This is a genomic window from Bradyrhizobium sp. MI1.7 (assembly GCF_055811795.1).
The window spans coordinates 1-53,242 of the sequence record NZ_JBVVPO010000058.1 but is presented as its reverse complement, the minus strand read 5'-3'; the positions used below and the strand labels follow the sequence as shown (position 1 = coordinate 53,242).

Here is a 53,242-nt window from a genome sequence, read left to right as displayed (position 1 = left end):
CCCCCCCCCCCCCCCCCCCCCCCCCCCCCCCCCCCCCCCCCCCCCCCCCCCCCCCCCCCCCCCCCCCCCCCCCCGGGCGCCCCCCCCCCCCCCCCCCCCCCCCCCCCCCCCCCCCCCCCCGGACTGGGTCTCGTTCAATCCGGCCGCGCCCCCGTGACGCGGCGGATTGAACATCGGCCGTAAAGGTCAGAGCCCGATCGGCTCAGGCCTCGTTCGCTGCGATCGATTCCATCAGCGAGACGAGCTGACGCTGCACCGTCTGGTCCTTGATCTTGCTGTAGGCGCGCAGCAGGCGGAGGCTGAAGGCGGAATCGAGGAACAGCAGGCTCTCGACTTCGCGCGCCTTGTTGTCGCCGTCATAGAAGAAGGTCACGGGCACATCGAGGGCGGTGGCGATCTGCTGAAGCCGAGCCGCGCCGACGCGATTGACGCCCTTCTCGTATTTCTGGACCTGCTGGAAGCTCACGCCGAGCTTCTCGCCGAGCTCGGCCTGCGAGATCTTCATCTCGACGCGCCGCAGACGGATCCGCTTGCCAAGCTCAATGTCCGGCTTGCCGGCGCTGCGCTGCTTCATTCTTTTCGCCGCTGCTTTCATACTCTCACCTTTGTTCTTCGGTTGAAAATCCCCCGAAGAGCTGGGTCAGGGGTTCGCCCATATACTCGTCCTTGAATTCATGCGGATGCACGAACTCTTCCTTAAACCACGGGAATCGCGCCGGATTGAAAGCTTCGATCAGCCAGTCAATCATGTGCCGCACGCGTGGAATCCGGCCGCTACCAGGGTGGTAGGACAACCAGATATCCAGCGGCCTGTTCAGCTCGACCTCCAGTGGAATCAACTTCCCGCCAAGCGCAATGGCGTAGCTCGGGAATACGCCGATGCCGGCGCCATTCGCGACCGCCCAATAATTGGCGCTTGAGACGTTGGTCTTCATGACCAGCAGGTCACGTTCCGGAACGCCTGGGAAGAAGCTCTCGAAGGTTTCCTTGGCGGCAAGCTGGTCGGCGAATTGCAGCACCAGGCGGTGCTTGATCAATTCGAGCGCCGAGCGCGGCGTGCCGTGTTTTTCAAGGTATTTTTCCGAAGCCCAGAACATCAGGTGCATGCGGCCGAGCCGCACCAGCTTGACGTCGAGCGCGGAGGGACGCGACAGATGGATGGCGACGTCGGCCTCGTGACGAGAGACATCGGCCGAGCGCATCGCGCAATGCAAGTCGACCAGGATCTTGGGATAGGCCTGCTGGAATTCGACCAGCCGCGGGGCGAGCCAGAACGTCCCGAGACCCTCGGTGACGGCCACGCGAACTTCGCCGGACAGGGCGTTGGCCGTCGAATCGCTGGTGCGCAGCACGTCGAAGGCGGCCGCCTCCATGCGCTCGACTGCGGAGACCACCAGTGCACCTTCATCGGTCAGATGCGTGCCGTGGACGTCGCGGGTGAACAGGGTGGTGCCGGTCTGGCGCTCGAAATCATCAATCCGGCGGCGGACGGCGTTGATCGACAGCGACAGGCGTTCAGACGCCGAGCGAAAACTGCCGCATCGAACGACTTCCAGGAATATGCGGGCCGCATCCCAATCGGAGAGGCCGCTGATGTTGATCTTTGGGCGTTCCTCCTGTGGAACGCCCCTTTCCGCCAAGGAGTGCATACAAGTCCCTTCGGGTTGCTAAACTGGCAGAATTGGGCGCAAACCACAACCACTGCGGGTTGGGGAACGGCGACTTTTGAACGCCATCGTTACTGCCTCGTGGGCGGTATCCGAGTGTTACTAAGGCTGAGAATCGAATCGGCCGACCAACGTTGGAATGAGGGGTGTGGCGTGAGTTCCGTTGCGAGCCCTGAAATGGCTGCAGGATTGTCGGCGTTTTCCGTCACGGAAGTCCTTGCGCGCGAGCTGTCGCCGCGCGGAATGGGTCGATCATCCAGTGCCGCGCGTTCGAGTCCCGGCCACGACGATAATGGCGTCCCGCGCAGCGGGTCGATGTTCGCGGGAGCCACGGTTTCCCGGCAAAATCATACTGAAATCATGTTCGGAGGCGTCGGCGCCTCGTGTTATTCTCGGTATCCCATGGGGGCCGAGGGGATTTCCACAAACACGTCTCGCAGGCCGAACTAACGGAAAGAACGCCGGTGTCGCATTCAGACGAACAGTTGCAGTCGGTGCTGGAAACGCTTGAGGAGTGCCGCAAGGTTCTCAACGAGAGCAATAACCGCGAGTCGGCCGAGCTGCTGTCTATCGTCATCCTCGACGTGCGGATGAAGCTCAAAGGAATTGACAGTGCCGATCTCAAGGCGCTGTGCGACGAAATGTTGCGGAGCGCTGGAAGCGAACCGCAGCCCCCCTCCAAGCAGACGCAGGACCAGCCCCGGCGTCCGCTGCTCCGCGTGGTGAAGTAGCCGCGCCGCCGAGTCTCGCTTTTTGGCGAGGTTTGTGCGCGTCCCGATGCCGCATCTGTGATCGCAGACGGCATCGGGAGGAGCCTGGTTTCGTGCGCCTCTGTTGTGCGCATTCCCCGGCATCGGCTACACCAGAGCCGGTTCGGCTCCCGCCCGCGCGCATTCCCGGTGCGCGGCCAAAGAGCCTGAGATGGCTCCGACTGCATCATGCAAAATGTCTCGATCCCGGCGGCCCTGATTGCCGGCCTCGTTAGCTTCCTCTCTCCTTGCGTTCTGCCCCTGGTTCCGCCCTATCTGATCTATCTCACGGGCGCCACGATCGAGCATGTCGAGAACAAGGAGCCGGCCTCGGCGTCCAAGCGCGCCATCATGATGTCGGCGCTCCTGTTCGTGCTCGGCTTCTCCACGGTGTTCGTGGCGCTCGGCGCCAGCGCTTCGCTGATCGGCGGGCTGATTCGTGCCTGGTCGGCCGAGCTGTCGATCCTCGCCGGCATCGTCATCATCATCATGGGCCTGCACTTCCTGGGACTGACGCGGATCGGCCTTTTGATGCGCGAGGGGCGCCTGACCGCGCCCAAGCCTGTCGGCCTGTGGGGCGCCTATGTGATGGGCCTCGCCTTCGCCTTCGGCTGGACGCCCTGCATCGGCCCGATCCTCGCCGCGATCCTCTCGATCGCCGCGGCGGAGGCGACAGTGACGAAGGGGGCGGGCCTGCTCGCAGTCTATTCGGCCGGCCTCGGCATTCCCTTCCTGATCGCCGCCCTGATGATCGAGCAGTTCTCGAAGCTGTTCGCGCGCATGAAGGGCCAGCTCGTCAATGTCGAGCGCGCCATGGGCGTCCTGATGGTGATCACTGGCATCGGCTTCCTCACCGGCACGGTCTCGAATGTCAGCATCTGGCTGCTCGAGACGTTTCCGGCGCTGCAGACGATCGGTTAGCTCACGCTGTTGGTACGGCAGTCAGGTCAAACCGGACATGCGCGACGATGCCGGTCGCGCCGCTCCGGTTCTGATGCATCAGCCTGAAGCCGTGCCGGTCGGCGGTGGATTTGGCGATCGCAAGACCAAGCCCGGTCCCCTCGACGCCTTGGGGCGCAGCCCTGAAGAAGCGGTCGTAGATGAACGGCATTGCATCCTCGGGAATGCCTGGGCCGTCATCGACGATCTCCAGCGCGCAAATCTTGCCGTCATTGACGACCCTGAGTTCCACGGAGCCGCCTGAGCCTGAATAGCGAATGGCGTTGTCCAGCAGGATGGCGATGAGCTTGCCGATCGCGTCGCGATCGCCGAGGAACCTGCACGGTGTCTCCGCCGTCATCGCGAGCTGGACGTTGCGCGCCTCAGCCAGCGGATAGAAGTCCGCCAGCAACGAGGTCGCGAGCGCGGCAAGATCGACGTCGTCGCGCTTCCGGATCGAGGCGCCTTCCGTTCTGGCCATTTCGAGCAACTGGCTCGCCAGATGCGATGCGCGCCGCACGCCGTCCCGAAGTTCGTCGGCAAGCTCGCGAGTCTGTCCGGACAGATCCGCGGCGATCAGGTTTTCCGCTTGAATCTGGAGCGCGGCCAGAGGTGTCCTCAGTTCGTGCGCCGCGTCCGCCACGAAGCGGCGCTGCGCTTCGAGTGCCGACCGGTGACGATCGACGAGCTTGTCGATGGCAACGATCAGGGGAGCCACTTCCGCCGGTACGCCCACCGGACGCAGGGGCTCCTGCGCATCGACGCTGCGCTGGCCGATTTCGGCCGACAGCCGTTGCAGACCGCTCATCGTGCGGCTGATCGACCAACCCAGAACGGCCCAGACCAGCGGGATGGCGAGCAGCAGCGGAAGCGCGGCGCCTGTCGCCGCGTGCAGCGCGATCTCGTGCCTGGCGCTCCACGCCTGCGCGATCTGGATATCGTGCTGCGCGTGGCTCCAGCGATAGACGCGCCAATCCTGCCCGTCGGCGATCTCGTCGGACAATCCCGGCACTGATTGCCACGGAATGTCGATCGGAGGACCCGCCCGATGCAGCAGCGCGCCGGAGCGATCCCAGATGCGGACGACCAACTGATCCTCGTCTTCGCCTTCGAGCAGCGGACCCGCACCGTTGCGGTCGCCTGGACCGACATTGACGGCGATCTCCTGCAACTGCGCGTCGAGGAACTTGTTCATCTCATAGGCGACCAGGCCGAACGATGTTGCCGTCGCCAGGAGGCCGATGGCGGCCAGCAACAGCGTCGCACGCGTGATGATCGTCTTGCGAAGAGAGCTCATGATCCGGACTTTGTGACCATCCACCCGGCACCGCGGATGTTCCGGATGACGTCCTTGCCATACCGCTTGCGCAGGCCGTGGATGACGACGTCAACGGCGTTGCTCTGCACCTCGTCACTCCAGCCGTAGATCCGGCTCTCGATCTGGCCTCGCGACAGAATGGTTCCGGGACGCTCCATCAGGGCGTACATCACCGAGAATTCCCGCGCCGAAAGCGTCGACTGGATGCCGCGGAAGGTCGCCACATGGGTCGATGGATCGAGCGTGATCTCCTTGCTGCTCATCAGCGAATTGGAGCGGTCGTTGACCCTGCGCATGACCGCGCGAATGCGCGCGAGCAGGGCGCGCAACTCGAACGGCTTGACGATGAAGTCGTCGGCGCCGAGATCGAGTCCCGCGACCATGTCCTCGACCCGGTCGCGGGCCGTGATCACCAGGATGGGCGAAGCCTTCCTGCTGCGCGCGGCCTTGAGAATCTCGAAGCCGGTCATGCCGGGCAGTCCGATATCGAGCAGCGTGATCGCGTGCTCGGCGCGTTGTAGCGCGGCGTAGCCGTCCTGTCCGTCGCGGGTCCAGTCCACGGTCATTCCGTTTCGCTTCAATCCGCGGACGAGCGCCTTGCCGAACATCGGATCGTCTTCGATCAGCAGGAGGCGCATTGATTCAGGGAAAATCGCTGTGTTGGAGTGGTGGCGCGTCGCAGCACCAAGCGCCACATTCGACACCGCGGCCAAATGGTCAACCGCCTGCGCCTCAATTTAGAACTCTTACAAATTTGGGCGTGAGCGTAGAGAGGCTCGACCTATTCTAAATCCGATCTAATCCTCATCTAATTCTTCGCATTGCAGATGCGCCCCAGTTTGGGACCGCGAAGCCGTCTTTCAGAGCGGCACGCGAAGTTTTGGGGCGTTGCAGATGGAATTGGGTTGTTGGGCTGGCCGTAAGGCGTTGCGTGGTTTTCTGCTGTCGACGACGGCAGCGCTGTCATTCATTGGCGGGCTGACGATGCAGGCCGGCCCGGCCTCTGCGCAGCAGGGGCAGGCGGCGGGAGCCTTGCCGTCAGTCGTCGTTTTCGCTCCGCAGCAGCGCGCCCGCCGGGCGCAGACCGCGACGGCCTCGCGCGCAGCGCGATCGAATCGCCGGACGACCACCGTCGCACCGGTCGAGAAGAAGCCGCCGAGCGTCAACAATCAGGACGCGCGTACCGGCCAGAAGGGCTATGTCACGCGGAGCGTGACCAGCGCGACGAAGACCAATACGGCTCTCCTCAACGTGCCGCAGTCGGTGACGGTGCTGACGAAGGATTTCATCAGGGACCAGGCCTTCACCTCGATCGGCGAGGCGACCCGCTATGTGCCCGGCGTGATCTATCACCAGGGCGAATCGCATCGTGACGACCTCGTCATCCGCGGCCAGCGCAGCAACGCCGACTTCTACACAAACGGCATCCGCGACGACGTCCAGTATTTTCGCGACTTCTACAACATTCAGCGGCTCGAGGTCCTGAAGGGGCCGAACGCGATGATCTTCGGCCGCGGCGGTGGCGGTGGCGTCGTCAACCGCGTACTCAAGGAGGCCGACGGTACGACCATTCGCGAGGTGACGGTCGGCGGCAATTCCTATCCCGGCGCCCGCGTGACCACCGACGTCGGCCAGGCGATCAACGAGAACTGGGCCTTCCGCCTCAACGCGATGTACGAAAACACGCAGAGCTATCGCGATTTCGTCAACCTCGAACGCTGGGCGATCAATCCTACCGCGACCTTTGCGCCGAACGACACCACGACGGTCAAGCTGAGCTACGAGCATCTGCACGACCGGCGTACCGTCGATCGCGGCATCCCTTCGCAGATCCGCCCCGGAAACGCCTTCCCGCGCTATCCCTACGATACGTCGCCGTCTGCGTTCTTCGGCAACCCCAACCTCAACTATGCGCTCGCCGATGTGGATATCGGAACCGCTGTCGTCGAGCACGATTTCGAGAACGGGTGGACGATCAAGAATTCGTCGCAGATCGCCAACTACGACAAGTTCTACCAGAACATCTATCCGGGCGGAGGAGCCAATTCCGGTGCCGTCAATGCCGCCGGAACCTCGAGCAATCTGCAAGCATACAATAACGAGACCGACCGGACGAACTACTTCAACCAGACCGATCTCAACTACAAGTTCGGGACGGGCCCAATTCGTCACACCGTCGTCTTCGGCGCCGAGGTGGGCCGTCAGAACGGCCTGAACTACCGGCAGAGCGGGCTCTTCAATGGCGTATCGTCGACCATCACGATCGATCCGAGGAATCCGACATCGTACGTTCCGGTCACTTTCGCCAATAACGGGGGCACCGACGCCAACAACACCTACAAGCTCAATCTCGGCGCCGTCTACGTCCAGGACCAGGTCGAGATCACGCGCTATCTGGAACTGATTGGCGGCGTGCGGTTCGATCACTTCGACCTAACGTCGCGAGACCGCCGCACATTCGTCGAGCTCAACCGAGTCGATGATCTGGTGTCGCCACGCGCCGGTGTCCTGTTCAAGCCGCTCGAAAACCTGTCGATCTACGGCAGCTACAGCATCTCGTATCTGCCGAGCGCCGGCGACCAGTTCAGCGCTCTGACACCGGGCCTGGCCATCGCAGCGCCCGAGAAGTTCGTGAACAAGGAAGTCGGGCTCAAATACGACATCTTCCCGAGCCTGCAGTTCGCTACGGCGATCTACGAACTGGACCGGACCAATCAGCGCTTTGCCGATCCCAACAATGCGGGATTCTTCATTCTGAGCGGAGCAACCAAGACCCGCGGCTTCGAAGCGTCTCTGACCGGCTACGTGACGGACGCCTGGCAAATCACGGGCGGCTACGCTTACACGGATGCGCGGATCACCAGCAACAACTCCGCGACCATTGTCGCCGGCAACCGCGTGGGACTTGTGCCGTACATTACCTTTTCCCTCTGGAACAAGTATCAGTTCACGGAGCAGTGGGCCGCGGGCCTCGGTGTGATCCACTACTCGAACTTCTTCGCATCGTCCGACGACACCGTCCTGATTCCGGAGTTCACGCGAGTGGACGCCGCTGTGTTCCTCAGGCTCAACGAGACCTGGCGGGCTCAGCTCAACATCGAAAATCTCCTCGACCGGAAGTACTATTCGACCGCGGACGGGAATAACAACATCACGCCGGGGTCTCCACGTGTGTTCAGATTGTCAGCCACGGCGAACTTCTGATGGTGTTGAGATGACACGCGCGAGTGGCCGAGCTGAAGACAGGTCGACGGCACGCAAGAGCAATCGCGCCGCACAGGCGGCGCGACAGCGCTGCTTCGTGCTGGAGATCAACCAGAGACCGGTTCTTGCATTCTCGGCCAGCTCACTGCGATCCGCCAAGGCGCGCGTGCAGGAAGCCTGGTTCGTCGAGGAACTGGAGAGCATGCGTTCAGGTGGGCGTCCTCTCCTGTGCCCGGATCATGTCCGACAGGTCAGGCTCGCGCTTCCCGCCGAGATTGCCGCGGTGGAACTTGGACGCGGCATCGATGAGGCGCGCGGCGAGGACGCCAAATATGGCTTCGCGTTTCTCGTTCCGATCGACGTGCCGCCGAATTAACGGTGTCGACCGTTTTTTCTATTGAACCGCGAAGCGCGCGAGCGCCTCGCGGTCGATCTCGATACCTAGCCCCGGTCTGTCAGGCACCCGCACGAAACCCTTCTCGTGCTCGATCGGCTCCTTCAAAATCGCCTGCCGGATCGGATGCTCGGTGCGGTCGAACTCGAGCATCGGTTCGATCGGCGCAAGCGAGATCGGCGTGTGTGACGGCAGCACGGCGAGGAGCTGGAGCGAGGCCGCGATCGCGATCCCGGTGCCCCAGACATGCGGATTGTAGCGGATGCCGAACGCCTCGCTCATGTCGGCGATCTTCTTGCATTCGGAGAGGCCACCCGCGGCGCAGGTGTCGGGCTGGGCGATGTCCAGCGCATGCGATGCGAACAGGTCGCGAAAACCGAAACGGGTGAATTCGCATTCGCCGCCGGCGATGGGAATCGTCAGCGCGGATCGCACCGCGCGATATCCCGCGACATCCTCCGGCGGCACCGGCTCCTCGAACCAGCCGATGTCGTAGCGCTCGATCATGCGGCCGAGCCGGATCGCCGCCACTGCGTCATAGGCGTGGTTCGCATCGACCATCAGCGCGACATCCGGGCCGATCGCCTCGCGCACCGCGCGGGTGACCGCGGCATCCTCGGCGATGCCGAAGCCGACCTTCAGCTTCACGGCGCGGAAACCTTCCGCGGCGTAGCCGGCCGCTTCCTCCGGCAGGTATTTGAGCGGATCGCCTGATTTGCGCCGGTAGAGCCCGGTCGCATAGGCCGCTATCTCCTTGCGCGCGGCGCCGCCGAGAAGCTGATGCGCTGGCACGCCGAAATGCTTGCCCTTGATGTCCCACAACGCGATGTCGATGCCGCTCAGGCCCTGGATCACGACGCCCTTCTGGCCGTGATCGCGCAAGCGTGCGTAGACCATCTGCCACAGCACGTCGGTGCGCAGCGGATCCTCGCCGATCAGCCAGGGCGCGATGCTCTGCACCACCGCCGCCGTCATCCGCGCCGGCCCGTAGCATTCGCCCCAGCCGGTCAGGCCGTCATCCGTCTCGATCTCGACCAGCATCGCGGTGCGCGTGTCGTACCAGGCGCGCGAATAGGCGAAGGGCTGCGAGAGCTTTGCTTCGAGGATGTGCGTGCGCACCTTGGTGATCTTCATCGCCGATGTTCCTTCAATCCGTTCACCGCGCCTCGTCCAGCACGCACGTCACCGTGCAGACGACGCCGCGCGGCAGGAAGTCGACGGTCGCCTCGCCGCCGAGCTGGTCGCGCGCGCTGCGCTCGATCAGGCGCGAGCCGAAACCGCGCTGCACCGGCTCCGTCACCGGCGGTCCGCCGATCTCACTCCAGATCAGCCGCAGCCGGGGCTTCGGCGTGTCGGCGATGACCTCCCAGTCCAGCGTAACCCGGCCGGTCTCGTTCGACAGCGCGCCGTATTTCGCGGCGTTGGTGGCGATCTCGTGCACGATCATCGACAGCACCACGGCGAGCCGCGGCGACAGCGGCACGGCGGGGCCGGCCATGCGGATGCGACCGGGATTGCTCAGCAGGAACGGCTGGAGCACGCGCGCGATCACATCCCTCAGCTCCGATCCCGCCCATTTCTCCTGGCTCAGGAGATTGTGCGCCTCGGCGAGCGCACCGAGTCGTCCCTCGAACTTCGTCCGCTCGTCCCGGCTTGAACTTCGGAAGGTCTGCACTGCGATCGCCTGCATCAAGGCCAGCGTGTTCTTGACGCGATGGTTGAGCTCCTCGATCAGCAGATTGTGCAGCATCTCGCCGCGCGCGATCGTGGTCGCCATCCGTACCGCGAAGGTCAGGCCGGTCAGCAGCAGGATGCCGCCGATCAGGCTGGTGATCGCGATGTCGCGCCAGAGCGGGGCGATCAGCGATCTCTCGGCGACACCGGCCACGACCGTCCAGCCGGTCAGCCGCGATCTCGTATAGGCGGAGGACAGCGCGACGCCGTCGAGCGAAACGGTGGAGAGGGTCGCCTCCGGGGTCCGGGCCATCGCATCGTTCAGTGCGCCGGAGGCCTGCTTGCCGAACGTCTCGGCCGGATTGGGCGCGCGCGCGAACACCCGACCCTTGGTGTCCAGCAGCGACACCGTCCACTGATCGTTCGGCCGCTGCTGCTCGACCAGTTTCTGGAATGTCGCGATCGGCGGGCTGAAGGAGAGCGCGTAGACGACCTCATCGTTGCGCAGCACGGGAACCTCGACGGTCACGATCGGTCGGTTCTTGGTCGAGCCGGTGAACAGGTCGGAATATTGCGGTGACTTGCTCGCAAATACCCGCTCGACGATCTCGCGATTATTGCGGGGTGGCAGGTTTGTCGTTTCACTCGTGACGGTCGAGAACAGCTGGTGCCCGCTCCCGTCCGCCACCAGCAGGACGCTGTCCTCGCCATATTGGCTGATGAACCCGGTTGCCAGCCGGCGGAAGTCGTCGAAGTCGCCGCTTTGCAGGGCGTTGCTGAGCGCCAGCACCTGCAAGCCGCCGGTCATCCGCTGCACTTCGGAATCGAGCACGAGGCGCATGCTTCGCACCGTCTCCAGCACGCGTCGTGTCGCGTCGCTGCGGTCCTGGCGGTAGTTGGAATAGGCAATACCCACCGCAAAGACGATCAGCGGCAACATCGTTCCCGTGACCAGAAGAGCGAGCCGGACCGGCAGAGTGAGCTTTGACAAACGCGGGCGTCCCGGTTCCAGCGCAGCGGCGCCGGATTATGATTTTGGGGAGACCATACGGGTGAGACTTGCACCGCGCCACGATTTTCGCGTCCGGCGAGCGCGTCAGAGCGGGATTTTGCAGCGCGGTCGTGGGCGTCAAGTCGCGCACCGAGGCTGAAAGCGGCATGAAGACCGTCAAGGTCTGCACGTCCAACTGAGGAGCATGACGCAGTTCTGATTTTGTGGGCCGTGCCCGCCGTTCTGGTGCTCGGCGGCGGAATTTATCTGATCGGCCATATGCACTAGGCAACGACGGGCCCTCGCGATCTATCGCGAGGGCCCGTTCTTGTTGAGACGCAGCTCAGAGATTGCTCTCGGTGATCGCGGCATAGACCATGCTGCGCAGTTCGCGCCGGAGCGGATAGGCGCTCGACGGCAGCACCTGCGTCATGAAGATGGTGATCAGCTCTTCGGCCGGGTCGATCCAGAACGAGGTCGTGGCCGCGCCGCCCCAATTATATTCGCCCGGGCTGCCGGCGATCAGCGTCTCCGCCGGCCGCATGGTCACGGCGAAGCCGAGACCGAAGCCGATGCCGTTATAGGTGGCTTCGGAGAACAGCGAACGCGATACCTCCGGCAGCGCGCGGCCGCCCGGAATGTGGTTGCTCGTCATCAGCGCGAGCGTCTTCGGCCCGAGCAGGCGGACGCCGCCCAGCTCGCCGCCATTGAGCAGCGCGCGGCAGAAAGTGAGATAGTCGGCGACCGTCGAGCATAGTCCGCCGCCGCCCGAGATGAACGAGGGCGGAGACAGGAACGAGCTCTTGGTCGGGTCGTCCTGGAGCGTCAGGCCCTCGCGGCGCTGGCCGGCATGGAAGGTCATGCCGCCACCCGGATCGGCGGAGTAGCAGGCGGCGAAGCGATGCGCCTTGGCGGCCGGCACGTGAAAATCAGTGTCGGTCATGCCGAGCGGATCGAGGATGCGCGTTTTAAGGAACTGCTCGAAGGGAATCCCGGAGATTTTGCCGACGAGATAGCCAAGCACGTCGGTCGCCACCGAGTAGTTCCAGGATTCGCCCGGCGAGAACTCCAGCGGAATCTTTGCCAGCGCCTCGATCATGCTCTGCAGCGTGCCGGCTTTCTCGACTTCGCCGATCTTTTCGGTGCGATAGGCGGCATCGACGTTGGAGCGCTGCTGGAAGCCGTAGGTGAGACCGGCGGTGTGCCGCAGCAGGTCGACGATCAGCATCGGCCGGGACGGCGGCCGGGTCAGGAAGGCCGGCGCGGTGCCAGCGACGAACACGCCGAGATCCTTCCATTCCGGAATGTATTTGGCGACGGGCTCGTCGATCGCCACGAGGCCTTGCTCGACCAGCATCATGAAGGCGACGCTGGTGAGCGGCTTGGTCATGGAATAGATGCGGTAAATGGTGTCGTCCTTGACCGGCGCCTTGCGCTCGACGTCGGCAAAGCCCTGCACCGAGCTGTGGGCGACCTTGCCGCGGCGATAGACCAGCAGGTGCGTGCCCGGGAAGCGGCCGGCATCGATGTAGCGTCTCTTCAGATGCGCATCGACGCGGTCGAGCGCGGCCTTGGACATGCCCACGGATTCGGGCGAGGCGGGGGTAGGGGCGAGCATCAGTTCCTCCGGGGCGTTTTGTCGGAAAGTTGATAGCGAAATGCCGGCCCCATTCCAAGCCGGTTGCGCTTAACGCGGCCGGGCCTGCTGGTGTAGGCTGCACTGTGGAACGCCTCCAAGGAGCCCACCCGGGCCAACGAGAAAACTCAGGGCAAACGCACCATGACCCAGTTCAACGAGACCGAACTCACCGAAGCCGTCGTCAAAAGCTTCGACAATACGCCGAACCCTCGGGCAAAATTCCTGCTCCAGGAATTGGTGAAGTCGCTGCACGATTACGTGAGCAAGACCGGTCTCACCTTCGAGGAATGGGAATACGCCATCGATTTCCTGACCCGCACCGGCCACAAATGCACCGACACAAGGCAGGAGTTCATCCTGCTCTCCGACGCGCTCGGGGTCTCCATGCTGGTCGACGCGGTCAACCACCGCGACCGCGAGGGGGCGACCCAGACCACGGTGCTCGGGCCCTTCTATGTCGGCGAGCACAAGGTGACCGCGCACGGCACCGACATCTCGCCGAACAATCAGACCGGCGAACGGATGTTCGTGCAGAGCCGTGTCACCGACCTCAAGGGCAAGCCGCTTGCGGGCGTTCCCGTCGACGTCTGGCATGCCGACGATGACGGCTTCTACGATTCACAGAAGCCGAACTACGACGAGGTCGGCGCTTCGGCGCGGGCGCGCTTCATCACCGACGCCGACGGCCGCTTCTTCTTCCGCACCATTTTGCCTTGCAGCTATCCGATTCCGACCGATGGCCCGGTCGGCGAGATGATCATGCAGACCAAGCGCCATCCGATGCGGCCCGCGCACGTGCACTTCCTGGTCAATGCCAAGGGCTACGAGCCGCTGATCACCCACGTCTTCATGGATGGCGACAAATATCTCGATTCCGACGTGGTGTTCGGGGTCAAGGACGACCTCGTCGCCAAGGTCGAGCCGCGCAACGACCCGGCGATGCCTGACGGCTCCAAGGCAAACGGGCAGTGGCATTTGATGACGTACGAATTCCACCTCAAGCCCGGTGGCGGCATGGCGCCGAAGCCGCTGGGGGTGAAGGCGGAGGAGCCGGCGTGACGGCGCTGCGCTGGAGCGCACATTCGGCCGCCCGGTAGTCAGGGCGCGTGCGACGTCCGCTGTGCTTCTGGTAGCTGCGCAACAGCGGACCTCACTGGATGTCCGAGTTGGGCCAACAACAAACATACTGCGAACATAAAGAAGACGCGAGGCGAGCCGGCCTTAACGCCCCCGGAGCGTCCCGATTAAGCAGGACGGATACCGCCTGTTCGTGCAGCGCGTGGGTTCACATGCCACTCCCTCCGCCACCGCCGCCGCCACCACCAGCTTGTCTGGACGCTTCGAGATTTCTGTCTAAACGACTGGGTTCATTAGGCGCGTAACCGAAAGCTCCCGGATAGCCCTTCTTCGATCCCATTGTTTGCAGCTCATGCAGCGGAGCGTAGCCGGGGACGCCCGGGTGATGTCTCTTAGAGATCTTATGCTGCAGACCAACTGCTTTGCCTGGTACACCCTGCGCAAGCGCGGCTGGTGCGGCGGCGATGAGAGCGGCGGCACAAAGTGCGATGATCGTTGTCTTCACCTTTCGGTCCTCCCTCCTTGAAACAAAAGAGCCCGCGTAGCGGATTCAACGCCGTCGCGACGGCATAGTCGAGCGCAAAAACGTCTAGCCGCAATCAACCTTTAAACCCGGCTAATCGCGCGATGTTTGGGCTATTTGGCCGATGTCGCATATGGGTCACCAGCGGCAATGCTCTGACGAACGATAATGGTTCCACTTGGCCGATAGAAGTGGACGTCTGCGCCCTTCTGCGCCCTATCGCCCGTGCAGCAGCGCCAGCAGCACGACGACTGCGCAAGCAAGCGCTGCCGTGGTCAGCTTCCAGAACATCAGCGGGCTACGCTCCAAGAGCGGCGTGATCCGTGTGTCGAGATAGGCCGGATTGGGCGTGCGAAGCTCGAAGACGAATTCGGACAGATCCTCGTGCCGCTTGTAGGGATCCGGATGGAGCGCGCGCCTGAGCGCGCCGTCGACCCAGGCCGGCACGTTGCGATCGTCGCCGGCCGGGCGATATTGAAGTCTCCGCACGTCTGCCTTGCGCCGGATCCTGGCGATCTGGGTGCCATAGGGAAGCTTTCCCGTCAGCATCTGGTAGCAGATCACGGCCAGCGAAAACATGTCGGAGCGCGGCGAGCCGCCTTGCCCCAGAAAGTACTCCGGCGCCGTGTACTGGACCGTTCCCAGGATGTCGTCGGCCTCGTCTCGCGGCGCGGCTTCCGCGACGCCCGCGACCCTGACCGACCCGAAGTCGATGATCTTCGCGGTGCCCGTCTTGTCGATCAGGATGTTGTCGGGCCTGAGGTCCTGATGCAGCATTTCCATGCGGTGGAAGGCGCGCAGCCCCGCGGCGATCTGCTCGATGATACCGCGGACGGTTTCGAGGTCGGGGCGCGGATTGTCGGTCATCCACTGTTTCAGGGTCTGCCCTTCGACGAATTCGGTCGCGACGTAGAGGTAGCTGCGCCGTCTCGACTGTGACAGCGGCTTCAGCACGTGCGGGCTGTCGATCCGGCGCGCGATCCACTCCTCCATCAGGAAGCGCTTGAGATAGGCGGCGTTGTCGCGCAAGTCGATCGACGGTAGCTTGAGCGCGACCGGCGCCTCGGTCTCCACATCGACGGCGAGATAGATATGACTGCGGCTGCTGCCGTGGATTTCCCGGATAATCCTGTAGCCGTCGAAGACCGCGCGCGGCTCCGGCAACGGAGGAAGCGGCAGCTGTGACGTCTGATTGAAGATACCGGACGGCTCGCGCTGCGGCACCGCGTCGATGCGCAGGATCTGGACGGTGATGTTGTCGTCGCTGCCGCGCCGGTAGGCTTCCTCGACGATCGCCTTTGCCGCGCCATCGAGCCCGGCTGCGTGCTCGCCGAGTACGCTGGTGATAAAACGCTGGTCGACGAATTCATAGGCACCGTCGGTCGCCAGGATGAAGGTGTCGCCGGCCTCGATCTCGACCGTCTGGTAGTCGATCTCGAGCTGCGGATTGATGCCGAGCGCGCGGCCGAGATAGGTCTGCTCCGACGACACGATGATCCGATGATCGTCGGTCAGCTGCTCGAGCGCTTTGCCGGCGACGCGGTAGACGCGACAGTCGCCGACATGGAAGATGTGCGCGGTGGTCGCCTTGATGACCATGGCGGTCAGGGTGCAGACATAACCCTTGTCGCGGTCATAGGCATATTGGCTCTTGCGCGTCTGCGCGTGCAGCCAGGAATTGGTCGCGTCGAGCACGCGGCGGGCGGAGGTCTTCACCGTCCAGGATTCCGACGTGCAGTAATAGTCCATCAGGAAGCTCTTGACCGCCGACTCGCTGGCGATCTGGCTCACCGTGCTGCTCGAGATGCCGTCGGCGAGAACGGCCGCGATGCCCTTCAGGCTGAGCAGCGGTTCTTCCGGAATCAGGACGCCGTGAAAATCTTGATTGACGGGCTTGCGCCCCTTGTCGGAGTGCTGGCCGACAGAGATCAGGAGTCCGCGGGTCATCGTCATCACCAGGCGAAGGGAGCCTCACCCTGGTCGGGCGAGGCTCCTCTGTCGAGACGTATCAGGCCGCAACGCGGGTCGGCGCAGCCTTGCCGGCCTGGCGCTTCGGCTTGGTCATGACGTGGGTGGCGTAGAGGGTCATGCCGGTGAAGGCGAGGCCGCCCACGAGATTGCCGAGCACGGTCGGGATCTCGTTCCAGATCAGATAATCCATGATCGAGAATTTGGCATGGAGCATCAGGCCGGACGGGAACAGGAACATGTTCACGACGGAATGCTCGAACACCATGTAGAAGAACAGCATGATGGGCATCCACATCGCGATGACCTTGCCGGGGACCGAGGTCGAGATCATGGCGCCGACGACGCCGGTCGAGACCATCCAGTTGCACAGCATGCCGCGCATGAACAGCGTCGCCATGCCGGCCGCGCCGTGCGCGGCATAGCCGAGCGTTCGGCCTTCGCCGATGTTTCCAATGGCCGCTCCGACCTTGTCGGGGTCTTGCGTGAAGCCGAACGTCGTCACGAAGGCCATCATGAAGGCCACGGTGAAGGCGCCGGCGAAGTTGCCGACGAAGACCAGGCCCCAGTTGCGCAGCACGCCGCCAAGAGTGACGCCGGGACGCTTGTCGATCAGGGCGAGCGGCGAGAGCACGAACACGCCGGTGAGCAGATCGAAGCCGAGCAGGTACAGCATGATGAAGCCGACCGGAAACAGTATCGCGCCGATCAGCGGCTGGCCCGTGTTCACGTTGATGGTGATGGCGAACCATGCGCCGAGTGCGAGGATGGCGCCGGCCATGAAGGCGCGGATGGCAGTATCCCGGGTGGACATGAAGATCTTGGACTCGCCCGCATCCACCATCTTGGTGACGAATTCCGAAGGCGCGAGATACGACATCAATGGTTCCTTTTGCTTCGTAAGTGAGATCGACACGCCCGAGAGAGCGCAGCTGAACATCATTGGCCGTGCGGACAGCTCTGCCGCACGAGGGCTATGGAAGGTTTGGAAGCCTTGGGAATCGCGTCACGAGGACTGAGCCGGGGAGGGCCGCGAAGCAGTTGAGCTTCCGGGATGCAGCCGCCAGAGGCTGCAACAATGCGGCGAGCCGCAGTCTTCGTTGACGTCGGTGAAGAAGCAAGTTGCGTGCCGTATGGGCGTGTTAGAAAAGGCTAGTGATATCAGACGGATGCTGCGCGCGTTCAGCTGACTTTTGCGGACGCACGGCCTTTTGCTTGGGCCGCTGCATAAGATTTGTGCGGCGCACAAGGAATGAGCAATCCGCAAGTTCCGCGTGCGCAGCAAGCCTGCGACAGTCTGGCGCGGCATCAATAACCCATTCATTTTTCGATAGTTTTCGAAGTGGCGGGCTTGGCATGAAGCTTGAATCATTCAAGCCGACGCCATTGAAGCCGTCCCGCGAGACTTCTCATCCGATTTGCCGACGCCACCAGACGGGGGTCTCCCCCGCCATGCGTTCGCATGCGCCTTTTTCTGGCGTCACGGACGGACGGGCTGCTCGCGAGCACTGACGCCATCAATTCTGCAACGATGCAAAGGACGACACTGCCTATGACCAAGCGCACCCGCCAGCCCTCGGGCCTGAGCCGCCGTCAATTGTTGAAGGCCGCCGGCAGCACCGCCGCTCTTCTCGCCGCCGCCAAGCTGAATTTCCCCGCCGGCGCCTTCGCGCAGGACGCAGGCCCCGAGGTCAAGGGCGCCAAGCTCGGCTTCATCGCGTTGAGCGATGCCGGTCCGCTCTTCGTCGCCAAGGACAAGGGCCTGTTCGCCAAATACGGCGTGCCCGACACCGACGTGCAGAAGCAGGCCTCATGGGGCACCACGCGCGACAATCTCGTGCTCGGCTCGGAGGGGAACGGCATCGACGGCGCGCACATCCTGACCCCGATGCCGTATCTGATTTCCGCCGGCAAGGTGACGCAGAACAACCAGCCGACCCCGATGTACATCCTGGCGCGGCTCAATCTCGATGCGCAGTGCATCTCGGTCGCCAAGGAATATGCCGACCTCAAGGTCGGTGCCGACGCGTCGGTGCTGAAGGCGGCGTTCGAGAAGAAGAAGGCCGATGGCAAGTCGGCCAAGGTCGCGATGACCTTCCCGGGCGGCACACATGACCTCTGGGTCCGCTATTGGCTCGCCGCCGGCGGCATCGATCCCGACAAGGACGTCGAGACAATCACCGTGCCGCCGCCGCAGATGGTGGCGAACATGAAGGTCGGCACCATGGACGCGTTCTGCGTCGGCGAGCCCTGGCCCGGGCAGCTCGTGCATCAGGGCATCGGCTACACCGCCGTCAACACCGGCGAGATCTGGAGCAAGCATCCCGAAAAGTCGCTCGGCATGCGCGCGGCCTGGGTCGACAAGAACCCGAAGGCTGCCAAGGCGATCCTGATGGCCGTGATGGAGGCGCAGCAATGGGCCGACAAGATGGAGAACAAGGAAGAGCTCGCGACCATCATGGCGAAACGGCAGTGGATTAACTGCCCGGTCGAGGACATCGCCGATCGCGCCAAGGGCAAGTTCGACTACGGCAATGCCGGCAAGGTGGTCGAGAACTCACCGCACATCATGAAGTACTGGCGCGACTTCGCCTCCTATCCGTTCCAGAGCCATGATCTCTGGTTCATGACCGAGGACATCCGGTGGGGCAAATATGAAGCTTCCTTCGACAGCAAGGCGCTGATCGGCAAGGTCAACCGCGAGGACATGTGGCGCGATGCGGCCAAGACGCTCGGCGTCGCGGCTTCCGAGATCCCGGCCTCCACCTCGCGCGGCAAGGAGACCTTCTTCGACGGCAAGGTATTCGATCCCGAAAATCCGGCGGCCTATCTGAAATCGCTCGCGATCAAGCGCGTCGAAGTCTGATGGAGCCAGCGGCCGCCCTTGGGCGGCCGCATCGTCCTTTGAAGCCGGAGAGGGATTTTCAATGAACATGCCTGCCACGAAGATTGAGGTTGAGACCGCAACGCCTGCGGGTGCCGCCGCGCCGGTCGTCGCGATGACGCTCAAGCGTCCGCCGCGCGCCGAGACTTACGCCCGCATCGCCAGGGAGACCGCCGTGCGCGTGATTCCGCCGCTGGTCGTGATCGCGTTGCTGACGCTGGTGTGGGAGCTGGTGTGCCGCCGCGCCGGCTCGGCGCTGCCGCCGCCGTCGCGGGTGTTCAAGGACACCAAGGAACTGATCCTCGATCCGTTCTTCGATCATGGTGGCATCGACAAGGGCCTGTTCTGGCATCTCTCCGCCAGTCTCCAGCGCGTCGCGCTCGGCTATTCGCTGTCGGCCATCGCCGGCATCGCGCTCGGCGTGCTGGTCGGGCAGTCGGTCTGGGCGATGCGCGGGCTCGATCCGCTGTTCCAGGTGCTGCGCACCATCCCGCCGCTCGCCTGGCTGCCGCTGTCGCTCGCGGCGTTCCGCGACGGCCAGCCTTCGGCGATCTTCGTCATCTTCATCACCTCGATCTGGCCGATCATCATCAACACCGCGGTCGGCATCCGCAACATCCCGCAGGACTACCGCAACGTCGCCGCGGTGGTGCAGCTCAATCCGCTCGAGTTCTTCGGCAAGATCATGATCCCAGCGGCGGCGCCCTACATCTTCACGGGCCTGCGCATCGGCATCGGCCTGTCATGGCTCGCCATTATCGCCGCGGAAATGCTGATCGGCGGCGTCGGCATCGGCTTCTTCATCTGGGACGCCTGGAACTCCTCGCATATCAGCGAGATCATCCTGGCGCTGTTCTATGTCGGCATCGTCGGCTTCGTGCTCGACCGCCTGATCGCGGGCATCGGCAAGATCGTCACCCGCGGCACGGCGCAGAACTGAGGGAGAAGGGCACATGACCGCCTATCTGAAGCTCGACCACATCGACAAGGTCTTTACCCGCGGCGCCGCCAGCACGGAGGTGCTCAAGGACATCAATCTGACGATCGAGAAGGGACAATACGTCTCGATCATCGGCCATTCCGGCTGCGGCAAGTCGACCCTGCTCAACATCATCGCAGGCCTGACCGGCGCCACAACCGGCGGCGTGCTGCTCGAGAACCGCGAGGTCAACTCGCCGGGTCCCGATCGCGCGGTGGTGTTCCAGAACCACAGCCTGCTGCCGTGGCTGACCGTTTACGAGAACGTCAAGCTCGGCGTCGACAAGGTCTTTGCCAAGACCAAGTCCCGCGCCGAACGCGACGCCTGGGTCATGCACAATCTCAACCTGGTGCAGATGGCCCACGCCAGGGACAAGCGTCCCTCGGAAATCTCCGGCGGCATGAAGCAGCGCGTCGGCATCGCCCGTGCGCTGGCGATGGAACCGAAGGTGCTGCTGCTCGACGAGCCGTTCGGCGCGCTCGACGCGCTGACCCGCGCGCATCTGCAGGACTCGGTGATGGCGCTGCATCAGAAGCTCGGCAACACCATCCTGATGATCACCCACGACGTCGACGAGGCGGTGCTGCTATCCGATCGCATCGTCATGATGACGAACGGGCCGAGTGCGCGCATCGGCGAGGTGCTGGAGGTGCCGCTCGCACGTCCCCGCAAGCGGCTCGATCTCGCGACCAACTCCACCTATTTGAAGTGCCGCCACCGCGTGCTCGAGTTCCTCTACGAGCGTCATCGCTTCGTCGAGGCCGCGTAAACCAAGGTTTAACGTGGATGATAAGCGCGCCTAAATAATCGACACCTCGCTCAATCCTTGTGCGCCGCACAAGGATTGAGCGAACCGCTAAATTTGCGAGCGAAATACGCCTGCAAGAACTTCGGGCAATGCGAACAAGCTCCTGAATTCCCTGTATTTCCCGTATGCGCGCAATTGGCACGGAAATTGAAATACCTTTTCCGACGCCAACGACGACGTCCCTCAACATCATCAATCAGCATCGTGAACTCGCCACCGGGGCATGGCCTCGGCGCGCGCCTCCGCGTGGAGGCTGAGCCTGCAACGACGCAGCGGTGAGCCAAGAAGGGATTATCAATGACGACGAATCCGACTCGAAATCCGACGTGGATTTCTGATTGGCGCCCCGAAGACGAGGCGTTCTGGAATGCGGGCGGCAAAGTGATCGCCCGGCGTAACCTGATCTGGTCGATCGTGGCCGAGCATATCGGCTTCTCGGTGTGGCTGATCTGGAGCATCGTCACCACCAAGCTGCCGCAGGCGGGCTTCCACTACACCACCGACCAGCTGTTCCAGCTCGTCGCGGTGCCCGGGCTGATCGGCGCATTGATGCGCTTCCCCTATACGTTCGCGGTCACGACCTTCGGCGGCCGCAACTGGACAATTTTCAGCGCGGCTGTCCTGTTCATCCCGACGCTGTCGCTCGCCTACTTCGTCGGCCAGCCCGACACCCCGTTCTGGCTGATGCTGCTGATCGCATCGACCGCGGGTCTCGGTGGCGGCAATTTCGCCTCCAGCATGACCAACATCTCCTTCTTCTTCCCTGACCGGATGAAGGGATGGGCGCTGGGGCTGAACGCGGCGGGCGGCAATATCGGCGTCTCCAGCGTGCAGCTCTTGACCCCGATCCTGATGACGCTCGCGGTCATCAACCTGTTCCAGGCGTCCCCCGTCGACGGCATCTTCCTCCAGAACGCAGGCCTGATGTGGGTGCTGCCGATCGCGATCGCGGTGTTCGGCGCGGTGTTCTTCATGAACAACCTGACCACGGCCAAGTCGTCGATCACGAACCAGCTTGCCGTGGTCAAGCGCAAGCACACCTGGATCATGGCGTATCTCTATATCGGCACGTTCGGATCCTTCATCGGCTACTCGGCGGCGTTCCCGCTGCTGATCAAGACGCAGTTTCCGGCGATCTCGATCTCGATCGCGTTCCTCGGGCCGCTGGTCGGTTCGTTGTCGCGACCGCTCGGCGGCTTGCTCGCCGACAAGATCGGCGGCTCCATCCTCACCTTCTGGAATTTCATCGCGATGGCGGGCGCCACCGTCGGCGTGCTCTACTTCGTCGGGCACAAGGACTTCACCGGCTTCCTTGCGATGTTCCTGATCCTGTTCGTGACGACGGGCATCGGCAACGGCTCGACCTACCGCATGATCCCCTCGATCTTCCGCGAGCAGAACCTGTTCAGAGTGCGCGGCAAGGGCGATGCGGCGCGCGCGGCGGCGTTGAAGACCGCGAGCATCGAGAGCGGTGCGGCGGTCGGCTTCATCGGCGCGATCGGCGCAGTCGGCGGTTATCTGATCCCGACCGGTTTCGGCAAGTCGATCGCCATGACCGGTGGTCCCTCGCTCGCGCTCGCGATCTACCTCGCTTTCTACGCCTCCTGCCTCGGACTGACCTGGTGGTTCTACCTGCGTCGCAGCCCGCAGGGTGAGGGCGCGTCAAGCCTCGCGGAAGCGCGAGTCTGAGTTTGGCACGAATGTCGCTTCTCCCCGTACGCGGGGAGAAGACTCTCTGATGACGTTTGACCCATGAACCTTGTTCGCAATGGCGCGGACAAAGGCAGACCGAAACAGACAGGAGAACATCATGACTTCAGAACAGATCACCCTCGTCCAGCAGAGCTTTTCCAAGGTCGCGCCGATTTCAGAGGCGGCCGCGGTGCTGTTCTACGATCGCCTGTTCGAGGTGGCGCCGTCCGTGCGCGCGATGTTTCCCGAGGACATGACCGAGCAGCGCAAGAAGCTGATGGGCATGCTCGCCGCCGTCGTCGGCGGACTGTCGAAGCTCGAAACGATTCTTCCCGCGGCCTCGGCGCTCGCCAAGCGTCACGTCGCCTATGGCGCCAAGGCTGAGCACTATCCGGTGGTCGGCGCGACCTTGCTCTGGACCCTCGAGAAGGGCCTCGGCGAGGCCTGGACACCCGAACTCGCCACGGCCTGGACCGACGCCTATGGCGTCCTGTCCGGCTACATGATTTCCGAGGCCTATGGCGCACAGGCGCAGGCCGCCGAATAGGAGATGCCTTGTGAGTGAACCGCTGGTCATCGTCGGTAACGGTATGGCGGCCGCGCGTCTGGTCGACGAGCTCGCCAAGACCTCGCTCGGCCGCTACGCGGTCGCGGTGATCGGCGAAGAGCCGCGGCTCGCTTACAATCGCGTGCTGCTCTCCTCCGTGCTGGCCGGCGAGACCGGCTCGCACGAGATCGAGCTGAGGCCGGCGGACTGGTGGCGCCATCGCGGCGTCACCGTGCGCTACGGCTATCGCGTCACCGAGATCGACACCGGCCGTCGCGAACTCAAGATCGAAGGTGAAGAGAGCGTCGAATATTCCAAGCTCGTGCTCGCCACCGGCTCGACGCCGCTGCGGCTCAACGTGCCGGGCGCCGATCTCACCGGGGTGCACACCTTTCGCGATACGCGCGACGTCGATCTGCTGCTGACGCTCGCTGCGGCGAAGAAGCGCGTCGTCGTGGTCGGCGGTGGCCTGCTCGGGTTAGAGGCGGCCTATGGCCTTGCGAAAGCCGGCGCGCCGGTGACGCTGCTGCACCTGATGGACCGGCTGATGGAGCGCCAGCTCGATCTGCCGGCGGCCGACCTGCTGAAGACGCTGGTCGAGCGCAAGGGTATCCGCATCCTGCTCAATGCCTCCACCGCCCGCATTCACGGCGACGGACATGTCGAAGCCGTCGAGCTTGCCGACGGCACGCGCATCGAGGCGGATGCCGTGATCTTCGCCGCCGGCATCAGGCCGAATGTGGCGCTTGCCAAAGAGGCGGGCATCGCGGTCAACCGCGGTATCGTCGTCAATGACGAGATGCAGACGGCCTCGCCCGACATCTACGCGCTCGGCGAATGTGCCGAGCATCGCGGCACCTGCTACGGCCTGGTCGAGCCCGCTTACGAGCAGGCGCGCGTGCTGGCGCGACATCTCGCCGGACGTCCCGCCGCCTATCAGGGCAGCGTGGTCTCGACCAATCTGAAGGTGTCCGGCGTCAGCGTCTTCTCCGCCGGCGATTTCATGGGCGGGGACGGCAGCGAGAGCCTGGTGCTGTCAGACCGCAGGCGCGGCACCTACAAGAAGCTCGTCATCGCCGACGGCCGGCTCACCGGCGCGGTCCTGATCGGCGATACCGTCGATGCGCTCTGGTATCTCGAGCTGATCCGCAATCGCGACAAGGTGGCGGCGATCCGCACCGACATGATGTTCGGCCGCGCTCTGGCGCGTCCTTCCAAGGCGGCTTGATAAGGCAGCTCGATATGACGGCGATCGATCCCACGCTCCGCGCCACCAAGACGACCTGTCCCTATTGCGGCGTCGGCTGCGGCGTGCTGGCGACGCCCGACGGCAACGGTGGCGCGGCGATCGCGGGCGATCCGGATCATCCCGCCAATTTCGGCCGGCTGTGCTCGAAGGGCTCGGCGCTCGGCGAGACCGTCGGGCTGGAGAGCCGGCTGCTCTATCCGATGATCCGCTGCAAGGGCGTGCTCGAACGCGTCGCCTGGAGCGATGCACTCGACCACGTCGCCCATCGCATGCAACACATCGTGGCGCGCGACAGCGCCGATGCGGTCGCGTTCTATCTCTCGGGCCAGCTCCTGACTGAGGACTATTACGTCGCCAACAAGCTGATGAAGGGCTTTGTCGGCACGGCCAATGTCGACACCAATTCGCGGCTCTGCATGTCGTCCTCGGTCGCGGGCCACCGCCGCGCCTTCGGCGCCGACACCGTGCCCGGCTGCTACGAGGATCTCGACCAGGCTGATCTCCTCGTGTTCGTCGGCTCGAATGCGGCCTGGTGTCATCCGGTTCTGTTCCAGCGCATGCTGAAGAACCGGCAGGAGCGCGGCGCGCGCATGATCGTGATCGATCCGCGCCGTACCGACACGGCGAGCGACGTCGATCTGTTCCTCGGCCTCAAGCCCGGCACCGACACCGCCTTGTTCTCCGGCCTGTTCGTCCATCTCGCCGACAATGGCGCGCTGGACCAGGATTACATCGCGCAGAACACGTCGGGCTTCGATGACGCGCTGGCGCGCGCGCGCAACATCGCCGGCAGTGTCACCGCGACCGCGCTGGCGACGGGCCTGTCCGAACAGGACGTCGCCGCCTTCTTCAAGATGTTCCGCGACACCGAGCGCGTCGTCACGCTCTATTCGCAGGGCGTCAACCAGTCGGCGCAGGGCACCGACAAGGTCAACGCGATCCTGAACTGCCATCTCGCCACGGGGCGCATCGGCAAGCCGGGCGCCTCGCCGTTCTCGCTCACCGGCCAGCCGAACGCGATGGGCGGCCGCGAGGTCGGCGGCCTCGCAAACCAGCTCGCCGCGCATATGAACTTTACACCGCCGGATATCGACCGTGTCAGGCGGTTCTGGAAGGCGCCGCGCATCGCCACCCATGAAGGGTTGAAGGCGGTGCAGCTGTTCGAGGCGATCAACCGCGGCGAGGTCAAGGCGTTGTGGGTGATGGGCACCAACCCGGCGGTGTCATTGCCGGACGCGGACGTCGTGCGTGAGGCGCTGAAGAAGCTCGAGCTGTTCGTGGTCTCCGAGAACGTGCTCTCCAATGACACGGTCGAGGCTGGGCCGCATGTGCTGCTGCCGGCGCTCGCCTGGGGTGAGAAGTCGGGCACGGTGACCAACTCCGAACGCCGCATCTCGCGCCAGCGCTCGTTCCTGCCGGCGCCGGGCGAGGCGCGGCCGGACTGGTGGATTCTGAGCGAGACCGCAAAGCGGCTCGGCTTCGGCGACAGCTTCAACTACAAATCCGCCGCCGATATTTTCCGCGAGCATGCCGCGCTCTCTGCTTTCGAGAACGACGGCAGCCGCGATTTCGACATCGGCGCGCTGACCGCGCTCTCGGACGAGGCCTTCGACGCCTTGAAGCCGGTGCAGTGGCCGGCGCGCGAAGGAGTGGCGCCCGGCGAGCGCTTCTTCGCGAGCGGCGGCTTCTTCACCAATGACGGCAAAGGCCGCTTCGTCGCGCCGGAAGTGCCGGCGCTGCGCGGCGAGACCGGACCGTCGCGCCCGCTGCGGCTCAACACGGGACGCATCCGCGACCAGTGGCACACCATGACGCGCACGGGTCTCAGCCAGCGTCTCGGCGCGCATCTGCCGGAGCCGTTCGTCGAGATCCATCCGGATGATGCCAGCAAACACGGCATCGCGCATGACGGCTACGCCCGCATCACCACCGATTACGGCCAGTGCATCCTGAAGGTCGTCGTCAGCGACCGTCAGCAGCGCGGCACGCTGTTCGCGCCGATCCACTGGAGCGCGATGAACGCCTCGCACGGCCGCGTCGGGGCGCTCGTGCAGTCCTTCACCGATCCGTTCTCGGGCCAGCCGGAGTCGAAAGCCACGCCGGCGGCGATCGCGCCTTATGAATACGTCTTCCGCGGCTTTGCGCTGTCGCGCAAACAGCTCGATCTGCCGCCGAACCTGATGTGGACGCGTGTCACGGTTGCGGGTGGCTTCGGCTATCTCTTCGCCGACAATGCGGATCTGTCGCGCTGGCCGGCCTGGCTCGACGGTGTCGCCGGCGAGGACGTCGCCGACTATCGCGACTTCGGCGGCGGCGTTTATCGCGCGGCCTCGTTCGCGGGCGACCGCATCGAGACCTGCCTGTTCGTCGGCCCCGCGCATGATGCCGGCGACTGGGAGGTGGTGAAGAGTCTGTTCGTGGCCGATCACGTCACCGACGAGCAGCGCCGCATGCTGCTGTCAGGCAAATCGACGGAGGGCGCGGCCTCGACCGGCCCCATCGTCTGCGCCTGCTTCGGCGTCGGCCGCGGCACCATCTGCGACACCATCGCGAGCGGCGCGCGCACGGCGGCCGAGATCGGCGCCAAGCTCAAGGCCGGCACCAATTGCGGGTCATGTATCCCTGAGCTGAAGCAGCTGATCGCGACGACGGAAGTGGCGCCGGCGAAGCAGGCGAAGGTCGCGGCGGCTGCGGGGTAGGGGATCTCTCCAGACTGGGAGACGGTCTCGTGCCCCGGACGCTGCGCAGCACGAAGTGATGCGCTGCAGAGCCGGGACCCATCTCACAGCAGAGTGTTTGGCCTTTCTGGGTCCCGGCTCTGCGCAGCGGCGTTTCACGCTGCAGCGCGTCCGGGACAGAGAGTGACGTGGACGCAGCCATGCCCTTCGCCCAATCGACGCGCCCGCGATTGTGCCCTATGTTGCCGCGATCCCCCTCCACATGCACAAAAACAACAATGATGTACCTGGAAACGCCGCCGCGCCTGATCGAAACCAAGATCTTCTCCGCCATGCCCGACCAATTCCGCCGCAAGGGCGTGCGGACCGATTGGGCCGAGGCCAACCGGCCGGGTGTGCCGACCGATAGTTTCATCGAAGGGCCGTCGTTCGACAAAGACGGCAACCTCTATATCGTCGACATTCCCTTCGGCCGCATCTTCCGCATCGCGCCTGATGGCGGGTGGTCGCTCGTGATCGAATATGAGGGCTGGCCGAACGGGTTGAAGATCGCCGCCGACGGCCGCATCCTCGTGGCCGACTACATGCACGGCATCATGGAGCTCGACGCCGGGGCGGGGCGCATCAGGCCCATCCTGACCGCGCGCAATTCAGAATCGTTCCGTGGCTGCAACGATCTGCATCTCGCCTCCAACGGCGACATCTTGTTCACCGATCAGGGCCAGACCGGTCTGCACGACGCAAGCGGCCGCGTCTATCGCCTGACGCCAAGCGGCCGGCTCGATTGCCTTGTTGACACCGGCATCAGCCCGAACGGCCTGGTGCTCGATCCCAGCGAAACCGTGCTGTTCGTCGCCATGACGCGCGACAACGCGGTGTGGCGGTTGCCGTTCATGAAGGACGGCAGCGTGTCGAAGGTCGGCCGCTTCTGCTCGCTGTTCGGCACCAGCGGTCCTGATGGCATGACCATGGACGCGGCCGGTCGCCTGTTCGTCGGCCACGCCTCGCTCGGCCACGTCTTCGTGTTCGCGCCGAACGGAGAGCTGATCGCGCGGATCAAGTCCTGCGCGGGTCCGAGCTGCACCAATGTCGCCATCGGTGGCGTCAAGAAAGATCGGCTCTATATCACGGAGTCAGGGACCGGCAGCGTGCTGGTTGCGGATATCAGCGGACTGTGAGCTTTGACATGAACGCAAAACCCTTCGGCAAGACCGGCGCGAACGTCTCCGTCATCGGGCAGGGCACCTGGTATCTCGACCATGGCGACCGCAAGCGCGCGATCGCGGCGCTTCAGCGCGGGCTCGATCTCGGCATGACCCACATCGACACCGCCGAGATGTACGGCGATGCCGAGCTCGTCATCGCCGATGCGATCGCAGGCCGCCGCGATGAAGTGTTCCTGGTTTCAAAGGTGCTGCCGAGCAACGCCTCGCGCGGCGGCACCATCACGGCGTGCGAACGCTCGCTGAAGCGGCTGAAGGCCGATCGTCTCGACTGCTATCTGCTGCACTGGCGCGGTTCCTATCCGCTCGAGGACACGGTTGCCGCGTTCGAAGAGTTGGTGAAGGCCGGCAAGATCAAATCCTGGGGCGTCTCCAATTTCGACGCCGACGATCTCGACGAAATTCTCGACGTCTCCGGCGAAGGCCGCATCGCCTGCAATCAAGTGCTTTATCATCTGAAGGAGCGCGCGATCGAGCATGCGGTGATCCCGTGGTGCGAGAAGCGTGGCGTTGCTGTCGTTGCATACTCTCCGTTCGGCCACGACGATTTTCCCGCAAGCAACAGCAAGGGAGGCGCGGTGCTGGCACGCATCGCGGAGGCGCGTCGTGTGACACCGCGGCAGGTCGCGCTGAGCTTCCTCACCCGTGCAACTACGGTGTTCGCGATCCCGAAGGCGTCGTCCGCGGAACATGCCGGCGAGAATGCGGCGGCCGGCGATCTCGTGCTGACGAAAGAGGAGATTTCGGCGCTCGATGCGGCGTTTCCGCGCGGTCCGAAGCCGCGCAGTCTGCCCATGTTGTAGTGCACAAACGCCTATTATTAATGGAGTATTGACGCGCGGGGTCGTCAGCGCATATCGGCATCCTGTTTTCAGAAGTTGTGAAAGCGGCGCATTTGTCGTTTTTTACGATCGTTCCCGAATCGTAGTTTTCCCAGGTTCCAGCCGTGACACCGCCGCCCGCCGCAGCCGCAAGGCTCGACAGTATTCCCATGCCCGTGCCGGAGAAGAAGCAGGAGGCTCGCCGCGCGCCTGCGCGCGTCGATCATCCCTTCAAGGGCATCGCGCTGGTGCTGCTGTCGACGGTATTCCTCGGCTGCTCCGACGTCACCGCAAAGTATCTGTCGACGAGCCTGCCGTCGATCGAGATCACCTGGATCCGCTTCGTCACGTTCGCGCTGATGTTCACGCCGGTGATGCTGCCGGGCTCGCCGCTGCGTGCGATGCGCACCGATCGCCTCGGCCTGCAATTGATGCGCGGCGTCGCGCTGCTCGGCTCCTCGCTGTTCTTCATCACCGGTCTCCGTTTCCTCCCCATCGCGGAAGCCTCGGCCACCGGCTTCGTCTCGCCGCTGTTCGTCACCGCGCTGTCGATCATCTTCCTGAGCGAGAAGGTCGGCATGCGCCGCTGGATCGCGACCGCGATCGGTCTCATCGGCGTGATGATCATCCTGCGTCCGGGCTCAAATGCGTTTCACGCCGCCGCGTTCTTCCCGATCATCTCGGCATTCTGCTGGGCCGCTGCGCTGATCCTGACGCGCATGATGAGCGGGCGCGAAGCCGTCCTCACCACCATGGCCTATTCGGCGCTCACGGGCGTTGCGATCCTCAGCCTGATGGTGCCGTTCGTCTGGGTGACGCCGAACTGGACCGCGATCGGGCTCGGCATCGTGATCGGCGTCGCGTCGACCGTGGGCCAGTGGATCATCGTGCTGGCCTATCGCTACGGCGATGCCTCGGTGCTGGCGCCGTTCTCGTACACGCAGTTGCTGTGGGTCAGCATTCTGGGCTTCTTCCTGTTCGGCGAAGTGCCTGACGTCTGGACCGTCACTGGCGCTGCCTTCATCGTCGCCAGCGGTCTATACATCGCCCATCGCGAGCGCATCCGCCGCGCCCAGCTGCTGGTGCTGGAAGAGCGTTCCCCGAACCCCTGACGCAAGTTCGCGTGTCCCGCTTCGTGCTATCAACGGTTCCAACAACACGGGAGGAGCCGGATGCGCGCTGCGATTTTCAGGAACGGTGAGATTGTCGTCGACCGGATGGCCGAGCCGAAGCCGGGCCCCGGCCAGGTGTTGGTCAGGACGCTCGCCTGCGGCATCTGCGGCTCCGACCTTCACGCGCGCCTGCATGCCCCCCGCATGGTGGAGATGGCGAGGAAGACCGGCCGCAAGCCGATGGATCTCGCCCGCGACGTCGTGTTCGGGCATGAGTTCTGCTGCGAGATCGTCGATTACGGTCCCGGAGCCGCGCGCAAGCTCAAGCCCGGCACCCGCGTCTGCTCGCTGCCGGCGCTCGTGACGCCGCAGGGCATCGAGGGCATCGGCTATTCCAACGACAATATCGGCGGCTATGCCGAGGCGATGCTGCTCAGCGAGCCCCTGCTGCTTGAGGTGCCCAATGGTCTCGCGCCCGAACATGCGGCGCTAACCGAGCCGCTCGCCGTCGGCGTCCACGCCGTGGCGAAAGCCAACATCCGTGGCGGCGAGGTGCCGCTCGTGATCGGCTGCGGCCCGGTCGGGCTCGCGGTGATCGCCGCGCTGAGGATCAAGGGTCTGCATCCGATCGTTGCTGCCGACTATTCGCCGGCGCGGCGTGCACTGGCCGCAAAGCTGGGGGCCGATATCGTCGTCGATCCCAGGGTGACGCAGCCCTATGCGACCTGGGCCGAGCACGCGCAGATGTCGGAGGCCGAGAAGGCGGCGCGCCCGCCGTTGCAGGCCATGCTGCCGGCACTGAAGCCCGCAATCATCTTCGAATGTGTCGGCGTGCCCGGCCTGTTGCAGCAGGTGTTCGAGGGCGCCCCGCGTGATGCGCGCATCGTGGTGGTCGGCGTCTGCATGGAGACCGACAGGAGCGAACCCATGCTCGGCATCATGAAGGAGCTCAATGTCCAATATGTGCTCGGCTACACGCCGGATGAGTTCGCAGCGTCACTGCGCCTGATCGCGGAAGGGCAGGTGGATGCGGCGGCGATGGTCACCGCCGAGGTCGGTCTCGACGGCGTCGCAAAGGCGTTCGCTGATCTCGCCAATCCTGAGGCGCACACCAAGATCATCGTGCAGCCGTGGAAATAGGGAACGGCTGAAGCACGCCGCCATCGGGTTTCGCGGCGACGTCGGCATCGCTCATCTGGGCGATCACGGCCCGGCGGTCGACGATCGCCTGATGGAATTGCGCCAGCACGAGACCGAAGGCGGTGAGGTCGCCGTCTTCGATGGCGCCGTCCTCGTGACAGGCCAGCGTCTCGCGCAGGATGTCGTCGGCTGCGCTCTGCATCGCCGCGAGATCGTCGAGCGACGTCGCCTCCCGCACGCTCGAGATCGCGTTGAGCAGGCGGTCGCGATGCAGCGCGTTCTCGCTGCGCTCCTCGCGCCGCAGATAGTGCCGCAGCCACGCGGCCACCGAGCCGAAGCCCGAGAGCAGCAGCACCACGCCCCAGATGTAGTCGCTGTACTTGTCCATGAAGCTGCGCTCGTTGCCGTCGATATAGGCGGCAGCTCCCGGATGGGCCGGCAGCGCGGCGTCTTTGTCGGTGTCAGGCTTCTGGATGTGGCTGGCGCCGGGCAAGTCCTTCACGAGCGACTGACGGACCGTAAACAGCTCGCGGGTGAAGGCAGCGACCGTGTCCTCGGACAATGAAGCAGGCGCGACGATCAGATGATTGACGGCGATGGTGTCGATCTTGTCGTCCGGCCGCTGCGGCGTCGTGGAAAATGCGCTCGCGGGAATTTCTTCGGATTCGTAGAGCGGATGCCGCTCTGCGATGGCGTCGGAGACGTCGACGGACAGGAACTTGGGCTCGCCGCGCAGGCGTGCGGTGGTGGCGATCGTGCTTGCGATCGCCTTGTCGTCGAGTGCGCCCACCATCATGAAGGCGTCGAGCGTTGAGTCCTGGGCCATCTCGGAGATGCGGTCGATACCGAACTGTGCGATCGTGACCTTCTGCGGATTGACGCCTGACTCGGCGAGGATGACACGGAGCAGATTGAGATTGGCATCGCCAAGGCCGACGACACCGATGCGGCGCCCGGTGAGGGAGGCGATCTCCATGATCTTCGGCCTGGCGGCACCCTTGCGCGCCGCTGGCGCCCACAACACCACGAAATTCCGCCGGAGGATCGCCACCGAATTGGTGTCGGCCGGCATGGCGGAGTCGCCGCGAGCCACCGCAAGGTCGGCCTTGCCGGCGCCGAGCAGATTGAGGCTTTGCAGTGTGCCGTCGGTCTCGATCGGCACGGGTCGCACCGCGCCACCCCTGGCGTCGAACGCCTTCGCCACGGCCGCAATCAGCGCCTGGTCGTCACTGCCGGCTGGCCCGACCGCGATGCGTAGCGTCGCCGGCTGCCAGACCCAGTAGGCGAGGGCAAGAGCGACCGTGAGCACCGAGAGCACGCTTGCGAGCGCGAGCCACGGGCCAAAGCGATTGCGGCGGCGAGACGACGCGTCTCTCCTCACGCTCAGATCGCTCGGCACGGGCATCTCGCTTTCCTCATCGGCAAGCTCGCCCGACGGCAGGCGCGGCGGGTGCCGTCAGTATTTCGAAGGCACGTACATCTCCGGCGGAATCGGTCCGCGGTGGTAGTCGGGGTTGCGGACGCGCGGCGGCAGCACCACGGGCACGCGGGCGACCTCCTGGTACGGCATCTGGCTGAGCAGATGCGCGATGCAGTTGAGGCGGGCGCGCTTCTTGTCGACGGCGTCGACGATCCACCATGGCGAGTCCGGCAGATGCGTGTGCTCCAGCATCGTCTCCTTGGCCTTGGTGTACGCCTCCCAGCGGCTGCGCGCCCTGACATCCATCGGGCTCAGCTTCCACTGCTTCAGCGGATCCCTGATGCGCATGCTGAAGCGGAACTGCTGCTCGTCGTCAGTGATCGAGAACCAGTATTTGACCAGGATGATGCCGGAGCGGATCAGCATCCGTTCGAACTCCGGCACCGTCTTGAAAAATTCCTGGTATTGCTCCTCGGAGCAGAAGCCCATCACGCGCTCGACGCCGGCGCGGTTGTACCAACTGCGGTCGAACAGCACGATCTCGCCGCCGGCGGGCAAATGCGAGACGTAGCGCTGGAAGTACCATTGCGTGCGCTCGCGCTCGCTCGGGGCGGGGAGCGCGGCGACACGGCAGATGCGGGGATTGAGACGCTGGGTGATACGCTTGATGACGCCGCCCTTGCCGGCGGAGTCGCGGCCCTCGAACAGCACCACGACCTTCTTCTTCTCGCTCTGCACCCAGTCCTGGAGCTTGACCAGTTCGCCCTGGAGGCGGAGCAATTCCCGGAAATAGAGCCTGCGATCTACCGTCGGGCGGAGCGCGTCCGTCTCGTCCAGCAGCTCGTCGAGCCTGCTGTCATCGAGCTCCATCTCCAGCTCTTCGTCGAGATCGTCGGTCATTTCCCGGATGATGCGCTCGCGTTTGGCCATTTCAGGGGTGCGGTCGGATGCGGTCATGGGTCCTTCTTTCGGCAGGGTGCCTGTCGCCCGTGACCATCGGCGGGGTTTATTGCGCCCATGTGACACCGGTTCCGAAATAGCCCGGCGGAGCCGTCAGACCGGCAGGGCGATCGAATATTTGACCTGGCTCAGCGCAAAGCTCGACTCGATCGAGGCAATGCCGTCGAGCCGGGTCAGCTTGGTCTTCAGGAAGGTCTCGTAGGAGGCGAGGTCGGCCGCCACCACGCGCAGGAGATAGTCGCGGTTGCCGGTCATCAGATAGCACTCCAGCACCTCGTCCCATTTCGAGATCGCGCGCGCGAAACGATTCAGATCCTCCTCCTTCTGCCGCGCCAGCTTGATCGAGATGAAGACGCTGACATGCAGCCCCAGCGCCTTCTGGTCGACGGTCGCGATGTAGCGGCTGATGACGCCGCGCTCCTCCAGCAGCTTGACCCGGCGATGGCAGGGCGACACCGAGAGCCCGACCTTGTCGGCCAGCTCCTGCATGGTCAGCCGGCTGTCGTTCTGGAGCAAAGCAAGGATTTTCCGGTCGATGGCGTCGAGGTCTGGCATTGGGATGAAACCTGTCTGAAGTGCTGATCCATTGGTAAAGTATCCCAATATTTGAGGGCATGGCGCGAAAAATTGAGAAGTTTGGCGCCGCCCGCAGGCGTATCATCGTCGGACCTGTTTCCGGGAGCCATTGTGATGCCCGTTGATACCGCCCGTCTGGACACGTTGACCGCGCTGGCCCGCAAGGCGCTGTGGCTGTCGTCATGGACCATCCATCACGCCAACCACATCCGCGCCAACGCGGACGGGCTCAAGGTCGGGGGCCATCAGGCCTCGTCCGCCTCGCTCGCCACCATCATGTCGGCGCTGTATTTTAGCGTCCTGCGCCCTGAGGATCGCGTCGCGGTGAAGCCGCATGCGAGCCCGGTGTTCCACGCCATCCAGTATCTGTTCGGCCGGCAGACGCGCGAGAAGCTGGAGAACTTTCGCGGGTTCAAGGGCGCGCAGTCCTATCCCTCGCGCACCAAGGATGTCGACGACGTCGATTTCTCCACCGGCTCCGTCGGCCTCGGTGTCGCGCAGACGCTGTTTGCCTCGCTGGTGCAGGACTACGTCAAGGCGCATGGCTGGATGAAGGATCGCCGCGAAGGGCGGATGATTGCCCTCGTCGGCGATGCCGAGATGGACGAGGGCAACATTTTCGAGGCGCTCGCCGAAGGCTGGAAGCACGGTCTGCGCAACACCTGGTGGGTGGTCGACTACAACAGGCAGTCGCTCGACGCCGTCGTGCGCGAGGGGCTCTGGGAAAAGTTCGAGACCATGTTCCGCAATTTCGGCTGGGACGTGGTGATCGTGAAATATGGCCGCCTGATGCGCGAGGCCTTTGCCGAGCCCGGCGGCGAGGCGCTTAAAGCTTGGATCGACAATTGCCCGAACGCGCTCTACGCGGCGCTGTGCTTCCAGGGCGGCGCCGCCTTCCGCAAGCATCTGCACGACGAGATCGGCGACCAGGGCCCGATCACCAAGCTGATCGACAGGCGCAGCGACGAGGAGCTGCTGGCGCTGATGTCGAACCTCGGCGGCCACGACATGGCGAGCATGCTGGAGGCGTTCGAGTCGATCGATCACGATCGCCCGGTCTGCTTCATCGCCTACACCATCAAGGGCGTCGGCCTGCCGTTCCAGGGCCACAAGGACAACCACGCCGGCCTGATGACGGTCGCGCAGATGGAGAAATATCGCGAGAGCCAGAACATCCGTCCGGGCCACGAATGGGACAAGTACGAAGGCCTCGCGCAGAACGCCGCCGAGCTCGACGCCTTCCTCGCGCGCGTGTCGTTCAACCAGGATGGCCGCCGGCTTACCGCGCCTGTTATCGAGGTGCCCCAGCAGCTGGCGTTCAAGCCGTCGACCCAGATGTCGACCCAGCAGGGCTTTGGCCTCGTGCTGAACGAGATCGCGCGCGGCGACAGCGAACTCGCACAGCGCATCGTCACGACCTCGCCCGACGTCACGGTCTCGACCAATCTCGGTCCGTGGGTGAACCGGCGCGGCCTGTTCGCGCGCGGCGAGAAGGCGGATTTATTCCGCAGCGAGAAAATTCCCTCCACGTTCAATTGGGACTTCTCGCCCAAGGGGCAGCATCTCGAGCTCGGCATCGCGGAGATGAACCTGTTCATCATGCTCTCGGCGCTGGGCCTGTCGCACCAGATCAACGGCGAGCGGCTCTTGCCGGTCGGCACCCTCTACGATCCCTTCATCGAGCGCGGCCTCGATGCATTGAACTACGCCTGCTACCAGGATGCGCGCTTCATGGTGGCGGCGACGCCTTCGGGCATCACGCTGGCGCCTGAAGGCGGTGCGCACCAGTCGATCGCGACGCCGTTGATCGGCATGGCGCAGGACGGGCTCGCCTCGTTCGAGCCGGCTTTCGTCGACGAACTCGCCGTGATCATGGCTTGGGGCTTCAATCACATGCAGCGCGATCCGGGCGAGGGCGGCTCGGTCTATTTGCGGCTCTCGACGCGCAGCATCGAGCAGGCGCAGCGGATCATGACGCCGGAGCTTGCGCAGGGCATCACCGACGGCGCCTATTGGCTGCGCAAGCCGGGGCCCAATGCCGAACTCGTGATCGCCTATACCGGCGCGGTCGCGCCCGAAGCGATCGAGGCGACCGGCTTCATCGGCGAGAGCCGCCGCGACATCGGCCTGCTCGCGATCACCTCGGCGGATCGTCTGCATGCGGGTTGGACCGCTGCGCGGAAATTGCGGCGCGATCGGCGGGGTGTGCAGCATCTCAGCCACATCGAAAAGCTGCTCGCGCCGCTGCCGCGCGACTGCGGCATCGTGACCGTGATCGACGGCCATCCCTCCGCGCTCGGCTGGCTCGGCAGCGTTCGCGGCCATCGCGTCGAGGCGCTCGGCGTCGAGCAGTTCGGCCAGACCGGCACCATCGCGGACCTCTACCGCCATTACGGCATCGATGCGAACGCCATCATCGATGCGGCGGAAAGCCTCACCACCGGCGCACCGGTGCTGCATCGGAAGATGGCGGTGTAGTTGAGGTAACTGCCCTGTCATTCCGGGGCGACGCGTAGCGTCGAGCCCGGAATCCATACTCCCGATCGTGGTTATGGATTCCGGGCCCGCGCCAAGTGGCGCGTCCCGGATTGACACCTGAGGGAGCCTTGCCTCGTTCCCGCCATCGGCTCATATATCCTCCGTCCGCCGCAACGCTGGCCCCGCATATGGCGGGTTCAATTGCCGGCGCTTTCGTGCAAGGATGCCTGCCGAAACGCCCCCTCCAAGCCCCCAAGAAGAGGTTAACGATGGTCAATCGCATGCAATTCTACATCGACGGCGCCTGGGTCGATCCCGCCGTCAAGAAGTCCACCGCCGTGGTCAATCCCGCGACGGAAGAGGCGATGTACGAGGTTGCGCTGGGCTCCAAGGCTGACGTCGACAAGGCCGTCACTGCTGCCAAGCGCGCCTTTGCAACTTTCTCCCAGACCAGCCGCGAGGAGCGCGTCGCGCTGCTCACGAAAGTCATCGAGGTCTACAAGGGCCGGCTCAAGGAGATCGGCGCCGCCGTCTCCGACGAGATGGGCGCGCCGCTGCCGATGGCGGAGAAGCTCCAGGCCGGCGCCGGCCTCGGCCACCTCATGACCACGCTCGACGTGCTCAAGGACTATCATTTCGAGGAATCGGTCGGCACCGCCATGGTGCTGCGCGAGCCGGTCGGCGTGGTCGGCATGATCACGCCCTGGAACTGGCCGCTCAACCAGATCGCCTGCAAGGTCGCGCCTGCGCTCGCCGCCGGCTGCACCATGATCCTGAAGCCGTCGGAGTTCACCCCGACCTCGGCTTTGATCTTCGCGGAAATCCTCCACGAAGCGGGTGTGCCGAAGGGCGTGTTCAACCTCGTCAACGGCCTCGGCCCCGAGGTCGGCGCCGCCATGAGCGAGCATCCTGATATCGACATGATCTCGTTCACCGGCTCGACCCGCGCCGGCATCGACGTGGCCAAGCGCGCCGCGCCGACCGTGAAGCGCGTCAGCCAGGAGCTCGGCGGCAAGTCGCCGAACGTCATCCTCGAAGGTGCCGACCTGACCAAGGCGGTGACCGGCGGCGTGATGCACATGTTCAACAACTCCGGCCAGTCCTGCAACGCACCCTCGCGCATGATCGTGCCGCTGTCGAAGATGAAGGAAGTCGCTGCGATCGCGAAGGCTGTCGCCGACAAGACCAAGGCCGGTGATCCCCGCGCTGAAGGCACTACCATTGGTCCGGTCGTCAACCGCGGCCAGTGGGACAAGATCCAGGGCCTCATCAAGAAGGGCATCGACGAGGGCGCAACGCTCGTCGCCGGCGGCCCGGGCCTGCCTGAGGGCGTCAACAAGGGCTTCTACGTCCGTCCGACCATCTTCGCCGACGTCACTCCCGACATGACGATCGCCCGTGAAGAGATCTTCGGACCGGTGCTGACCATCATCGGCGCCAAGGACGAGTCTGAGGCCGTGCACATCGCCAACGACACGCCGTATGGCCTTGCCGGCTACGTCTCGGGCGCCTCGGTGGAGGACGCCAAGCGCGTCGGCCGGCAGATCCGCGCCGGCAACGTCAACCTCCAGGGCGTGCCCAACGACCGCTCCGCGCCGTTCGGCGGCTACAAGCAGTCGGGCAACGGCCGCGAGTGGGGCAAGTACGGCCTCGAGGACTTCCTCGAAGTGAAGGCCGTTGCGGGCTTCAACGCGGCGTAAGTTTTTTCGCCTGAACGAACAAAGCGCCGGAGCGGGAGACCGCTCCGGCGTTTTTCGTTTTGTCGACGTGTCTGCAACGCGGGAATTCGTAGGCTGGGCAAAGGAGCGTAGCGACGTGCCCACCATTCCGCGACGAACAAGAAGCGGTGGGCACGCTTTCGCTTTGCCCACCCTACGAGACCGTCTCTGCGTAACGCCTATCCCCCGACCGCGCCTTGCGTGTTCACATACAGCGCGTAGATCGACTGGCTTGCCGCCATGAACAGGCGATTGCGCTTGACGCCGCCGAAGCAGAGATTGGCGCAGCGCTCAGGCAGCGCGATGCGGCCGATCATGACGCCGTCGGGCGCGAATACGACGACGCCGTCGAGCTCGGGATCGCCCATGCCCCAGCCGCACCAGAGATTGCCGTCGATGTCGCAGCGCATGCCGTCCGGTGTGCCCGGGCCGGCATCGATGTGGACGCGCTTGTTGGAGATCGTGGTGCCGTCAAGCGAGACGTCATAGGCGAGGATCTTTCGGTTCGGCACGCCGCGCGATTCCACGACATACAGAATCGTCTCGTCGGGCGAGAAGCACAGCCCGTTGGGGCCGAGCACGCCTTCGGCGACGATGGTCGCCTTGCCCGTTGCAGGATCGAGCCGATAGACGTTCGGCTCGATCTCGGGCTCGGCCTTGTAACCCTCGTAATTGCCGAGCAGGCCGAAGGTCGGATCGGTGAACCAGATCGATCCGTCGGACTTCACCACGACGTCGTTCGGCGAGTTCAGCCGCTTGCCGCCGAACGAGTCCATCAGCACGGTGATGCTGCCGTCATATTCGGTGCGCACCACGCGGCGGCCGCCATGCTCGCAGGTGACGAGCCGGCCCTGACGATCCCTGGTGTTGCCGTTGGCGAAATTCGAGGGCTTTCGGAAAACCGAGACGGTTCCGGTTTCCTCCTCCCACTTGATGATGCGCTGGTTCGGGATGTCGCTGCAGAGCAGATACCGCCCGTCGCCGAACCACACCGGACCCTCGGCCCAGCGCAGGCCGGTCGCCAGCCGCTCCACCGCCGACAGCTTCAGCCAGTATTTTTCGAAGCGGGGGTCCAGTGCTTTTATCGCCGGATCGGGGTAATAGGTCGCCGGCCGCCAGCCTTGAGTGTGGGACGATGCATCGTTCATGTGCAGGTCTCTTTGTTGCGTTCCCTCTGTCCAAGTCTGCTAGCATCAGTTATCTACGGCCGCAAATCGGTCACCACAGGCGAGGGAAGACATGCCGCGTATTTTGATGACGGGAGCTTCGGGCGGAATCGGCACGAGCCTGCGAAAGCTGCTGCCGCCGATCTATCCGGATCTCCTGCTCTCCGACATCAAGCCGCCAGCCGATCTCGGCGCGAACGAACAATTCAAGGCGGCGGATCTCGCCGATCTCGCGCAGTGCGAGGCGATCTGCGAGGGCGTCGACGGCATCATCCATTTCGGCGGCTATTCGGTCGAAGGCACCTGGGACCAAATCCTCCAGGCCAACATCATCGGCGGCTACAATCTGTTCGAGGCCGCCTACCGCAAGGGCGTCAAGCGCGTGGTGTTCGCCTCGTCCAACCACGCCGTCGGCTTCTATCCCCGCCACCACAACATCGGGACCGACGTCACCCCGCGCCCCGACGGCCGTTATGGCGTCAGCAAGGTGTTCGGCGAGGCCGTCGGCGCGCTCTACGCCGACAAGCATGGCCTGAAGGTGACCTGCCTGCGCATCGGCAATTTCGGCGACATGCCGCTCGACCAGCGCCGGCTCTCGATCTGGCTGAAGCCCGACGACCTCGTGCAGCTCTGCCGCATCGGGCTCGAACATCCCGACATCCATTTCGAGGTCTTCTACGGCGCCTCCCTCAACGAGCGCGCCTGGTGGGACAACCACCGCGCCTACGAATTCGGCTATCGCCCGACGGGGCGCGCCGAGGATTTCCGCGAGCACGCGATGGCCGAGCAGGCCAAGCTGAAGCCGGATCCGGTCGGCGACCACTACCAGGGCGGCGCGTTCTGCAGCAATGAGTTCGACGGCGATGCGAGCCGCATCATTGATTGGAGTAAGCGCTGAAATGCCATGCCCCCTCTCTACAGTCATGAGGTGAGGGGGCCTCTCCGCGGCACTCGCGCCGGCATGCAGCCTAGTCCATGCCTTCATCGGGAATGTTCAAGACGGTGCCACAAGCTTTGCAATGCACCGCGTCGACATCGTGGCGCTGCAGGGCGCAAACCGGACAGGGGAAGCGTACCTTGGAGGGCGCGAGCAGTGCCTTGGCGAGATTCAGGAAAAGGGTCACGCCAAAGATCATGATGACGACGGTGATCAGGCGGCCGACGGTCCCGGGCAAGGTGATGTCGCCGAAGCCGGTCGTGGTCAGTGCGGTGACCGTGAAGTAGAGCGCGTCGGCATAGTTGGCGATCTGATGATTGTGAGACTTCTGCGTCTCGTAGACGATCCCGGTCATCACGAAAATAAACACGCCGAGGTTCACGACGGCAAAAACAACTTCCTCGTTTCGCCGGAAGAAGGGGCTGTCGACCCGGAGGCGCGCTACCATCTGGTAGTCGCGCAGCAGCCGCAATGTTCGAAATGCGCGCAAGAAGCCGCCGGCCTCTCCGGCGAGCGGCGCAAGGAACGAGATGATGACGACGATGTCGGTCCAGGTCGAAAGCCGCGCCAGGTCGTGCAGCGGCTGACGGCTGATGATCATCCGTGCGGCGAAGTCCGCAAGGATCAGGACGCCGAACACGACATCGAGCGACTCGACGGCCCTGTTGCGAGGCAGGAACGAGGTCGCGATGATGAACAGAACCGTGACGACGTCCAGCGCAAGCAGGGCGTATCGGAATTTTATGCAGCCGAACGTGTCGCCTTCGTAAAGTTGCCGGATCCTGCCCTTCAGGGCCTCAAATGGGACGGCGACGACGTCGAGCGGCCCATGTCCCTTCGTACTGTTGCGATAAAATGCCATGGTCAGCGACCGCCGCGCCTATCTCGGTAGCCTACGCTTCCGAAGGATCGAGCATTTCGCCAATCTTGTTGACGGCGACATTGATCGACATGCCCAAATAGTCGCCGGGATCGCCGAACCACGAGCCAGTCAGCGGCACGGCCTGGCCCGGATGCCGCGCAATGGCCACCGGAATGAGGTCGAATCCGGCGCTCAGACTGTTGGTTGGATCGTAATCCAGCCAGCCGGCACCGGGCAGGAATACCTGCACCCATGCGTGGGTCGCGCCGGAGCCGGTCATGCCCACGGCACCGCCATCGAGCGCCGCATCATAGAGATAACCGCTGACGAAGCGAGCGGCGAAGCCGAGCCGGCGCAACGTCTCGATCATCAGCCAGGCGAAGTCCCGGCAAGTGCCCGATTTCGTGCGCAGCGTTTCGCCGGGTGACTGTGTGCCTTCGGCATCTCTGCCGCGATAGTTGAAGTCGCTGCGAAACTTGCCGAGCATTCGGCGCAGCACGTCGGCGGTCCGATCCTGATCGCCGGCAACGAAGCTCTTGGTCCACGCCGCATGGCTGCCGTCTGCATCGTCGGCATGCGGGCGCAGGTAACCGGCAAGGTCGGTCCATTCGTCCGGGGTGTACTGCACGGGGACCTCCTCGGCCCGGGGCTCCAGCGGAAATGTCTCCAGACCCTTGATGCCGAAATAGACGCCACGAACCCTAAACGTGAATGTCAGCTCGCTGCCGGGTTCGCTGAAGTCCATCACCGTGACGGCATTGGAGCGGGAGTCGGTGACCCAATGCACCTTTGACGGCAGGCTGGTAGCAGCGGACCAGCGAAGCAGCCGGGTCGCGGCGCCGCGCCGCGGCAGGAACATCGCCCGGTGCGTGCCGAACGTCACCGGCTTTGCATAGCGGTAGGTCGTGGTGTGCGTGATCTCGCCAATGATCGCCATGCATTGATCCGCTTCGCGTTGCGGAGCGCATTGAGCGCCTTCCCGCGCAAGAGAGAGCAGGCGCCAGCTTTCGGCCCGGCCGCTTCCACCCATTGATCTAGATCAACGTCGTTCCCGGGATCGTCTGGCCCATCAAGCGATCACGCATTCCTTCAGACGTTGATGTGCAAACCGACCGAATGGAGCGATGGACATGGGTATCCTTTGGACGATCATCATTGGATTTATCGTCGGCGTGGTCGCGAAATTCATCATGCCCGGTGACAAGTCCGAGCCCACGGGGTTCATCCTGACGACGGTCTTGGGAATCGTCGGCGCGTTCGTCGCGACCTGGCTCGGTCAAGCCGTGGGCTGGTATCATTTCGGAGAGGCCGCCGGCTTCATCGGCAGCGTGGTCGGAGCCATCATCCTCCTCTTCCTGTACGGCCTTGTCATGGGTCGTCAGGGGCGCGCTTGAAAATCACGCTATCAGCCGTCGCGATGCTCGCGATGATCGTCTCAGAGCCGGCGCGAGCCGGAGCGCTCAGCGACGCCGAGGCGACGTTCCTCGACCAGCTCGTCACCGCATCCGTGGTGCTGGAGCAGCGATGCGACGGTTACGAGGTCGATGGCGCCGGCGGCGTTCAGCTCGGCGCGCGGCTTCTCGGCAGCCCTGAGGCGGCGATGGCCATGATCGACGCCTATGCTGCGGCCATCAAGGCCCGCGACGGCGAGACCTACGATCCCGGTAAATTCCGCCCCGAGGTGTCCGACGCGGCCGGCAAAACGTTCAGGCGCGTCCGGGCGGACTTGATCAAGAACCCGAAAGGAGCCTGCGCCGACTACGGCGATGCCAGCGTGGATCGTGGCCTGCTGAGGCGATACTAAACGGGAACAAGCTCTGATTGAGAATGGCCTGTCACTCGCGCTATGCTATCGTCTGCTCCGGGACGTGCATTTCCCGTCCCAGGCAACAAGAACAGGGAGGATGGCTATGAAGACGTTAGCGATGTCAGCGTTGATCCTTGCTACCTTGTCGGTCGCGCCGGTGAGCGCCGCACCGATCGGCTCCGCGGCTCACCTGAACCCAAACCAAGGTCCCGGATGCTCGCTCTCCGGCGCCGCGGTTGCGAATTGCAAGAACGTCCTCAACTTCAAGTCTTACTACGAGTGCCGCAGTAACCGCATGGAGCGAGGTTGGACTGGCGTTGAGAGCGGCTACTACTGCCGGGCTCTCGACCTCAAATAAGAGCGCGGGTCAGTTCAGAATTTTGGGAGGCCGCCTGCGTTGGCGGCCTCTTCTACCGCGATGAGTGTCAGGCACGCATCCCGATCGCCGGACGAAATGGCGGACCGTCCCAAGGCTGCGGTGCGGCGGCATAGCGGTCGAAGCGCATTGTGTGGCTGGCGAGCCCCTGGCTCATCACGCGGAGGCTGTTCGCATAGCCGAACATCGCTATGAGCGGTACCGTCGCATCGATCGCGACCGTGTCTTCGTCGACGACCCTGGAGTGGGCGGTCCCACGCCGCGATGTCAGGTCGTCAACGATCGATTGCGCGAACGGCGTCGGTGTCACCACTTCGACCTTCATGATCGGCTCAAGCAAGACCGATTCCGCCGTTTGCAGCGCCCTGCGGAACGCGGCATTAGCCGCGATCTCGAAGGCGAGCGGTGAAGAATCGACGTCGTGATACTTGCCGTCGATCAGCTGGACCCTGACGTTCACCACCGGAAAGCCCGCAATCACGCCGCAGGCCAGTACGCTTTCGAGCCCTTTCTCGATCCCGGGCATATATTTGTTCGGTAGCGCATCCACACCAATGTTGCGTTCAAGCTGGTATCCCTCGCCAAGCTCATTCGGCTCGATGGCAAGCTTGACGGCGGCAAACTCCCCCTTAGGCCCGTAGATCTTTTTGTGAGTGTATTCCGCTTCCGCACGTTTGGTCGGATGCTCAAGAAATGCCACCTGCAGGGCACCAATATTGACGGCTATTCCAGAGGTCCGGTTGAGGGCGTCGATCGCGCTCTCGATGTGGTTTTCGTTCGTTCCCTTCAGGATGATCTGAGCGGAGTCTTGATCAACCGACACGGCGAGCGCTCCGTCCTTGGCGGTGAGCTTCAAGAGCGCAGCAACGAGCTTCTCATGATCGGCCCTGGACTTCGCTTCGATGGCGACGTCAACAAGCAGGGGTGGCGTGCTCACATCATGCGGCATTGTAAGACCTGTAGCGTTGCCTTGGTCTAGCGTCAGCTCTCCTCACCCGCAATCCGCGCCAGATAATCCGACTTGCTGAACTGCATGTGATCCACGCACAGCTGCGCCAGCGCCCAGCTGTCGCGGCCCTTCAACAGCTCGATCATCAGCTCGTGCTGGCGCCGCGATTGCGCCAACCCCTCGCGGTCGGCGAGGTTCTTGGCGCGCATCGGCAGCGTCAGGTTCATGTAGTCCTGGAGCGAGCGCACCAGATAGGGATTGCCGCAGGCCGAGAACAGCGCGAGGTGGAAGGCGTCGTTGGCCTCGTGAATGCCGCGCAAATCCTGCACATCTGCCTTCGCGCAATATTGCCGCTGCAGCCCAGTCAGCTCGTCGATCAGGTCTTGCGGCGCGGGCAGGGGGATCATCAGCGCGGCCTGCCGCGTCAGCATCTCGCGGACCTCGTAGATCTGCCGGACTTCCTCGGCCGAGTAGAACCGCACGGTGGCGCCGACGTTCTTCTCGCGGCGGACGATGCCGCGGCGCTCGGCATCGACCAAGGCCTGCCGCACGAAGTGCCGGGAGGTGCCGTAGCGCGACATCAGCGCGTCTTCGGTGAGGCGCGCGCCCGGCGGCAGGCGGCCGAAGATGATGTCCTCTTCCAGCCGCGCGACGACATCGTCCGGATCGTCGCGCCGGACCAGCATGGCGTCTGCGGTGCGGATGTCGGACATGCCCTCAGCCTCCGGCTCATGCCGGTCCGCCTTGTGGAGCAGGGAGAACCCGGATTGTCAATAATTTGTGTCGGATGGCGGTGTATGGGGCAGAAAGCGCGACGATCTGGCCCAATCTTATTGACAATCAGGGGGCAGGCTGTAGCACAATGGCAAGCGAGAAGGAGCGGTATGATGACGAGTGGTTTGCGCAAAGGGCTGACGAGCTATGGCGATGCCGGCTTCTCGCTGTTCCTGCGCAAGGCGTTCATCAAGGCCATGGGCTATTCCGACGACGCGCTGGAGCGCCCGATCGTCGGCATCACCAACACCTATAGCGACTACAATCCCTGCCACGGCAACGTCCCGCAGATCATCGAGGCCGCCAAGCGCGGCGTGATGCTGTCGGGCGCGATGCCGTTCGTGTTTCCGACCATCTCGATCGCCGAGAGCTTTGCGCATCCGACCTCGATGTATCTGCGCAACCTGATGGCGATGGACACCGAGGAGATGATCCGCGCGCAGCCGATGGATTCGGTGATCGTGATCGGCGGCTGCGACAAGACCCTTCCCGCGCAGGTCATGGCCGCAATCAGCGCCGACCTGCCGACGGTGGTCATTCCCGTCGGTCCCATGGTGGTCGGCCATCACAAGGGCGAGGTGCTCGGCGCCTGCACCGATTGCCGCCGTCTCTGGGGCAAATATCGCGCCGGCGAAATCGACGATGTCGAGATCGAAGCGGTCAATGGCCGCCTCGCGCCGTCGGTCGGCACCTGCATGGTGATGGGCACGGCCTCGACCATGGCCTGCATGATCGAAGCCATGGGCCTGTCGCTGCCGATGAGCGCGACGATTCCCGCGCCGCACGCCGAACGCTTTCGCCTGGCCGAAGCGAGCGGCAGGGTTGCCGCCGAGATGGCCAAGACCAAGGGGCCGAAGCCGAGCGAATTGCTGACGCCGGCGTCTTTCAAGAATGCGCAGGTCGTGCTCCAGGCGATCGGCGGCTCGACCAACGGCCTGATCCATTTGACGGCAATGGCGCACCGCTCGCCCCACCGCCTCGATCTCGAGGTGTTCGACCAGATTGGCCGCGAAGTGCCGGTGCTGGTCGACCTCAAGCCGTCGGGCGAACACTACATGGAGCATTTCCACCACGCCGGTGGCGTGCCGAAATTGCTGGCGCAGCTCGGCGATCTCGTCGATCTCGACGCGAAGACCATCAGCGGCCAGACGCTGCGCGATGTCGTCGCGAATGCGGAGGACGTGCCGGGCCAGGATGCGATCCGTCCGCGCGACAATCCGATCAAGAAGGAAGGCGGCCTTGCCGTCCTGCACGGCAACCTCGCCCCGCGCGGTGCCGTCATCAAGCAGTCGGCCGCGAGCCCCAAGCTGTTGCAGCACACCGGGCGTGCGGTGGTGTTCGAATCCGTCGAGGACATGACCTTGCGGGTCGACCATCCCGATCTCGACGTGAACTCCGACGACGTGCTGGTGCTGCGCAACGCCGGCCCTAAGGGCGCGCCCGGCATGCCCGAGGCGGGTTATCTGCCGATCCCGAAGAAGCTCGCGCGCGGCGGCACCAAGGATATGGTGCGCATTTCGGATGCGCGCATGAGCGGCACCGCGTTCGGCACCATCGTGCTTCACATCACGCCGGAATCCGCTGTCGGCGGACCGCTCGCGCTGGTAAAGAACGGCGACATGATCCGGCTGGATGTTGCCAAGCGCAGCATCGAGCTGCTGGTCGATGCCGCCGAGCTGGAGCGTCGGCGCGCCGCATTGAAGCCGGCCGCAGCACCCGATGAGGCGCGGCGCGGCTACGCCTGGCTGTTCAACGAGACCATCATGCAGGCCGACGAGGGCTGCGACTTCGATTTCATGCAGAGGACTGGGAAGCAGACTGAGAAGGGGTGACGAACCACCCGAACGAGCGCTCAGACCGCACAAGCGGCGGGCGATAAAACAGGGGGAAACGATGATTGCACGATCCATGCGTGGGTTGGTGGCCATGGCCGCCGTACTTTTCGTCACCGGGGCCGGGGCACAGGAGGTGAAGCATTATCGCTTTGCCTACGATCAGCCGCGCAACACCGGCTATTCCATCGCGGGCGACCTCTTTGCCGACAAGCTCAAGGAATTGAGCAAGGGCACCATGATCATCGACCAGTATCCGGGTGCGCAGCTCGGGCAGGAGCCGCAGGTGCTCCAGCTCGTGAAGGCCGGCGACATCGAATTCGCCATCATCTCCTCGGCCAACACCGCGACGATCTCGCCGCAGGCCGGCGTGATGTCGCTGCACTTCCTGTTCCGCGACGAGAACCACGTGGTCAAGGGGCTGGCCGATCCCCGCGTGTTCGAAGCCCTCAAGACCATGATCGACGAGACCACGCAGGGCCTGCACGTGATCGCGACGGGCTCGCAGGGTGTACGCCACATGTACTCCAAGAAGGAGATCCACAATGTCGGCGACATCAAGGGGCTGAAGATCCGCGTCCAGGCGACCGCGACAGAGGACATGATGTTCCCGGCCTACGGCGCCCAGACCGTGCATATGCCGTTCGGCAGCGTCTATACGAGCTTGCAAACCGGCGTCGTCGACGTCGCCGAGAACAGCATCAACGTCTACCTCGTCAACAAGCACTACGAGGTCGCCCCGGTCCTCAACATCACCGAGCACGAGGCCAACAACGCGCTGGTGTTCGTCTCCGACAAGCTCTGGCAGAGCCTGTCGGCGGAGCAGAAGGGGTGGGTGCAGGCGGCGGCCAACGAGGTCAGCACGAAAGAGCCGCAGAAGGCGTTCGACCTCGAGCGCACCGCGGCCGACAAGCTGAAGAAGATGGGCGTGAAGATCGTCGACAACGTCGACAAGAAGAGCTTCACGGTGATCGCCGATCCCTATCTCGACAAGCTCGCCAAGGAGCTCGGCCCGCATGCCGAGAAGATCAAGAATTTGATCCGGTCGGTGAACTAGCCCGCCTGTGGCCATCCTTCGAGACGCCCGCCTATGGCGGGCCCTCAGGATGAGGTCGTGCTTTCCGGCGAGATTTTAGACCCTCATGGTGAGGAGCCCGCCAAAGCGGGCGTCTCGAACCATGCAGGCCGAGCACGTTCGGCAGCTTCCCAGCTGTCACATGCGATAGCTCCGGGACGAAGGGGAAATTGAATGGCCGTCGCCGACAAACTGCTCGTTCAACGCCAGCGTCACCTCAAGTGGCGCTGGCTCGACTGGCTCGAGCTTGCGCTGATGATCCTTTGCGGCGTGCTCTGCTTCGGCTTCTCGCTGTCGGTCACCGCCGACATCGTCACACGCACCATCGGCCACCCCTGGCTGTGGCTCCAGGAAGTCACCTCGACGCTGTTCATCTATGCGATCTTCGTCGGGACCGCGGTCGCGACCCGACGCAACGATCACCTCTATCTCACCGCGATCTCCGAAGCGATGCACGGCACGGCGCGGCTGATCGTCGAAGTGATCATTCGTCTCGTCGTGCTCGGCGTCGCCTTCTGCCTGATTTGGTACGGCTATCAGAACTATCTTCGCGGCTTCGGCAGCTTTCGCTTGCCGTCGGGCACCCCGATCGCCTCGCTCTATGCGATCATCCCGCTGTCTGGCGTGCTGATCGGCCTGTTCACCATCGAGCAGCTCGTCAACGGCTTGCGCAACGGCTTTGACCATCACGAGCCGCCCGAAGAGGACGGAGCGCCCGTCATCACGGACGTGCAGATGAGGGCGCAGCCGTGAGCGCACCTGTTGTCCTGGCGTTGATGTCGATCTGCTTCCTGTCGTTCGGCTATCTCGGCGTGCCCGTGCCGTTCTCGCTGATGGCCGGCGTCTTCATCGGTGCGATCCTGTCGGATGTCTCGCTGGCCGCGATCATCCAGAAGATATTTGACGGCGTGGACTCCGAGGCGTTGCTGGCGATCCCGTTCTTTCTGCTGGTCGGCGAGCTCATGAGCTCGGCCAACGTGGTGGTACGAATAGCCAACCTGTCAGTATCGCTGGTCGGGCACATCAGGGGCGGGCTGTCGCAGGTCGTCGTCGTCTTCAGCATGTTCTTCTCGGAAATGTCGGGCTCGACCACCGCCGACGTCGCCGTGATGAGCCGTGCGCTGGGCGGCCCGATGAAGCGCGAGGGCTACGAGCCCGCCTTCATCGCCGCGATCATCGCGTCTGCCTCGACCATCGCGGCGCTGGTGCCGCCGAGCATCACGGCGGTGGTCTATGGCGCCGTCGGCAACGTCTCGATCGCCGGCCTGTTCATGGCGGGCGTGGTGCCTGGGCTGATGATCGGCTTCGGGTTGATGATCTATTGCTACTTCTTCGGCCCTTCCGGCCTGCGCAAGCCGCGCGCGCCGCTGCGGCAGGTGGTGTTCGCCGCGGGTGACGCCGCCCTGCCGCTGATGATCCCTGTCATTTTGCTCGGCGGCATCCTCACCGGCTGGTTCACGCCGACGGAAGCCGGCGTCGTTGCGGTGGTCTGGATTGTCGTCGTCGTGATCCCCGCGCTGAACCGCGGGCATATCAAAAAGATCCCATACGATTTCTGCCTTGCAGGCCTGATCTTCTCGCTGCCGCTGATCACCATCGGCGCCGCCAATGCCTTCGGCTGGATGCTCGCTTACTTACGCGGTGCGAGTTACATCGCCGACATGATCACCTCGATTGCCGGCAACGATCCGCATCTGATCATGCTGCTGATGGTGCTGCTCTTCACCGTGGTCGGTGACTTCATCGAGCCGGTGCCGACCATCATCATCTTCATGCCGCTGGTCAACGCGCTGACCGAGGCCGGCGACATCAACGCCGTGCATATGGGCGTGGTGCTGATCGCCACGCTCGCCTTTGGCCTGATCACGCCGCCATACGGCCTGGTGCTGCTGATGGCCTCGAAATTCGTCGGCATCAGTTTTGCCAAGGCCTTACGCGCCGCCTTGCCGATCTATGTGGTGTTCCTGGCCACGATCGCGTTCGCGATCTATTTCCCGAGCGTGGTGCTGTGGCTGCCGCAGAAAGTGCTGCCGGAATCGGTCGGCTGCTTCAAGTCGCCGGCGGGGACAGGCTACATCTGTCCTAAGTGACGAGCTGCTCGACGCGCCATTGCTCGCCTTCACGGAGGTAGCGAAACGGCGTGCCGTGGCTGTTCTTGAAATAGCTGCCGGCGAGCGATTTCGCCATTCCCTGCATCACCGCGTCGTGGCAGACGAACAGGAAGTCGTCGTCAGGATGACGGTCGAGCCATGCGGAGACGCAAGCCAGCGACCGATCGGTCATGGCGTCCCAGTTTTCGCCGTCGGCGGGCAGGATCGAGACGAGGCCCGTCGCTGAGTTGACGCCGTGCTTGATCATGAGGTCGCGGACAGGGAGGCCCTCAAAGCTTCCGAAATCGAACTCGATGATGCCGTCGTCGATCGAGAGCGGCGCCGAAATGGCGTCCGCGATGATCTTGGCCGTTCGCGCCGCGCGCACCAGCGGGCTCGCGACGATGCGGCTGATGCCGGTACCGCGCAACATGTCCGCGGCCTCGTGCGCCTGCGCAAGGCCGTCCGCGTTCAGCGGGTTGTCGGTTCGTCCCTGAAACAGCCCCTGCCTGTTCCAGTCGGTCGCGCCGTGGCGCAGGCCGCAGAACGAGCGCGCCGGTGCCGGCGCGCTCACTTGCCTTTGCTCGTGAATTTTTTCACGGCGACGCGGAAATCCTCCGTGTTCATCGCCATGATGATCTTCTGCTCCTCGGCATCGAGCTGCTGCTTCACCGGTGTGGTCCCGGCCTGGTAGACCAGCGACTTGGTGCCGGCGATCGCCGCCGGCGGATTCTGCGCCAGGCGCTCGGCGAGTTTTCGCGTGGCCGCCTTCAGCTCCGCGGCGGGGACGACCTTCGCAACCAGGCCCCATTCATAGGCCTGCTGCGCGGTAAAACTGTCCTCCGACAGGAAGATCTGGAGCGCACGTCGCGATCCGACCGTACCGACGATCCCGACCGTCGAGCCGCCGTCCGGCGACACCCCGATCTTGGCATAGGCCGGCGTGAACTTGGTATCCTCCGCGGCGATGCAGAGATCGGTGACGAAGGCGAGGCCCATGCCGGCGCCGGCTGCCGAGCCGTGCACGCTGGACAGCGAGATCTTCGGCATGCGCCGGATGATCTCGATGAAGGCATGATAATGCTTCAGCAGCTCGCCGACGACCGGCGTGACCGTGCCGGTTTCGGCCGCAGCGCCGATCGTCTGCAGATCGCCGCCGGCTGAGAAGGCGCGGCCTTCTCCTTCGAGCACGACGACCCTGATGTCGTCGGCGCCTTCGAGATAGGCCGCGAGCTGTTCGAGCTTCTGCGCAATTGCAAGGTTGATCGAGTTGAACGCGGCGGGGCGGTTGAGCGTGATGGTTGCGATCGGGCCGTCGATCCGCAGCAGGGCGGGATCGTCGGGTTTTGAGACGGGAGCTGGCATCTGGAATATCCCCGGCATGAGGTCGTTGCTGCAACTAAATCGCAGAAGGTCGGGGGGGACAATCCCCGCATGCCGCTCTTGCGCAGGACGGAATGATGGGCTCAAATGGGGCCGCCTTCGTTTAGGAACGGACACGAGCGCCGGCTCCTCCTGGGCAAGCCAAGCCAATATCAGCGAGAGAGGAGACGACATGGGTGACGCTCGTGTCTCCGGAAATGGGCTGTTCCAATGACGGGTGGTCCGGTGATCATTGTCGGTGCCGGCCATGGCGGCTACCAGGTCGCGGCATCCCTGCGTCAGGCGGGCTTTTCCGACCGCGTCTGCCTGATCAACGACGAGGCGCATCTGCCCTATCAGCGGCCGCCGCTGTCCAAGGCCTATATCAAGGGCTCGGCCGGGCCGGAGAGCCTGATGTTCCGGCCGGAGAAATTCTACCAGGATCAGAAGATCGAGCTGATTGGGGGCCGCGCGGTGTCGATCGATCGCGCCGGCCACAAGGTGCATCTCGCATCCGGCGAGACGCTGCCTTACGGCCACCTCGTGCTGGCCACGGGCGCGCGCAACCGGCTGCTTGATTTGCCGAATGCGAATTTGCCCGACGTGAAATATCTGCGCATCCTCGACGACAGCGAGGCGCTGCGACAGATCATGCCGTCGAAGTCGCGTGTCGTGGTGATCGGCGCCGGCTTCATCGGCCTCGAATTCGCGGCCACCGCGCGGATCAAGGGCCTCGAGGTGGACGTGCTCGAACTCGCCCCGCGCGTGATGGCGCGCGCGGTGACGGCGGAGGTCTCGGAGTATTTTCAGGCGCGGCATCGCGAGGCCGGCATCCGCATTCACCTCGGTGTGCAGGCAACCTCGATCGAGGCTGAGGGCGGCAAGGTCACCGGCGTTTCCTTGAGCGACGGAAGGCATCTGCCGGCCGACCTCGTCGTGGTCGGTGTCGGCGTGCTGCCGAACATCGAGCTTGCGGCGGAGGCGGGGCTTGCCGTCGCCGCCGGCATCATCGTCGACGAATATCTCTCGACGTCCGATCCTGACATCTCCGCGATCGGCGACTGCGCGCTGTTCGCCAGTCCGCGCTTCGGCGGATCGCAGCGGCTGGAATCGGTGCAGAACGCCACCGATCACGCCCGCTGCCTCGCGGCGCGGCTGACCGGCGACCGCAAGGCCTACGACAGTCACCCCTGGTTCTGGAGCGACCAGGGCGACGACAAGCTCCAGATGGCGGGGCTGACCACCGGCTACGACCGCGTCGTGCTGCGCGGCGATCCCGCGAAGAAAGCGTTCTCGGCGTTCTGCTACAAGGGCGACAGACTGCTCGGCATCGAGTCGGTCAACCGTGCCGGCGACCACATGTTCGGCCGCCGCCTGTTCGGCCTGGAGCGCTCGATCACGCCGGAGCAGGCCGCGGATGAAGGCTTCGACCTGAAGAGCGCGCTGGCCTGATCTTTTCCCTCGGCCTGCTCTCGGGGCGAGGTGAAGAAGTCGCCGCGCTCTACAAGACCCCCGCGCCATACGCCGCCCTCCGCCTCGCCCGCCCCCCGCCCCCCCCCAGCCCCCCGAAAGATGCCGCCCCCG

The 53,242-nt window shown here is 64.2% G+C and carries 47 protein-coding genes; 27 read left to right on the top strand and 20 right to left on the bottom strand.

Translation table 11 applies throughout. From position 1 onward, the window contains the following. Positions 1-202 precede the first annotated feature (202 nt). On the bottom strand, positions 203-574 hold the full coding sequence (locus AC0L3X_RS35780) for a helix-turn-helix domain-containing protein (RefSeq protein WP_014497036.1): 372 nt from the start codon (positions 572-574) through the stop codon (positions 203-205). Between the two features lie 25 nt (positions 575-599). Continuing rightward, positions 600-1,649, bottom strand: coding sequence for a LysR family transcriptional regulator (locus AC0L3X_RS35775; protein ID WP_038943246.1), 1,050 nt, complete (start codon positions 1,647-1,649; stop codon positions 600-602). Between the two features lie 482 nt (positions 1,650-2,131). Between AC0L3X_RS35775 and AC0L3X_RS35770 the strand changes: the two genes are divergently transcribed. Next, positions 2,132-2,398 carry a hypothetical protein gene (locus tag AC0L3X_RS35770; protein WP_028152051.1) on the top strand — a complete coding sequence of 89 codons (267 nt, stop codon included), beginning with the start codon at positions 2,132-2,134 and terminating at the stop codon, positions 2,396-2,398. 207 nt (positions 2,399-2,605) lie between these two features. Continuing rightward, positions 2,606-3,337 (top strand): cytochrome c biogenesis CcdA family protein, encoded by a 732-nt coding sequence (locus tag AC0L3X_RS35765; protein ID WP_085404442.1) that lies wholly within the window; start codon positions 2,606-2,608, stop codon positions 3,335-3,337. A 1-nt stretch (position 3,338) separates the two neighbouring features. Here AC0L3X_RS35765 and AC0L3X_RS35760 read toward each other — a convergent pair whose 3' ends face one another. Beyond that, the gene (locus AC0L3X_RS35760; RefSeq protein ID WP_071915946.1) at positions 3,339-4,652 is read right to left on the bottom strand and encodes an ATP-binding protein; all 1,314 of its coding nucleotides are present in this window, start codon (positions 4,650-4,652) and stop codon (positions 3,339-3,341) included. Next, positions 4,649-5,311, bottom strand: a complete 663-nt coding sequence (locus tag AC0L3X_RS35755) for a response regulator transcription factor (RefSeq protein ID WP_063984805.1) — start codon at positions 5,309-5,311, stop codon at positions 4,649-4,651. Before AC0L3X_RS35755 ends, AC0L3X_RS35760 begins: the two co-directional genes overlap by 4 nt. 256 nt (positions 5,312-5,567) lie before the next feature. Here AC0L3X_RS35755 and AC0L3X_RS35750 point away from each other — a divergent pair, with 256 nt between their 5' ends. Both AC0L3X_RS35750 and AC0L3X_RS35745 read left to right on the top strand, forming a co-directional pair. Then, a complete protein-coding gene (locus AC0L3X_RS35750) occupies positions 5,568-7,877 on the top strand; it encodes a TonB-dependent receptor (RefSeq protein ID WP_354131738.1) in 2,310 nt (769 codons plus the stop codon). A gap of 97 nt (positions 7,878-7,974) precedes the next feature. Then, positions 7,975-8,253 carry a hypothetical protein gene (locus AC0L3X_RS35745; RefSeq protein WP_187387772.1) on the top strand — a complete coding sequence of 93 codons (279 nt, stop codon included), beginning with the start codon at positions 7,975-7,977 and terminating at the stop codon, positions 8,251-8,253. A gap of 18 nt (positions 8,254-8,271) precedes the next feature. Here the strand turns inward: AC0L3X_RS35745 and AC0L3X_RS35740 are convergent, their stop codons facing one another. The 3 genes from AC0L3X_RS35740 to AC0L3X_RS35730 form a co-directional block, all read right to left on the bottom strand. Then, positions 8,272-9,405 (bottom strand): mandelate racemase/muconate lactonizing enzyme family protein, encoded by a 1,134-nt coding sequence (locus tag AC0L3X_RS35740; RefSeq protein ID WP_063984802.1) that lies wholly within the window; start codon positions 9,403-9,405, stop codon positions 8,272-8,274. 22 nt (positions 9,406-9,427) lie between these two features. Beyond that, complete coding sequence (locus AC0L3X_RS35735; RefSeq protein WP_063984801.1) at positions 9,428-10,885, bottom strand: sensor histidine kinase; 1,458 nt, start codon at positions 10,883-10,885, stop codon at positions 9,428-9,430. Positions 10,886-11,279: 394 nt separating this feature from the next. Next, positions 11,280-12,554: a serine hydrolase domain-containing protein gene (locus tag AC0L3X_RS35730; protein WP_063984800.1), complete on the bottom strand. Its 1,275-nt coding sequence runs from the start codon at positions 12,552-12,554 to the stop codon at positions 11,280-11,282. A gap of 162 nt (positions 12,555-12,716) precedes the next feature. Here AC0L3X_RS35730 and AC0L3X_RS35725 point away from each other — a divergent pair, with 162 nt between their 5' ends. Further along, complete coding sequence (locus AC0L3X_RS35725) at positions 12,717-13,634, top strand: intradiol ring-cleavage dioxygenase (protein ID WP_063984799.1); 918 nt, start codon at positions 12,717-12,719, stop codon at positions 13,632-13,634. A gap of 226 nt (positions 13,635-13,860) precedes the next feature. On the opposite strand, the gene AC0L3X_RS35720 is transcribed toward AC0L3X_RS35725, so the two are convergent. From AC0L3X_RS35720 to AC0L3X_RS35710, 3 genes are all read right to left on the bottom strand, one after another. Continuing rightward, positions 13,861-14,157, bottom strand: coding sequence for a hypothetical protein (locus AC0L3X_RS35720; RefSeq protein ID WP_231144400.1), 297 nt, complete (start codon positions 14,155-14,157; stop codon positions 13,861-13,863). Between the two features lie 234 nt (positions 14,158-14,391). Then, positions 14,392-16,128, bottom strand: coding sequence for a bifunctional protein-serine/threonine kinase/phosphatase (locus AC0L3X_RS35715; protein WP_063984798.1), 1,737 nt, complete (start codon positions 16,126-16,128; stop codon positions 14,392-14,394). A gap of 55 nt (positions 16,129-16,183) precedes the next feature. Beyond that, positions 16,184-17,023, bottom strand: coding sequence for a formate/nitrite transporter family protein (locus AC0L3X_RS35710; protein WP_028146778.1), 840 nt, complete (start codon positions 17,021-17,023; stop codon positions 16,184-16,186). Between the two features lie 672 nt (positions 17,024-17,695). Here AC0L3X_RS35710 and AC0L3X_RS35705 point away from each other — a divergent pair. The 11 genes from AC0L3X_RS35705 (at position 17,696) to AC0L3X_RS35655 (ending at position 31,276) form a co-directional block, all read left to right on the top strand. Next, complete coding sequence (locus AC0L3X_RS35705; RefSeq protein ID WP_063984796.1) at positions 17,696-19,009, top strand: CmpA/NrtA family ABC transporter substrate-binding protein; 1,314 nt, start codon at positions 17,696-17,698, stop codon at positions 19,007-19,009. A gap of 61 nt (positions 19,010-19,070) precedes the next feature. Beyond that, a complete protein-coding gene (gene ntrB / locus AC0L3X_RS35700; protein ID WP_063984795.1) occupies positions 19,071-19,967 on the top strand; it encodes a nitrate ABC transporter permease in 897 nt (298 codons plus the stop codon). Between the two features lie 13 nt (positions 19,968-19,980). Next, positions 19,981-20,775: an ABC transporter ATP-binding protein gene (locus tag AC0L3X_RS35695; RefSeq protein WP_063984794.1), complete on the top strand. Its 795-nt coding sequence runs from the start codon at positions 19,981-19,983 to the stop codon at positions 20,773-20,775. A 336-nt stretch (positions 20,776-21,111) separates the two neighbouring features. Next, positions 21,112-22,503, top strand: coding sequence for an MFS transporter (locus AC0L3X_RS35690; RefSeq protein WP_063984793.1), 1,392 nt, complete (start codon positions 21,112-21,114; stop codon positions 22,501-22,503). 121 nt (positions 22,504-22,624) lie between these two features. After that, complete coding sequence (locus tag AC0L3X_RS35685; RefSeq protein WP_063986572.1) at positions 22,625-23,053, top strand: globin family protein; 429 nt, start codon at positions 22,625-22,627, stop codon at positions 23,051-23,053. Between the two features lie 10 nt (positions 23,054-23,063). Further along, positions 23,064-24,281: an NAD(P)/FAD-dependent oxidoreductase gene (locus tag AC0L3X_RS35680; protein WP_071915934.1), complete on the top strand. Its 1,218-nt coding sequence runs from the start codon at positions 23,064-23,066 to the stop codon at positions 24,279-24,281. Positions 24,282-24,295: 14 nt separating this feature from the next. Continuing rightward, positions 24,296-27,001: a molybdopterin-dependent oxidoreductase gene (locus AC0L3X_RS35675; protein ID WP_473317215.1), complete on the top strand. Its 2,706-nt coding sequence runs from the start codon at positions 24,296-24,298 to the stop codon at positions 26,999-27,001. A gap of 260 nt (positions 27,002-27,261) precedes the next feature. Continuing rightward, a complete protein-coding gene (locus AC0L3X_RS35670) occupies positions 27,262-28,158 on the top strand; it encodes an SMP-30/gluconolactonase/LRE family protein (protein ID WP_063984790.1) in 897 nt (298 codons plus the stop codon). Between the two features lie 8 nt (positions 28,159-28,166). Then, complete coding sequence (locus AC0L3X_RS35665) at positions 28,167-29,006, top strand: aldo/keto reductase (protein ID WP_063984789.1); 840 nt, start codon at positions 28,167-28,169, stop codon at positions 29,004-29,006. A 188-nt stretch (positions 29,007-29,194) separates the two neighbouring features. After that, positions 29,195-30,136: a DMT family transporter gene (locus AC0L3X_RS35660; RefSeq protein WP_187388086.1), complete on the top strand. Its 942-nt coding sequence runs from the start codon at positions 29,195-29,197 to the stop codon at positions 30,134-30,136. Between the two features lie 60 nt (positions 30,137-30,196). Further along, a complete protein-coding gene (locus AC0L3X_RS35655; RefSeq protein ID WP_231144401.1) occupies positions 30,197-31,276 on the top strand; it encodes a zinc-binding dehydrogenase in 1,080 nt (359 codons plus the stop codon). Here AC0L3X_RS35655 and AC0L3X_RS35650 read toward each other — a convergent pair. The 3 genes from AC0L3X_RS35650 to AC0L3X_RS35640 all read right to left on the bottom strand — a co-directional run bounded on the left by AC0L3X_RS35650 (position 31,254) and on the right by AC0L3X_RS35640 (position 34,211). Continuing rightward, the gene (locus AC0L3X_RS35650; RefSeq protein ID WP_063984787.1) at positions 31,254-32,681 is read right to left on the bottom strand and encodes a TAXI family TRAP transporter solute-binding subunit; all 1,428 of its coding nucleotides are present in this window, start codon (positions 32,679-32,681) and stop codon (positions 31,254-31,256) included. The two genes, AC0L3X_RS35655 and AC0L3X_RS35650, sit on opposite strands and share 23 nt — an antisense overlap. Before the next feature lie 51 nt (positions 32,682-32,732). Beyond that, positions 32,733-33,653, bottom strand: a complete 921-nt coding sequence (gene ppk2 / locus AC0L3X_RS35645) for a polyphosphate kinase 2 (RefSeq protein ID WP_354131739.1) — start codon at positions 33,651-33,653, stop codon at positions 32,733-32,735. Positions 33,654-33,749: 96 nt separating this feature from the next. After that, on the bottom strand, positions 33,750-34,211 hold the full coding sequence (locus AC0L3X_RS35640) for an Lrp/AsnC family transcriptional regulator (RefSeq protein WP_014497003.1): 462 nt from the start codon (positions 34,209-34,211) through the stop codon (positions 33,750-33,752). 135 nt (positions 34,212-34,346) lie between these two features. On the opposite strand from AC0L3X_RS35640, the gene AC0L3X_RS35635 reads away from it, so the two are divergent. Then, positions 34,347-36,710: a transketolase gene (locus AC0L3X_RS35635; protein WP_063984786.1), complete on the top strand. Its 2,364-nt coding sequence runs from the start codon at positions 34,347-34,349 to the stop codon at positions 36,708-36,710. 269 nt (positions 36,711-36,979) lie between these two features. After that, a complete protein-coding gene (locus tag AC0L3X_RS35630; RefSeq protein WP_473317214.1) occupies positions 36,980-38,410 on the top strand; it encodes an aldehyde dehydrogenase family protein in 1,431 nt (476 codons plus the stop codon). 197 nt (positions 38,411-38,607) lie between these two features. Here the strand turns inward: AC0L3X_RS35630 and AC0L3X_RS35625 are convergent, their stop codons facing one another. After that, complete coding sequence (locus tag AC0L3X_RS35625; RefSeq protein ID WP_063984784.1) at positions 38,608-39,576, bottom strand: SMP-30/gluconolactonase/LRE family protein; 969 nt, start codon at positions 39,574-39,576, stop codon at positions 38,608-38,610. A 91-nt stretch (positions 39,577-39,667) separates the two neighbouring features. Here AC0L3X_RS35625 and AC0L3X_RS35620 point away from each other — a divergent pair, with 91 nt between their 5' ends. Beyond that, positions 39,668-40,492 carry an NAD-dependent epimerase/dehydratase family protein gene (locus AC0L3X_RS35620; RefSeq protein ID WP_063984783.1) on the top strand — a complete coding sequence of 275 codons (825 nt, stop codon included), beginning with the start codon at positions 39,668-39,670 and terminating at the stop codon, positions 40,490-40,492. 70 nt (positions 40,493-40,562) lie between these two features. Here AC0L3X_RS35620 and AC0L3X_RS35615 read toward each other — a convergent pair whose 3' ends face one another. Further along, a complete protein-coding gene (locus AC0L3X_RS35615) occupies positions 40,563-41,393 on the bottom strand; it encodes a potassium channel family protein (protein WP_187387771.1) in 831 nt (276 codons plus the stop codon). 31 nt (positions 41,394-41,424) lie between these two features. Continuing rightward, on the bottom strand, positions 41,425-42,330 hold the full coding sequence (locus AC0L3X_RS35610; protein ID WP_063984782.1) for a transglutaminase family protein: 906 nt from the start codon (positions 42,328-42,330) through the stop codon (positions 41,425-41,427). Positions 42,331-42,523: 193 nt separating this feature from the next. On the opposite strand from AC0L3X_RS35610, the gene AC0L3X_RS35605 reads away from it, so the two are divergent. The 3 genes from AC0L3X_RS35605 (at position 42,524) to AC0L3X_RS35595 (ending at position 43,558) form a co-directional block, all read left to right on the top strand. Continuing rightward, positions 42,524-42,787: a GlsB/YeaQ/YmgE family stress response membrane protein gene (locus AC0L3X_RS35605; protein ID WP_063986569.1), complete on the top strand. Its 264-nt coding sequence runs from the start codon at positions 42,524-42,526 to the stop codon at positions 42,785-42,787. A gap of 23 nt (positions 42,788-42,810) precedes the next feature. Continuing rightward, on the top strand, positions 42,811-43,197 hold the full coding sequence (locus tag AC0L3X_RS35600) for a hypothetical protein (RefSeq protein WP_371496045.1): 387 nt from the start codon (positions 42,811-42,813) through the stop codon (positions 43,195-43,197). A 106-nt stretch (positions 43,198-43,303) separates the two neighbouring features. Then, positions 43,304-43,558 (top strand): hypothetical protein, encoded by a 255-nt coding sequence (locus tag AC0L3X_RS35595; protein ID WP_283018526.1) that lies wholly within the window; start codon positions 43,304-43,306, stop codon positions 43,556-43,558. Positions 43,559-43,625: 67 nt separating this feature from the next. On the opposite strand, the gene AC0L3X_RS35590 is transcribed toward AC0L3X_RS35595, so the two are convergent. Next, complete coding sequence (locus AC0L3X_RS35590; protein ID WP_063984779.1) at positions 43,626-44,525, bottom strand: translation factor GTPase family protein; 900 nt, start codon at positions 44,523-44,525, stop codon at positions 43,626-43,628. A gap of 32 nt (positions 44,526-44,557) precedes the next feature. Beyond that, on the bottom strand, positions 44,558-45,238 hold the full coding sequence (locus AC0L3X_RS35585; protein ID WP_063984778.1) for a GntR family transcriptional regulator: 681 nt from the start codon (positions 45,236-45,238) through the stop codon (positions 44,558-44,560). A gap of 174 nt (positions 45,239-45,412) precedes the next feature. On the opposite strand from AC0L3X_RS35585, the gene AC0L3X_RS35580 reads away from it, so the two are divergent. The 4 genes from AC0L3X_RS35580 to AC0L3X_RS35565 all read left to right on the top strand — a co-directional run bounded on the left by AC0L3X_RS35580 (position 45,413) and on the right by AC0L3X_RS35565 (position 50,296). Then, positions 45,413-47,131, top strand: coding sequence for an IlvD/Edd family dehydratase (locus AC0L3X_RS35580; protein WP_063986568.1), 1,719 nt, complete (start codon positions 45,413-45,415; stop codon positions 47,129-47,131). 61 nt (positions 47,132-47,192) lie between these two features. After that, positions 47,193-48,188: a TRAP transporter substrate-binding protein gene (locus AC0L3X_RS35575; protein ID WP_063984777.1), complete on the top strand. Its 996-nt coding sequence runs from the start codon at positions 47,193-47,195 to the stop codon at positions 48,186-48,188. Between the two features lie 192 nt (positions 48,189-48,380). Then, the gene (locus AC0L3X_RS35570; protein ID WP_063984776.1) at positions 48,381-48,959 is read left to right on the top strand and encodes a TRAP transporter small permease; all 579 of its coding nucleotides are present in this window, start codon (positions 48,381-48,383) and stop codon (positions 48,957-48,959) included. Beyond that, positions 48,956-50,296, top strand: coding sequence for a TRAP transporter large permease (locus AC0L3X_RS35565; RefSeq protein ID WP_063984775.1), 1,341 nt, complete (start codon positions 48,956-48,958; stop codon positions 50,294-50,296). Before AC0L3X_RS35570 ends, AC0L3X_RS35565 begins: the two co-directional genes overlap by 4 nt. On the opposite strand, the gene AC0L3X_RS35560 is transcribed toward AC0L3X_RS35565, so the two are convergent. Both AC0L3X_RS35560 and AC0L3X_RS35555 read right to left on the bottom strand, forming a co-directional pair. Further along, the gene (locus AC0L3X_RS35560) at positions 50,289-50,870 is read right to left on the bottom strand and encodes a histidine phosphatase family protein (RefSeq protein WP_063984774.1); all 582 of its coding nucleotides are present in this window, start codon (positions 50,868-50,870) and stop codon (positions 50,289-50,291) included. The genes AC0L3X_RS35565 and AC0L3X_RS35560 overlap by 8 nt on opposite strands. Further along, positions 50,867-51,661, bottom strand: a complete 795-nt coding sequence (locus AC0L3X_RS35555) for an enoyl-CoA hydratase/isomerase family protein (RefSeq protein WP_473317209.1) — start codon at positions 51,659-51,661, stop codon at positions 50,867-50,869. Before AC0L3X_RS35555 ends, AC0L3X_RS35560 begins: the two co-directional genes overlap by 4 nt. A gap of 228 nt (positions 51,662-51,889) precedes the next feature. Between AC0L3X_RS35555 and AC0L3X_RS35550 the strand changes: the two genes are divergently transcribed. Next, positions 51,890-53,110 (top strand): NAD(P)/FAD-dependent oxidoreductase, encoded by a 1,221-nt coding sequence (locus tag AC0L3X_RS35550; RefSeq protein WP_063984773.1) that lies wholly within the window; start codon positions 51,890-51,892, stop codon positions 53,108-53,110. Positions 53,111-53,242 lie beyond the last annotated feature (132 nt).

Coding starts and splice junctions, on each gene's coding strand:
- AC0L3X_RS35625 (WP_063984784.1), bottom strand. CDS start 39,576: ATGAACGATGCATCGTCCCACACTCAAGGCTGGCGGCCGGCGACCTAT.
- AC0L3X_RS35775 (WP_038943246.1), bottom strand. CDS start 1,649: ATGCACTCCTTGGCGGAAAGGGGCGTTCCACAGGAGGAACGCCCAAAG.
- AC0L3X_RS35635 (WP_063984786.1), top strand. CDS start 34,347: ATGCCCGTTGATACCGCCCGTCTGGACACGTTGACCGCGCTGGCCCGC.
- AC0L3X_RS35690 (WP_063984793.1), top strand. CDS start 21,112: ATGACGACGAATCCGACTCGAAATCCGACGTGGATTTCTGATTGGCGC.
- AC0L3X_RS35725 (WP_063984799.1), top strand. CDS start 12,717: ATGACCCAGTTCAACGAGACCGAACTCACCGAAGCCGTCGTCAAAAGC.
- AC0L3X_RS35740 (WP_063984802.1), bottom strand. CDS start 9,405: ATGAAGATCACCAAGGTGCGCACGCACATCCTCGAAGCAAAGCTCTCG.
- AC0L3X_RS35570 (WP_063984776.1), top strand. CDS start 48,381: ATGGCCGTCGCCGACAAACTGCTCGTTCAACGCCAGCGTCACCTCAAG.
- AC0L3X_RS35755 (WP_063984805.1), bottom strand. CDS start 5,311: ATGCGCCTCCTGCTGATCGAAGACGATCCGATGTTCGGCAAGGCGCTC.
- AC0L3X_RS35605 (WP_063986569.1), top strand. CDS start 42,524: ATGGGTATCCTTTGGACGATCATCATTGGATTTATCGTCGGCGTGGTC.
- AC0L3X_RS35650 (WP_063984787.1), bottom strand. CDS start 32,681: ATGCCCGTGCCGAGCGATCTGAGCGTGAGGAGAGACGCGTCGTCTCGC.
- AC0L3X_RS35685 (WP_063986572.1), top strand. CDS start 22,625: ATGACTTCAGAACAGATCACCCTCGTCCAGCAGAGCTTTTCCAAGGTC.
- AC0L3X_RS35660 (WP_187388086.1), top strand. CDS start 29,195: ATGCCCGTGCCGGAGAAGAAGCAGGAGGCTCGCCGCGCGCCTGCGCGC.
- AC0L3X_RS35765 (WP_085404442.1), top strand. CDS start 2,606: ATGCAAAATGTCTCGATCCCGGCGGCCCTGATTGCCGGCCTCGTTAGC.
- AC0L3X_RS35555 (WP_473317209.1), bottom strand. CDS start 51,661: ATGCCAGCTCCCGTCTCAAAACCCGACGATCCCGCCCTGCTGCGGATC.
- AC0L3X_RS35705 (WP_063984796.1), top strand. CDS start 17,696: ATGACCAAGCGCACCCGCCAGCCCTCGGGCCTGAGCCGCCGTCAATTG.
- AC0L3X_RS35620 (WP_063984783.1), top strand. CDS start 39,668: ATGCCGCGTATTTTGATGACGGGAGCTTCGGGCGGAATCGGCACGAGC.
- AC0L3X_RS35710 (WP_028146778.1), bottom strand. CDS start 17,023: ATGTCGTATCTCGCGCCTTCGGAATTCGTCACCAAGATGGTGGATGCG.
- AC0L3X_RS35590 (WP_063984779.1), bottom strand. CDS start 44,525: ATGCCGCATGATGTGAGCACGCCACCCCTGCTTGTTGACGTCGCCATC.
- ntrB (WP_063984795.1), top strand. CDS start 19,071: ATGAACATGCCTGCCACGAAGATTGAGGTTGAGACCGCAACGCCTGCG.
- AC0L3X_RS35715 (WP_063984798.1), bottom strand. CDS start 16,128: ATGACGATGACCCGCGGACTCCTGATCTCTGTCGGCCAGCACTCCGAC.
- AC0L3X_RS35750 (WP_354131738.1), top strand. CDS start 5,568: ATGGAATTGGGTTGTTGGGCTGGCCGTAAGGCGTTGCGTGGTTTTCTG.
- AC0L3X_RS35575 (WP_063984777.1), top strand. CDS start 47,193: ATGATTGCACGATCCATGCGTGGGTTGGTGGCCATGGCCGCCGTACTT.
- AC0L3X_RS35730 (WP_063984800.1), bottom strand. CDS start 12,554: ATGCTCGCCCCTACCCCCGCCTCGCCCGAATCCGTGGGCATGTCCAAG.
- AC0L3X_RS35735 (WP_063984801.1), bottom strand. CDS start 10,885: ATGTTGCCGCTGATCGTCTTTGCGGTGGGTATTGCCTATTCCAACTAC.
- AC0L3X_RS35615 (WP_187387771.1), bottom strand. CDS start 41,393: ATGGCATTTTATCGCAACAGTACGAAGGGACATGGGCCGCTCGACGTC.
- AC0L3X_RS35630 (WP_473317214.1), top strand. CDS start 36,980: ATGGTCAATCGCATGCAATTCTACATCGACGGCGCCTGGGTCGATCCC.
- AC0L3X_RS35655 (WP_231144401.1), top strand. CDS start 30,197: ATGCGCGCTGCGATTTTCAGGAACGGTGAGATTGTCGTCGACCGGATG.
- ppk2 (WP_354131739.1), bottom strand. CDS start 33,653: ATGACCGCATCCGACCGCACCCCTGAAATGGCCAAACGCGAGCGCATC.
- AC0L3X_RS35695 (WP_063984794.1), top strand. CDS start 19,981: ATGACCGCCTATCTGAAGCTCGACCACATCGACAAGGTCTTTACCCGC.
- AC0L3X_RS35595 (WP_283018526.1), top strand. CDS start 43,304: ATGAAGACGTTAGCGATGTCAGCGTTGATCCTTGCTACCTTGTCGGTC.
- AC0L3X_RS35670 (WP_063984790.1), top strand. CDS start 27,262: ATGTACCTGGAAACGCCGCCGCGCCTGATCGAAACCAAGATCTTCTCC.
- AC0L3X_RS35600 (WP_371496045.1), top strand. CDS start 42,811: ATGCTCGCGATGATCGTCTCAGAGCCGGCGCGAGCCGGAGCGCTCAGC.
- AC0L3X_RS35760 (WP_071915946.1), bottom strand. CDS start 4,652: ATGAGCTCTCTTCGCAAGACGATCATCACGCGTGCGACGCTGTTGCTG.
- AC0L3X_RS35640 (WP_014497003.1), bottom strand. CDS start 34,211: ATGCCAGACCTCGACGCCATCGACCGGAAAATCCTTGCTTTGCTCCAG.
- AC0L3X_RS35675 (WP_473317215.1), top strand. CDS start 24,296: ATGACGGCGATCGATCCCACGCTCCGCGCCACCAAGACGACCTGTCCC.
- AC0L3X_RS35665 (WP_063984789.1), top strand. CDS start 28,167: ATGAACGCAAAACCCTTCGGCAAGACCGGCGCGAACGTCTCCGTCATC.
- AC0L3X_RS35610 (WP_063984782.1), bottom strand. CDS start 42,330: ATGGCGATCATTGGCGAGATCACGCACACCACGACCTACCGCTATGCA.
- AC0L3X_RS35585 (WP_063984778.1), bottom strand. CDS start 45,238: ATGTCCGACATCCGCACCGCAGACGCCATGCTGGTCCGGCGCGACGAT.
- AC0L3X_RS35780 (WP_014497036.1), bottom strand. CDS start 574: ATGAAGCAGCGCAGCGCCGGCAAGCCGGACATTGAGCTTGGCAAGCGG.
- AC0L3X_RS35550 (WP_063984773.1), top strand. CDS start 51,890: ATGACGGGTGGTCCGGTGATCATTGTCGGTGCCGGCCATGGCGGCTAC.
- AC0L3X_RS35580 (WP_063986568.1), top strand. CDS start 45,413: ATGACGAGTGGTTTGCGCAAAGGGCTGACGAGCTATGGCGATGCCGGC.